This window comes from Nocardia niigatensis NBRC 100131, from assembly GCF_000308655.1.
Lineage (GTDB): Bacteria > Actinomycetota > Actinomycetes > Mycobacteriales > Mycobacteriaceae > Nocardia > Nocardia niigatensis.
The window spans coordinates 228,931-269,498 of the sequence record NZ_BAGC01000114.1 but is presented as its reverse complement, the minus strand read 5'-3'; the positions used below and the strand labels follow the sequence as shown (position 1 = coordinate 269,498).

The window sequence follows — 40,568 nt, the reverse complement described above, 5'->3', positions numbered from 1 at the left end:
GACACCGCAACCATCGGAACTGCCGCTGGTCAGGCCAGACAGAGAGCCGTCGTCGGCTACTCGGATCCGGCGCGCGAGAGTCGCATCCGATGCGAGTCGGCCAGCAGCGCGCGCATCTGCTCGACAGGAACGAGGTGATGGTCTTGGGCTGCTGCCCGGGCGCCGGCGATCCCGACCCACACGTCCCCGTCCAGCGGCGGCGGGCCGAACAACTGCCCGCCCGTAAGGGGTTGGCCGGCGGCCCACGCGGCGCCCGGTTCGGCGACGAGCTGCAGGCCGTCGCCGACGGGGCGCGAGACCGCACCCCTCACCGGAACTTGGCGGAAGAGACACTTGTTCTCAGGATTATTCTCGATGGAGTAGGGAATGACCGAGGGAACGCGCGATGGAGGAACTCGAGCGCGTAGCGCTGGTGTCGCAGTGGTCGCGGGCACTGACGGCCACCGGTGAGATGCCGACGCCGCAGCCCGCGCGGGGCGTGCTGGACACGTTGGTCGATGATCTGGCTGCCGGGGTGAACAGCGAGCCCTTCGACGACGCGGTGGGCGCACGGGCCGGCGCGGCCCTGGTGGCTGCGGGCCTGCTCGATCCGGCGGCACCGGCCACCGCGGGCGGCAGCGGTGCTGTACCGCATCGCCGCCCGCAGCCCGCGATCGGATGCCGACGAACGTGCCGGCACGCTGCTCGACGCGATCGCTCGAGGCCACCGGCAGGCACTGCGGCAGTCACGGACCCCGACGACCGAGCCCGCCGCGCACCCGGGGCCGCCGTGGCCGGTTCCGGACGAGATGTTCCGGATCGCCGTCGAGAACTCGCCGATCGCGATCGCTTTCGGCGACACCGACGGCGAGCTGCTCTACGCCAACCGGGCCATGAGTGCGCTGCTCGGTGTACCGATCCAGGCGCTGGAGCGGATCACGGTTCACGAGTTCTCCCATCCGGAAGATCGGGCCGAGGTCAACGCGATGATCTTCGGCCGATTGCTCGCGGCGCGCACGGGTACCGTGTGCATGGAGCGGCGGCTCGTGCGCGCCGACGGCAGCATCCGATGGGCTTCGTTCGCGGTCACCTATGTACCGGCCACCGGCGGGCAGGACGACTTCGGCCTCGGCGTGGTCGAAGACGTCACCGAACGACACCGGCTACAGGAACAACTGCACTGGCAGGCCCGCCACGATCAGCTCACCGGCCTGCCCAACCGCCGCCAGTTACTGGAACGGATCGAAACGATCGCTGCCACCGCGACCCGGGGCGACCTGATCGGGCTGTGTTTCACCGATCTGGACCGGTTCAAACAGATCAACGACCACTACGGCCACGCCACCGGCGACCAGGTTCTGGTCACCGTCGCCGATCGGCTTCGCGAGAGCCTGCGCGAATACGACTGTATGACCGCTCGTCTCGGCGGCGACGAATTCATCACCCTCGTCGCCCCGCCCGCCGACGACCGCAAGGTCGGCGCGGTCGCCGACCGACTGCGATCCGCGCTGACCCCACCGGTCACCGTCGGCGCACACCGGCTGCCGGTATCAGCCAGCATCGGCGTCGTGGTGAGCCCCGTCGCGGGCAAAGCGGCCGACACCCTGCTCGATGCCGCCGATCGCGCGCTCTACCGCGCCAAAACCAGCCGCACACACCAACCCGTGCCCCCACCCACGCGAGGTGAATAGGCCCGTGGGGTTCGCACGGCTGGAAAGTCACGGTAAGGCCGACCATGCAGAGGGTGGCAGCTATCTGCGGAAACCCTTGTAGTGCAAGGGTTCGATGGGTTCCACGCGCCTGAAGTGACTTTTCGCCCAGTTGGACCCCACGGGCCGTGCGCAGGTGTGCTCCCGCATCCGAAATGTCTTGCCTTGCCACTGGGCGAGCTATCCGAGTAAGCGAGATCGACTGCGATACAGGACTTCCGGTCATGCCGCGGGATGCGCTTTCTCCTGATAGCACACCCGACCGCATATGTGCTTTAGTGTGCCGGCCGGCTACGTCCGCCTCGACGGCCGGATCGACTTCCAATTCAACTGCCGAGGCTGTTTCGAAGCGCCGCAAGCACTCTCGCGGCGCCCACATCAGCCGTAATCACGCGGGGGTTTCGCGCAGGAAGGTCGTCAGCAGGTCTGTGACGCGCTGGGGCTGTTCGAGCGTGCTGGTGTGGCCGCAGTCGTCGATGATGTGCAGGCTCGCGTGCGGGATCAGGTCGGCGAGGCGGTGGGCGTGGGTGGGCGGGGTGGCGTGATCGTCGGCGCCGACGGCGATGAGGGTGGGCGTGGTGATCGCGGAGAGTTCGGCGGCGACGCCCGGGCGGTCGGCGACGGCGTGCACCGCTTTGCGGAGGGCGGCGCGGTCGGTGCGGTGCACGCGGGACGACCACTCGTGCAGGAGTGGACGGTGTTGCCGGGCGGTGCGGAAGGCGGGGCCGAACATATGCGGTTCGACGCGGGATCGCAAGGGGCGGAAGCCGATCAGGCGCACGGCCAGGGCGAGGCGTTTGTATTCGCCGATCTTGGCCGGATGCTCGGGGTCCGCGCTGGTGTCGAGCAGGGTCAGCGAGCGCAGGAGTTCGGGGTTGCGGGCGGCCAGGCGCTGGCCGATGAAACCGCCCATGGACAGGCCGACCCAGTGCACCGGCGCGAGGCTCAGGGCGGTGATCAGGCCCGCGGCGTCGGCGGTGAGGGTGTCCATGTCGTAACCGCCGGAGGTAGCGGGGGTATCGCCCTGACCGCGCCAGTCGAGGGTGACGCAGCGGAATTCGTGACGCAGCGCCTCGATCTGGGGTTCGAACATCCAGCCGCCGAAGAGCAGGCCGTGACCGAACACGATGGTGTGCGCGTCCGGCCGTCCGGCGGGGACCCCGGTGTCGGAGAAGGCGATCGGGACGCCGTGGATGTCAGCTGTCGGCATGGTTCTCCTCGGTGGATGTTCGCCGCTCAGCCCAGCTTCACGTTCCGCATGGTGACCAGTGCGGTGGCGCACAGGGTTTCGACGCCGTCCTCGACCGAGAACACGTCGGCGGCGGCATTGGTGACGAGCGCGCCCGGCTTGAGCACGCGCCCGCGCGCGATCACCTGCTTGCCCTTGGCCGGGGCGAGAATCTTGACCGTGTAGTCGATGGTCATGTTCACCCACCCCGGCTGCAGCAGGGTGCCCGCGGCCGATCCGGCGGCGAAATCGGCCAGCGAACCGAGCACCCCGCCCTGGAAATAGCCGTTGTGCTGCGTGAGTTCGGGCCGGAAGGGCTGCACGATCTCGACTTCGCCCGGCTCGACCCGCCCGAACTCGAAGCCCAGATGCCGGGCCGCGGGCATGGTGAGCACGGCCGCCGTCACAGCCGCCGCGAAATCCGGATTCGATGCCTGCCAGGTCATGGTCAACTCCTCGGTGTGGGGGTGAGTGTGTCGGCGAGCGGATTCCAAGGCTCGAATTCGCCTGCCAGATAACGGGTGCGGGCGGCGGTGCGCATGATCTTGCCGCTGCTGGTGCGCTCCACCTGGCCGGGGGCGGCGAGCACGATCTCGGCTGGGGCGAGCTCGTGTTCACCGAGTGCCGCCGCGTTGATCGCGCCGCGCACCTCGGCGGGCTCGGCGAGTGCGTCGCGCCGGATCTCGGCGACGATCACCAGCTTCTCGCCGGCCGCGGACGCGATCGCGAAGGCGGCGCAGGCGCCCGCTCGCACTGCCGGATGGGCGGCCTGGGCGGTCCGTTCGATGTCGTGCGGGTAGTAGTTGCGGCCCCGGATGATGACGAGGTCCTTCGACCGGCCCACCACGTAGAGTTCACCGTCCACGAGCGCACCCAGATCGCCGGTGCGGAGGTACCCGTCGGCGAAAGCCCGCGCCGTGGCCTCGGGATTGCGCCAATAGCCTTGCGTCACATGGGCTCCCGAGATCTGGATCTCCCCGACCCGGCCCGGCGCGCAGGCCGTGCCGGTGGCGGGATCGACGATGCGCAGGTCCTCGTTCGCCAGCGGGCGGCCGGAACCGGCGACGGTCGTGGCGCGTGGACCGGCGGTAGCGGAGACGCGGCCCGCGCGGAGCTCGTCGATGTCGGCGTCCAGCAGCCGGGGACCGCGGCCGGGCGTGCTGCCCGTGACGAGCAGGGTCGCCTCGGCCAGCCCGTAGCAGGGGTACCAGGAACCGTCGCGGAAACCGTAGGGGCCGAAGGCATCACCGAAGCGGCGCAGCGTGTCCGGCCGGATGGGCTCCGCACCGTTGAAGGCGACGCGCCAGCTGCTCAGGTCCAGCCCGGCCAGGGCGGCCGGCTCGGTACGCATCGCCCGCTCGACACAGGCGTCGAAGGCGAAGTTCGGTCCACCGCTGGTGTGCGCGCGATAGCGGGTGATGGTCGACAGCCACAGCAGCGGACGGCGGATGAACGCCGATGGCGACATCAGGATCGCCGTCGCGCCGATGTATACCGGTTGCAGGACATTGCCGATCAAGCCCTGGTCGTGGAAGAACGGCGCCCAGCCGACCACGGTGGAGTCGCGGTCGTGGCCGAAACCGAGCCGGATCATCTCCTCGTTGGCGACCAGATTGCCGTGGGTGACCATCACACCCTTGGGCGCGCCGGTCGAGCCGGAGGTGTACTGGAGGAACGCCAGATCCGCGGGCGCCGGGCGGGCGGGCTCGAATCCCGTCGCGTCCGTCGGCATCCGGTCGACTCCGAGCCACACGGTCGCATCGCACAGTGGCGCGAGCGCGGCCCGCAGCGGTTCGATGACCGCGTCCAGGCTCAGCACGGCCGCGGGCGTGCAGTCGCGCACGATCGACAGCGTGGCCTGCTGGATGCGGTCGCGCCGTGGCGGATTCAGCGGAACGGCGATCACCCCGGCGTACAGGCAGCCGAAATAGGCGACGATGAACTCCAGGCATTGCGGGAACACCAGGATCGCGCGATCGCCACGGGCACATCGGGATTCGAGGTGCTGTGCGACCGCCAGCGCGCGTGCGTGAAGTTCTCCGTAGGTGAGGGTGGCCGCCTCGGCGCCGGTGTCGTCGAGCAGGATATAGGCGGTGCGGTCCGGCTCGTCGGCGGCGCGGCGGCGCAGGATCTCCGGCAACAGTGCGGGGCTCATGCGGCGGCTCCGATCGCCACGGGCAGGGTTTGCAGGCCACGCACGATGAAACTGTGGTCCTGCCAGGTGAATTCGCCGGTCGACGGGCGCAGGTTCAGCTGGATCAGGTGGGTGAAGGCGACCTCGGCCATCAGCTCGGCCAGCTGCCCGCCCAGGCAGCCGTGCATGCCGTGCCCGAACGCCAGATGCCCGGCACCGCCCCGGGCGAGATCGAATTCGTCCGGCCGGGCGAAGACCTCGGGGTCACGGTTGGCCGCACCCAGGCACACCAGGACCTGATCGCCGGCGCGGATGGTCTCCCCGCCGAGTTCGACATCGCGGGTGGCCAGCCGTTTGGTGAGCTGCAGCGGGCAGTCGTAGCGCAGGGCCTCGCTCACCGCGGCCGGAAGCAGTTCGGGGGTGCGGCGCAGTGCGTCCGCCTGATCGGGATGGTCCAGCAGGGCCAGCAGGCCATTGCCGATCAGGGATTTGGTGGTCTCGTTGCCGGCGACGAAACTCATGATGCAGACGAAGATCAACTCTTCCTCGCTGAGCGCGTCCCCGCCGGCGGTGCGGGTGGCGAGCAGACGGCTGATCAGATCCGGGCCCGCGGTGCGGCGACGCGCGTCCAGCACGCCCGACAGTGCGGTCGAGAACTCCTCGACCACCACGCGGACCCGGGTGAAGTCCTCTGCTCTCATCATCCCGGGTTCGAGCAGGAACCGGATGTCGTGGGTCCACCCGGCGACCTGCTCACCCAGATCGGGCGGCAGCGCCATCCACTCGCACAGCACCGAGACCGGCAGGGGCGCGGCCAAATCGGCGATCACGTCCATGCCCCCGGCGTCGTGGGCGCGTCGCAATGCCGCGGCGGTGAACGCGGTGGCGGCCGGGCGCAACGCGGCGACGGCCTGGGCGGTGAAGACCCGGTTCACCAGCCCGCGCAGCCGCGCGTGATCGGGATTGTCGGTGAACACCAGGGACTTTCGACCCAGCCGTTCGATGCGTGCCACGTCGTCGTGGCCGAGCCGGCGGGCCTGCTCACCGACCAATTGCGGGATCAGGCCCGCGCTGAAGGAGCGGTCGTGCAGGACGGCTTTCGCGTCGGCGTGCCGGGTGATCACCCACATGCCGAGGGTCTTGTGCACCGGCCGGGTCTCCCGCAGCGCCCGGTACATGGGGTAGGGGTCGCGGCGGAACTCGGCGCCGAACGGATTGAACCGGGGGCGCGGGCGCACCGGATCCGCCGCCCGCGTGGCGTGCACGGTCATGCGGCGGGCTCCCCGGCGGCGAAGAACCCGTCCCCGTAGGGTCGCAGGATCAGCCGGAACAAGGCCAGTTTGCCCATGCGGAAGCCCAGGGCGGACATCTTCAGGTAGCGCAGATACCGCTCCACCACCTCGGGGCCGACCAGCTCGGTGGCCGCGGCGCGGTTCTCGCGCAGTCGCCGCGCCCACTCGGCGCAGGTCCACGCGTAGTCCAGGCGGCCGTTGGTCACCGCGCTCACCTCGAACAGGCCGTCGGCCGCGGCGGTGATCTCGGGCAGCGTCGGCAGCTCGGCATCGGGGAAGATCTCGCGCTGCATGAACGTGTTCGCCTGCGCCGCGGTCATATTGGCGTACGCGATCGTCTGCAACGACAGCGCGCCGCCGGGTTGCAGCCATTCGCGGCAGCGGGTGAAGAACTCCCGGTAGACGCCGATCTTCTGCTCGGGCGTGTCATCGGGGCGGGCGAAATGCTCGAACGCACCGATGGAGATGATGCCGTCGAATCGCTGCCGGGGCTCGTAGTGCAGCCAGTCCTCGACCCGCACCTCCACACCGGAATACCGCTGCGCCCGAACATAATCGGCCTGCTCGGCACTGAGCGTGAGGCCGACCGCGTGCTGGCAGGCCGGCTGCCGGGAGACCCGCTGCAGGACCGCGCCCCATCCGCAGCCGATATCGAGCACCGTGCGGGCCCGTTCGGCCTCGATGGCGTCGAGGTGGTGGCGCAGCTTGCGCTTCTGCGCGATCTCCAGTGTGTCATCGGGGGATTCGCGCAGCGCGCAGGAGTAGCTGAGCGTCCGGTCCAGCCAGAGTCGGTAGAACTCGTTGCCGACGTCGTAGTGATGGCGGACCGCGGCCGCGGCGGCCGCGGTCCGCTCGGTATCGACGGCGGTCATATCAGGCAACGTTCCGGGTGGTCTGCTGATGCAGGTATTCGGCGACCGCGTCCAGGTTCGGGTTGCGGTAGAGGTCCTCGGGGGAGAGGTCCACGCCGTAGCGCTCCTCGACCTCGATCAGCAGGGCCACCGCCAGCGCCGAATCGACGCCGAGCCGGTCGAAGTCGGCGAGCGGATCGATGGCGGTGGCGGGCAGCTCCATCAAATCGGCGAGATATTCCTGGCACCAGCCGACGATGGCCGCTTTGCTGGTATCGACTGCTTCGGTCATGGCGAGTGAACCCTTTCTCAGGCAATGCGTTTGGTGGCCATGCGGGCCTCGGAGGGCAGCTTCAGATCCCACGCCAGGCCCAGGGCCGACAGCGTGCGGATCAGCCAGTAACCGGGATCCAGCCGGTACCAGTCCAATCCGAAGGAGGGGGATTCGGGGAAGGCGTGATGATTGTTGTGCCAGGATTCGCCGAGACTGATCAGGGCGAAGACACCGCCGTTGCGGCTGTTCTCCCGCGATTCGTAGGGCCGGGTGCCGAACATGTGCAGGAACGAATTGATCGCCCACACAATGTGTTCCAGCACGAAGATGCGTGCGAGACCACCCCACAGCAGCCCGCTCACCGCACCGGTCCAGCTCAGGGTGACCACTCCGCCGATCACCGCCGGAATCGCCAGGCCCAGCGCGACCCACCAGTAGTACAACCGCGCCACCCGCACCAGCCGGCGATCCCGGATCAGATCGGGCGCGTAATGGACGATATTCGGATACTCGTGCCGTCGCATCCATAGGAAATGCGAATGCGCCAGCCCGCGCAGCGCGCCCGCGAACCCATCACCGGACAGGTTGGGGGAGTGCGGATCCCCCTCGCGGTCACTGTATTCGTGATGGCGGCGGTGCAGCGCCACCCAGGACAGCACACCACCCTGCCCCGCCATCGACCCCAGGATCGCCAGCATCGTCGCCACCCATGGCGCGGCCTTGAACGTGCGATGGGTGAACAGCCGGTGATAGCCGACGGTCACGCCCAGCCCGGTCAGGAGCCACATCGTGAACAGCAGCGCGAATTCGAGAATCCCGAACGGCCGCACCCACAGAAACGCCACCGCCGCCACCGTGCCGATGATCGGCGCGATATCGAACAGCAGAAAATGCCGGCGTTGCAGCCGGTGGATATAGGGATTGCTGATCGTCTTCTTGCGCGGCTCGGACTTTCCGGTGTCGAACGCCTCGGAATAGTCCCCGACCGACAGTGCATTGTCCTCGATCATCGCAGGCGACCGGACCCCTCGTCATCGACGGTGTGACGGCGCCAATTGCCCGGCGCCGAACGTGGTTCCGAATCTACCGCCGGCCTCTCCTAGCAGAGGCTTCGGATTTTCTTTGCCTGCAACGCGATTCGTTGTTCCTATCGCCGGGCGGACCCGCTACCCGGTGCGCCGTCGACCTCGCCCCGATCGGGATTCGGGTTGTGCGGTGCGGTGGTGGTCGACCTGTCCAAGGTCACCTTGTTCAGCATCTGAGCGCCGCGGGCACTCCTCGACGCCGACGGCCAAGCTCCCGACGCGGCCGTGGGTCGGCACCGACTGCCCTCCGCCGCCGCGCGGTACACCACACGCGCGCCACAGCCGGAACCGGCGGGGATCCTTCAGCGGGGAATGCGTTCGTGCATGGTCAGCAGGATGTGGTCGAACGCCGATACCGTTCCGGGCTCGGCCGGCGGGACGTTGGGCAGCTCGCACAGCAGCTGTTCGGCCAGGGCCCGGACTTTGGTGTTGGTTTCCTGGGACCGCCACACCAGCAGCTTGAACGCCTGCTCCTGGCTGATGCGGTACATGCGCATCAGCACACCCTTGGCCTGCTCGATCACCGCGCGCGCCTCGACCACCTCGGGCATCCGCTCCTCGAGCGCGTCGTGCTCGGCGCGGATGAGGGTGCCCGCCAGGTCGACGTAGAACCCTGTCGTGCCGACCGCGCGGCCCTGGTCGAGGATGCGGTCGGCCACCACCATCACATGGTGTTCGATCCCGTGGGTGTCGATGAAGCGGTGGCGGCTCGAGAACGGCTCTCCCAGCGAGACCGAGCGGGTGATCGTCTCGGCGACCTTGCCGCGATCATCGGGATGTTTGTGGGCCAGCAGCAGTTCGGTGGTCGGCTCGACCTCGCCAGGGGTGTAACCGTGCATGCGATACAGCTCGGCAGACCATTCCCAACGGCGGGTGGCGAACCAGAACCGGAAACCGCCCGTCTGCGGTCCCGGATATGCTCCCGCAGCCCACACCAGCGATTCCGCGGGCAGTTCGGCCGGAGTGTTCATGACCCGATTATCCGCTATGCCGGGTTTCCTGAGGCGCTCAGGGGCGGTATCCGAACTGGCACGCCCGGTCGCCGCCCTGGCCCGTCGGCCGAGTCGGGATGCGCTGTCGGCGTTGATTTTCCGCTTCGGACTTTCCGGTGAGATCGCCGTCGAACCCCGAGAGAGGCCGGGCGGTGTCTTTATTCCCCGGCGGCGACTGCCGCGACACTCTGGAGCGCGCCCCCGATGGCTTGCGTCTCGTTGGCGTAGAGCAGGCCGTAGGTGAAGCCGTTCTCGTCGCCTGCCGTGCCCGCCGCTGTCGCGGTTCGCCATAGGAATTCGGTCGAGACGACGCTGTCGTTGTAGTCGCCGAGTAGCCGCTGAATTCTCTTGTAGTGCTTCATATTCGACTTCGCACGGGCGGACTTTCGGACCGGTTGGTGCAATTCGGCGGCGTAGCGTGCGCGTTTGGCGGCTTTACGCGCGCGGTGCAGCGATTCGTGCCGGTGGTTCTGCAATGCGGTCGCCAACCGCCGGTCGGCTTTGTCGGCGGCACGGCGGGCTCGGGTCACCAGCTGTCGCCCCCGGATCCGCTGCGCGAAGGGCGGCCGTGTTCTCCACGTCTGCAGCGTCGCGAGCAGTCGCAGGTAGCGGGGCGAGTTCATTGCCTCGGCGAGGGCATTGCGGCTCGGCAGCTGCCGTGCCAGCAGCGTCGCGTCGATCCGCGCAGCGACCGGACCCAGGACGAGCTCGGGCGGTAGGGCGTTGAGCTTGTCGGCGAGCCGTCGCCGTTGGACGTGGCAATCACGGATGTCGCCGAGCAGCGCTGCGTACCATCTCAGCTCATTGTCGATCTCGCCGATCGCGTCCCGGTCCAGCAGCTTGCCGAACACGCGCAGCGTGCTACGCAGTCGCCGCGTCGCGACGCGGGTGTCGTGGATCGGTTCCTCGCCTCGGCGTAACCGGACGTCGCCGACGAAGATCAGGTCGATCTGCGCGGTCATGTAGTCGTGCATCGCATGCTCGGCCCGTGAACCGGTGACGGGCGGTCCGGATCGCTCCGGCAGAACGCGCGACAGCTTGGAGCGATCGCCCGACGCGCATGCGCCCGCTTCGGTGAGCCGGTCCCGCAATATGGCCGGGATCTTTTCGGTGTGCGGGCCGAGTTCGACCTCGATCTCACGCCAGGCAACCAGTTCCGCAGGCCGGTCCGCTGCGGTCGAGTCCACAAGGTCGTCATCGATCTCGACGATCAGTTCGCCGTCCGAACCGAGGATGCGGTGACGACGGCGCAATGTATGAATCCTGGCGACCGCGTTCAGCGGCCTGCCGAGCGTCGCGCCGATGACGACCTCGGCGAGTTCAGGCGGTAGCTCGTCCGATAATCGGGCGGTCACTTCGACGCGACCGCTCGTATGGGGGATCTTCAGCTGCCAGCCCGATTCATCGTCTCCCTCACGGCGGCGCAACGTCAGATCGTGAGCGAGCAGGTCTCGCTCGGCGGTGTCGAAATAGGTACTTGTCAGCTCGACCAGCCTCTCCTCGGTGCGGCTGTTCGCGACAACGTCGTCCAGTCCGGGAAAAGTGAAGTCCCGGTCGACCGCCCATTTGCTCTCACGTTCGAGTACGTCCTTCATGCGTCCCCGAATTCCCTGGAAATCGCACGTGAAACAGGGAAGGCCCTCTCGATTGCCGCGGATCGCACATTCCGGGGGTGCCATCGGACCGGCAGGCGGATACGCGCAAGCTACTCGTTCCGCTGGCGTAGTCGCGCGGTTGCCGGGCCGTCAGGGACCTCCCACGCTGTGCGGAGCCGGTCGAACCGGGCCCGCAAGGTCTCCGATATCGGTCCGTGTGGTGTCTGCCTGATCAGCGTGGCGGCCAGGTGGACGAGTTCGCGTTCCAGTGGCGCCGGGAGCGCGCCGAGCACATCGCGATCATGTTGTGCGGCAGCTTGTTCGGCGGGTGTGGCGTCGCGACCGCGGCCCCGCAGGACTTCGGCGCGAGCTCGGGCGACCTTGAGCTGGGTGGCGTCCAGTGCTTGTTCTATGGGTCCGGTCATGAGCGCTTCTCTCCTGCCGCCATTGTCGGTAGCTCAGATTCCGGGGGTCTTGCCGTAATACATTTGATCTTCTCGATAGCCGCCCTGCCCCATCCCGATATCGGTGATGTCGTCGACGAATTCGATGGCTTTGATCCACTTGATCATCTTGTAACCGAGCTGGTTCTCCAGGCGCAGTCGCAGCGGGGCTCCGTGTTCGATGGGCAGCGGCGCGCCGTTCATCTCCAGGGCGAGCAGGGCTTGTGGCGCTCTGGCGATAGCGATCGGAACGGCCTCGTAGAAATAGCCGTATCGCCCGCGACCCTCGGTGAGTGCCTTGTCGTCCATGGCGTAGAACACGATGTGGCTCACCGATTTCGACGGACGGACGAGGTCGATGAGTGCCGACAGGGGCACGCCGCCCCACTCGGCGATGCCGTTCCAGCCCTGGATGCAGTTGTGGTTGGTGATCTGGTGAGTCATGCCCAGCTGGGCCAATTCGGGTAACGACAGCGTCATCGGATGGTCGACCAGGCCACCAACGGGTAGTTCGTACTCTCGGAATCCGCCGGCGGCCAGCTGCCGATAACCGGGGTCGGTCGGCGGGTAGCCGTTGACGCGGTGGTATTCGGAGATGTCGCGTCGCCGGTAATGCTGGCGAGACCGGCCCAGCCGCGTCAGCAGGAACTCGAAGCGGTACACGATCTTGCCCAGCAGACGCTGGGTGCGGCGGGGATTGATCCGGGAGTACACGGTGGCCGCGACGTGAACGATCACCACGGCCAGCAATGTCAGCGAGCCGACCACGGTGGCGAGAACCCGGTTCGCGTCCTCGGAGCCGAGGAAGATCTTGGCGAATTCGGCCGGAATGCCGTGCACGACGACCATGAACAGGTGGACGACGATGAATGCGAGCATCGCGCACAAGCCGAGGAAATGGACGCTGCGCGCGCCCTGCTTCCCGCCGAACAGCCTTCCGTACCAAGGGAATCGGGCGAGCACCGCCGGTGACATCGCCGCGCCGGAGGCGATCTGCAGCGGGGCCAGCACGAAGACCACACCGAAATAGGTGAGCTTCTGGGCGGCGTCGAACGGCTGCCCGGGAAGCTGGGGCGCCAGCTGGAAATGCAGATACGTCCCGATATCCCGGATGGCCTGCGACACGATGCTCCAGTGCGTCGGCACCAGATAGTTCCAATATCCGGAGACGAAGACCATCACGACGTACACCGAACCGGTGAGAATCCAGAATTGCACTGTCAGGAAGTGCCAATGCCGCCCGAGACCCAGATTATTGCGGCCCGGTAGCGCGATGACCGGATGCCAGGGCTCCTCTTCATCCAGCGACACCCATGGCCGGCGCGAATCGGCGCCGAAATTCTTGCCGGACAGTCGAAGCCATTCCCGGCCCGGCGGACAGCCGTCGCTCCAGTAGAGCTTCGGCATCGACGACAGCACCTCGACGCCCGAGCGCATGAGCAAGGTGACGAACAGGATGTTCAGCCCATGGGTAATGACCACGAACAGCGGATAGTGCGGAACCTGCCCCATATTCCCTCCCTACGAACCGCTGCTGCAGCGCAATTCGCGCTGTCGGCACTACTTGTCCAAGGAGACGATCGTGGAAGCAACTTCGATCAAACCACCGATGATCCTGTCGCGTTCCCGATCGAGCAATACATGTGCGTTCGCCGGGGAACCGAACTCGGCACGCGAGCAGCGTACGAGCGAGATCGGTATGAGCGGCATGTCCCGGTTATGCCCTGATCATGACCGCGAAAACACAGCTCCTTTCCCGGGGCATCGAGCCCCGGTCAGCGGCATCTCGGCCCGTTCGAGGCTGGTTCTGTGACACCTGCGGATCGGCCGGCGAGGCGATCAGCGTTCCGGCCGGGCCCCGCGGTCCGGTACGCCTGCATAGTCGGGCAGCTCGATGCCGTTGATCGCGCGCTCGATCAACTCGAGGTCCCATTCGGTGCTCGGCTCGGCGCCGGGGCCGGGGACGTCGCGGCTGCGCGCGTGCAATCGGCCGATCTCCTGGTTGGCCTCGACGAACGAGCGCATCCGAGCCTCGTAGGCGGCGAACCCGGCCGCCGGGTCCCACCCGGCCGCGGCCAGCTCTCCGGCCAGCAGGTAGGCGCCGACCAGGGCCAGCCCGGTGCCCTGCCCGGACATCGGCGACGAGCTGAACGCCGCGTCCCCGAGTAGCCCCACCCGTCCGCTCGACCAGCGGTCCATCACCACCTGGGCGACCTGGTCGAGGTAGAAGTCCGGGGTGTCGTCCAGGTGCGCGAGGATGCGCGGGGTCAACCAGCCCAGGCCGGCCATCCGCTCGCGCAGCAGGCGTTTCTGGGCCTCGATGTCGCGGTAGTCGACGTCGAGGTCGGCCGCGGGGAAGGAGAACATGGCCATCGCCCGGGTGGCGTCCTGGATGGGCCGCAGGCCGGCGGAGCGCCCGGCCTCCTGGTAGTCGATCAGCCAGCCGTCGAGCCCGAACTCGTTGGGCACACTGTAGAAGGCCAGCACGTGCCCGAGATGGCGGACGAACCACTCGCGCGGCCCGAAGACCATCGCGCGCAGCGCCGAGTGCAGCCCGTCCGCTCCGACCACCAGGTCGAAGCGCCGCCGGTCGCCGCCCGCGAAGGCCACATCGACCCAGTCCGCGTCCTGGGTGAGCTCGGCGATCCGGTCGCCGAAGACGTACTCGACACTGTCGCGGGTGTCGTCGTAGAGCACCCGGGACAGGTCCCCGCGCAGGATCTCGATCTCCGCGATGTACCCGTCGCCGCCGTCGTCGTCCGCGCGGTAGGTCTCCAGCACGTTCCCGTCCACGTCCACGGTGTACGCGCCGGCGGTCTCGGTGCGGGCCGCGCGCACCGCCGCGTCCAGCCCCATTCGCCGGATGACCTCCTTGGTCACCCCGCGCGCGTCCACCGCCTGGCCGCCGGGACGCAGCTCGGGAGCCCGCTCCACCACGGTCACCTCGGCCCCCCGCCGGCGCAGCCAGTGGGCCAGCGCGGGCCCCGCGATGCTCGCCCCCGCCACCAACACCCGCGGACCGCTCGCTGCCGCCCCCCGCTCACCCATCCAGATCATTTGCTCCTGCCCGGGGCCGTCCACGCTCGTCATCCAGTGCCTCCCTGTGTTCTTCCGCGCTGGAAAGAGCCCAGCACGGACCACCGCTGTCGGTGTGTCCAGAGGTGCCGACGACGCATCCACCCAGAATTCATCGGTGCGCCCGAGATCATGTCCACTCTCCTGCGGATGCCCTGAACCCGACGGCAGAGGACGTTCCGCGCCGTAGCTGGTCTCGCTGCCGACGGCACCCGCTCGTTCGAACCACGCGGGATGCCGCAGTAGCGAGTGCTTCCGGATGGCGGACTTCTGGCGGCGACGAGTAGGACGGGTTTCGGTGCAGGATCAGAGATTTCGACTTGCGGTGGGGTCGAGTCCGTGAGCCGGGCCAGGGCGGCGAAACGGTCTCCGGCGCAGTAGCCGCGACCTACGGGCCGCCTGCGATGGTGGCGGTATGAGCGACGACGCGCAAGGTGCCCAGTGACGGGTCGGCGGGGTCGGGGACGTTCATCCCGGCCGCGAGACCGGATCGGAGGTAGTCGACCACGGCGACGTCGATCAGTTCACCGGGCACGATCACCGGGATCCCAGGCGGGTACGGGGTCACCTGTTCAGCGGCGATTCGACCGGGTGCGCGGTCGATCGGGACGGTCCATTGCCCAGGTCGGAAGGTCCTCGTGGAAAGGCAGATGCGCGCCCCACGCCTCATCCACGATCAGGGGCTTGCCATGGCGGTGACAGACCGCGGCGATCTCGGCGATGTCGGCACACGTGCCGTACGGGGTGGGACTGACGATCAGCGCACCGGCCGCTTCCGGGTGGCGCTCCCATGCCAGGTGCACCTGTTCGGGAGACGGCGGATGCGAAAAGTGCCGAGCCGCATCCCATCTGGGTGTCACCCAGTAGGGCTGCACACCGGCGAAGATCAGACCGGCGACAATCGATTTATGGCTGTCACGGCCCACGATGGTTCCACCGTCTCCACCCGCCACGGCCATCATCGCCGCCTTCACCGACAGCGAGCTGCCGCAGGTCGAGAAGAAGGCGTACTCGGCCCCCACCGCGTCAGCCATCAGTTCCTCGGCATCGGCGAGATGATGGCCGCGAGCCAGGCGATCGTCCATTCCCGGACCGGCGAGAATGTCGGCTCGCAGCGCATCGCCGAGGACATTGTTCACCCTCGGATCCGCACCCCGCGATTGCCGGTGTCCAGGCGGGGTGAACCCGTAACGGCCCAGTCGCTGATAGTCGGCCACAGCATCGAGTATCGGTGCGGCGGAATGGTTCACGGTGGTCTCCCTGAGGCTGGGGCGGTGGTTCGCTGTACTCGGGGGCGAAAGGACGTCAAGAAGCGCGCAGCTTGTCCAGGAGCGGTGGGGCGGCTTCGGCCAGGAATCGGTCCTGTTGCTCGTCGCCGACCTGGACCAGTGCGATGTCGGTGAAGCCGGCGTCCCGGTAGGGGCGCACGGATGCGGCGATGGCGTCGAGGTCGGGGCCGCAGGCGATCTGCTCGGCGATGTCGCGGGGGCGGACGAACCGCGTCGCGGCCGCGAATCCGGCCGGTGTGGGCAGGTTGGCGTTGACGTCCCAGCCACCCGCGGACCATCGGAACTGTTCGTGAGCGCGCTGAATCGCCTTGTCGCGGTCGCTGTCCCAGCTGACCGGGACCTGTCCGGTCACTCGCGAGGGCCCCGTTCCGTACTCGTCTGTTCGGATGAGCTGCCAGGAATCGACGAGGTCGGCGTCCGGATCGGTGGTGATCATCTCGTCGGCCAGCGGGGCGAATCGCCGGACCGACTGCGGCCCGGAGACCGCGACCGCGATCGGCACCGGCTGGGCGGGCAGATCCCAGATCTTGGCCGCGTCGACCCGATACCAGTGCCCGCGGCGGCTGATCGTATTGCCGGTCAGGAGATCGCGGATGAGGCCGATGGCCTCGGCGAGGCGGTCCTGTCGTTCGTCGAGGCCGGGCCAGCCCACGCCGATCACGTGTTCGTTGAGGCTTTCACCGCTGCCCAGCCCGAGGGTGAACCGGCCCTCGGCGAGGATCTGCAGGGTCGCGGCCTGTTGCGCGACGATCGCCGGGTGGTAGCGCATGGTCGGACAGCACACGTAGGTCATCAGCGGGATGTGGTCGGTGGCCTGCGCGACGGCGCCGAGCAATGTCCAGGCGTGCGGTGCGTGGCCCTGGGACGCGAGCCAGGGCGAGAAATGATCGGAGCTGACCAGGAAGTCGAATCCCGCCTGTTCGGCGGCGACCGCGTAGCGGACGAGCTCGCGCGGTCCACTCTGTTCGGTCATGAGCGTGTATCCGAACCGGGTCATGGTCGTGTCCTTTCCGAGGTGGATCTTCGCTCCGTTCGGGCGATACCCGGGCTTTCCTCGATCACACGACCGCGCGATGAATAACTGATCATGAGCGGGGTAGGCGGATCGATATGGCGGCTGCCCGCTCTCGATCAAGGGCTCTATCCATTCATAAGGGGTGCGATCATGAATCCATATCAGCCTGATCCAACCGGAGATCCGGAGATTCCCTCTACGGCCGAGCAATTCGACGAAGACGCCCTCGACGCCGATCCGCTCGAGGAGGCTGCCGACCCCGCCGATCGGTGGGAGCCCACCGACGAGGAGCTCAGCGATACGCCCGGTGATGACAGCCTGGCGCGGCGGCTGGCCGCCGAAGAACCTGATGTCACACCGGAGCGGGGTTGATGGCGGCGATGCCGGGTATTGCCAAGGATGCCCAGACCGGATGGTCTGGCAGTGCACTACTTCCGGGCGGCAGTCGCGGTCCGTGAGAAGCACCGTCAATGGCGGCGGCACCTCAATGGCGAGGTCAGCGAGCGAATCGTGACAGCTGAGGCGAGGAGCACCGACTCATCGCCGATGAAGGGAATTGCCGTGACGTATCGGCGCAGCGACGTCGATACCGTTGCGTGGCAAGCATTGTCGCGGGTGGGGTTCGCGGACCCGATACTGCGTGCCGCTGCGGCCCGGCATCCACGCCGTGGTCGCCCGCGTACTCGGCGGTCGCATCGATATCGGCTCGGTAGCGTTCGGCCCCGGCGAGGCAAATCGTTTGGACCCGAAGGGGCGGACATGGGAGAGCTGATCGGCCGGTGTCCGACCGGGAAAGGGCTCATCCGGAAGATGAATCCGCAATCGCGGTAGTAGCTCGCGGTTGACGGGGTACCGCCGGCCAAAGGCGGCATCGCAGATCGGAAGGTCGAGTGCGGTCCGCACAATACGGCAGAGAAAGGCAAGGCAATGGCTGACCAGGACGTGGTCGATCTGCCGACCGAACAACACGAACAGATATCCACCTTGCTCGAACAACTGAAGTCGGGGCGGGAGGACCGGCGGGAACTGTTCACCGAGTTGGTCCGGCTGCTCGCGGTGCACGAGAGCGCCGAGGAGGAGGTGGTGCATCCTGTCGCCAAGCGCGCCCGGTTCGGCGCCGAGGAAATGGTCGACGCCCGGCTCGACGAAGAGAATCACGCCAAACGCGCGCTCGCGGAGCTGTATGACCTGGGCGTCGATCATCCGGATTTCCCGTCCAAGATCGCGGACTTCGCCGCCGCGGTCGCCGATCACGCGGCGCACGAGGAGGCCGAGGAATTCGTGCTGCTGCGTCGCCAGTATTCGGCGAGCCAGCTCGAACACATGGTCGGATCCGTGCGTGCCGCCGAGGCGATTGCCCCTACGCGGCCGCATCCGCACGCCGGATCGTCCGCCGCGGCCAACCTGATCGCGGGACCGCCCCTGGCCGTGTTCGACCGCATGCGAGACGCGGTGCGCGACTGGAGATCACAGGGCTAGCCGGCAGGACCCCGTCGGTTCGGGGTTTCGGCGGGACGTCGGCAATTCTCCCGCCCGGGATCAAATAGCCGAGAGTTAGCCGAGAGGATCGCGGGTACAGTGAGATTGTGGAACAACGGTGAGATGGCGGACCACCGGCTGCGGCGGCAGCCGGTGATCGCCGCTTGGTGGGCATCATCGCTCCGGGTGATGTCGACCTGGCGAATCGTGATTCCGGCGAGGTCGCGCAGCGATTTCGCAGGGATAACCCGATGAAGGAAGGTGCGGCCGGTCGACTCCGGCCGCACAGTTGTCCGTCAGGAGGTGTTCACCGTGTGCCCTACGCGTACACAGATACCGGACCGAAGGCACGTGCTTCCGCAGCCGTGTGGCGAACTGTCAGCGGGGGTGACCGAGGCGCTGGGAGCGAGCGCCGGGTCGCCGGTGCCGACAGTGCCGGGCGACGCCGCCGCGGACGGTCGCGATCTGCAGCTGGCTCTGCATACCTGCTATGCCCTGCACTATGCGGGATTCGACGGGGTGGACGAGGGCTGGGAGTGGGACCCCGGATTGTTGGGCGTGCGCGCTGAATTGGAGCGCCGGTTCCTGGGGATGCTGCGCGACGATGTCGGCGCAGATCTCGACCTCGACGCCGAACTCGATGCCTTGCTGTCCGGGCCCGACGAAGATGCCGGGGTAGCGGTGTTCCTTCGAGAGGAGGGACGGCCCTGGCAGGTCCGCGAGTATTTTGCGCAGCGGTCGATCCTGCACCACCAAGAGGCCGACCCGTACGCGTGGATGATTCCGCGGCTGCGCGGTCGTGCCAAGGCCGCGCTGGTCGCCGTCGAATTCGACGAGTTCGGAGGCGGGCACGCGGACCGGATCCATCAGCAACTCTTCGCGGACCTGCTGGCCGGCGCGGGCCTGGACCCCTCGTACCTGTTCTATCTGGATGTGGTGCCGGCCCCGATGCTGGCGATCGTGAACATGATGTCGTTGTTCGGGTTGCACCGCGGCCTCCGCGGTGCGGGTATCGGCCATTTCGCGGCCGTCGAGATCACGTCCTCGCCGGCGTCGCGACATCTGGTCGGTGCGCTGGAGAGGTTGCACGCCGATGCCGCCTGCATACGGTTCTACCGCGAACATGTGGAGGCCGACGCCGTGCACGAACAACTGATGCGGCGTGAGGTGATCGCCGATCTGCTGACAGCCGAACCCGAGCTTCGTACCTCGATCGCCTTCGGAATCGGCGCGACCGGTCTGCTGGAAGATCGCTTCGCCAACCATGTGCTCGGATGCTGGCGCGAGAATCGCACATCCTTGCTCATCGACGAGTCGGCCGGAGCCGCAGGCGATTCGTTGGCGCGTTCGCGAATAAACAGTGAACTCAGAGCTATTCCGAGTTCATGATGTTGATTCGCGCGCCCGGGGTCTACCGCCCGCAAGCCGATACTCGGCTGCTGGCGCGTGTGTACGCCGATGCACGCATCCCACCACGCCGGCGCGTGGTCGATGTGTGCACCGGAACCGGTGCGCTGGCCATTGCTGCTGCCCGGTTCGCCAGGTCGGTTACCGCAGTGGATATTTCACGGACTGCGCTGGCATCGGCGTGGCTGAACTGCCGCCTCCGTGGCATCGACGTCGAACTGCTGCACGGCGACTTCCGGAAAGTACTGCGCGGCAGGACCTTCGACGTGGTGGTGTGCAACCCGCCGTACGTCCCGTGCTCGAGTGGCCGTTCACCCCATGGTGCGGCGCGCTCCTGGGACGCGGGCGCCGACGGGCGTTCGGCCATCGACTCGCTCTGCGGGCTGGCGCCTGAATTGCTGTCCGACACAGGCACATTGCTGATGGTCCAATCCGAGCTGTCCGGTGTCGACAGCACTCTGGCGCTCCTGCGGTCTGCCGGGCTGAAGGCCGCGGCGGTCGCTCGGGCGACCATTCCGTTCGGTCCGGTGCTACGCAGCCGCGCCGCCTGGCTGGCCGACACCGGACGGATCCAACCGGGGCAACATCACGAGGAACTGGTGGTCATTCGTGCCGATCGACCCCGACAATGACAGGCGGACAATCACTTTCACCGCCGATGGCCCCGCACTCGTGGAGGGCCCGCTGGAACTGGTGACCGCCGAGGGCCGCACCATCCGCTGTGACCGGTGTGTCGTGGCACTGTGCCTGTGCCGGCGATCGAAAATCTATCCACTGTGCGACACCAGCCACCGCAAACACCGGCACACCGCCGAGTAGCCGAGCCCGGCGAAGGCTTCCGGCCCGGCGTGATTGCACATCCGCCCGGAGCCGCATACCTGCAACTTGAACACTGGCCGACTTCGCGATGCTCGACGGGACAGAACGGACTGTGACATCCGTCAGCCGCGCAAAGCCGGCCCGGCGCAGTAGACACCGTCACGCTACTTCTTCGGCACCAGAATGCCGGTCAGGTCCGCGTCCCGGATCGGGGTGTCCGGATTGCGCTGGGCCTGGCACATGAGCGTGATGGCCGCGATGGAGGCGTCGACGGTGTCCGGATCTGCTGTCGGCGTCACCTTCGAGTCCTGCTCGAGGTATTTGCGGACGGTGATCCGCTGCTTGCTCTGGTCCTGGGCCGTGAACTCGCTGCACGGGGTGCTGCCGCCCTTGTTGACGGCCTCTTTCGCCTGCTCACAGGCTCCGAGCAGGGGGATGAGCAGGGCAACCGCCGCCACTGTGGTGCTGCGGATCGCGTATCGGTTCATCGAGAACACTCCCTCGGTTCGGTCACTCCTGCTCATCGATTGCCCGGTTCCCGAGTCTCGAAACGACATGACCGACAGCCCGTTTCGGTGTGGATGTCCGGGGTAGGTCTCCGGATGTCCCTGCAATCGGTATACGGAGGTATATCCCATGTCAGAGCACGAGAAGAGCGGAGCTCGCGAGGGCGTCGAAGGCGCGGTCGAGGGCGTCAAGGGCGCCGCGAAGGAAGCCGCGGGCAAGGTCTTCGGCAACGAGGGGCTGCGCGAGGAGGGCCGCGCTCAGCAGGACAAGGCCGAAGCTCAGCGCGACGCCGCCAAGCGGGAGGCCCAGGCCGAGAAGGATCGTGCCCGGGCCCAGGCCGAGGAAGCGCGTCAGCGGGCGCACCAGAATCGGTGATGGTCCATGACCGATCCGAATGACAAGGACGTGATCGACCTGCTGGTGTCCCAGCACGGCCAGATCAAAGCCCTGCTCCAACAGGTCCACCTGACCGTGGGCCCGGTCCGGCAGCAGGCCTTCGATGATCTGGTGCGGTTGCTGGCCGTGCACGAGTGCGCGGAGGAGGAGGTCGTGCATCCGGCCGCCCGGCATCATGCGGTGAGCGGCGAGATCGTCGACAGCCGGCTGCGCGAGGAACAGGAGGCCAAGCATGCCCTCGCAGCCCTCTACGACCTCGGCCTCGACCATCCGCAATTCGATTCGAAATTCACGGCTTTCGCGGAGAAAGTGATCGAACACGCGGAGCTCGAGGAGAAGGAGGAGTTCGGTCAGCTACAGCTGCAAGCGTCCCAGGACGAGCGAGTCCGGCTCGCGACCGTGACGCGCTTCGCCGAGGCCTTCGCGCCCACCCGCCCGCATCCGGAGGTGGGCGGTTCCCTGGCCGCGAATCTGCTGATCGGCCCGCCGCTGGCGGTGTTCGACCGGATCCGCGACGCCCTCCGCGAGTGGCGTAGGCAGAGCAGCAACGCCTAGCCCACTCCATCTCTCGCGGTATCCGCACCGGAATCCCCTGGCCCGCAATGGAACAGGTCAGGGGATTCCGGCTTGCGCCAGGGAACCGTCACCGCTGTTGCGGGGCGGGGCGCTTCGATCGGTCCGCGCGGGCAGGAGGACGATGGCGGACTATCGAGGATCGTCGGCCGAGCCTGCGGCAGTGAGACGATCCAGTCTGGGATAGAGCAACTCCCGGACCAGAAGGAGCAGACTCGCGGCGGCGGGAATGGCGAGGAGCGCGCCCAGCACGTCCAGGATCGAGCCACCGATGAGGACCGCCACCACTGTGACCACGGCGGGCGCCTGCACGGTGCGGCCGATGACGCGGGATACGAGCAGATAGTCTTCGTGCCAGCGCAGCACGAGGAAGAAGACCACCGTGGCCAGACAGACCGGCAGCGAAACCGTCAGTGCGGCAAGCGCTATGACGATGCCGGCCAGCGTGGAGCCGATCAATGGGAGGAGATCGAGCACCGAGACCAGCACGGCCAGGACCAAGGGAAGCGGGACCCCGAAGGCCGCCGGCCAGATGAACGTGACTGGATGAGCCGATAGAGGTTGGCGCGCAAGGCGGGGAAGGGCTCCATGCCGATCGCGAGAAACATCGCCGCCGACACCAGCGGCAGGGCCTCATGCGCGGCGAGAACGACACGCCCCGTCCCGACGGTGATCAGGACACCTGCGGAGGCCGTCAGGCCGATCATGAACGGCGAGTGCCGGTCGAACCTGCGTCCGGGACTACCCAGCGGATGCCGCTCGCTGGACTGCTCGGCGGCGCGTTTCTCGGCAGCCGATATCGGGGCCGGTTCACTGTCGGAATGCGGCTGCCCCACCCAATGATCGTGCTGTTTCGTCCTTCATCGGTTCTCTGTCAGTGACCGCCCGGGTCGCCCAGCTTGCGGCCTTCGCGGTGCTTGACCCGTCCGTGTTCGATGACGACCAGCGCTGCGCCTACCGCCAGACACACGACGCAGATCACTCCGGCCACTATCGCCCAGCCCCCGAACCCGTATCCGGCTGCGGTCAACGTGGCCACCAGTGCGACGATTCCGAGTGCGAACACGATGAGCCCCGGCCAGTTTCGCGGGTCCACCATGGACTCGCCGGCGTGAGACCTGGTGGTCCGGGCAGAGTCCGGGAATCGGTCGACGCGGCTGGTCTGCCCGGCATCGCCCGGGTTGTCGAAATACTGTGGCTGGTTGGGCATGACGCCTCCTTCAGGACGGGGCACCGGCCGCGGCGAGGGTGGCTCGCCTGGGGCCGGGGCCTGCGGTCACCGGCGCTTCGACGGGTCAGTCGCGGCCGAGGGCGTGCGCGAGCTGTGCTTTGGACATTCCCGAGCGGCCCTTGATGTTGCGTTGCTTGGCCTCGTTGTAGAGCTGGTCTCGGGTCAGTCCTTTGGGCCCGCGCCGCCCGGAGTGTTGGCCGCCCCGCTGCTGCGGAGACTTGCCCTGCACAGACGTGCGGCTGGCGGTCTTGGTCTCGCCGGCGCGGGCACGGTTCTTGTTCACCGTGCGTGCACCGATTTCCCTGGCCCGCTTCGGGTTTTCGCCGCGCTCCTCGGCGGAGTCGCGGACATGCTCGTATTGCCGTTCCTCTTTCTTCGTCCATTCCTTGGGCATGACTGGGCCTTTCGTTCAGGGGAGTGGAGGCCGCGTCGACGCGAAGATGTCGATCTTGCCGAACTCGCGCAGCGCCGCGTCGATCACGGCGTAACAGTGGGCGGTGTCATTGAGGTCGCCTTGAACCAGCACGGCCCGGTGTCCGCATTCGAGAACTCGCCTGCGCGTCCACGCGGCCTGCTGCGGTTGGTTCTTGTATTCGATGACGACGTCGGCTCCGGCTCGGGCGAAGGCGATCGCCAGTGCGCGGCCGGTGGCGCTGTCGGCGCCCGTCACCACGGCGACCGTACCCGCAAGCTCGGCCATGGCCGGCTCGACGTACTCGGGTTGGTGTGGGTGAATCAGCGTCATCGGCTTCTCCTATCCCGTTCGGTTCGGCCATACCCGGACACGGGACGGTGAAACGGCGCGGCAGCTGAACCGGAGCGAGGTCTGGAGGGCTTGGTGTCGCCGCAGGAAATGGGCCTCGGTAACGTCAGTGCCGAGGAGGTGGCGACCGGTGGTGAACGGGAGAATGGCACAGGCCCGGCAGGAGCGGCGGCGCGTGATCATGACCGCGGCTGCGGGGTTGTTCGCTGCCTGCGGCTATCGGGCGGCGAGTATGGAGGAGATCGCCTGCCGGGCCGGAATCAGCAAACCGGTCCTGTACAAGTCGTTTTCGAGCAAGCTGGAACTGTATCTGGCTGTGCTGAGCGAAGCGGTCGAGGCGTTGGACGGCGTGCTCGCCGGGGCGCTCTGCGGTGCGGAGGATATGGGTTCCGCCGTCACGGCGACCGTGTCCGCGGTATTCGACTTCGCCGACATTCACCCGCGTAGTGCCGCGTTGCTGGCCGGCGCTGCCGTGGCGGAGGAGCCGTCGGCGCAGCGCATGGCACACCGGGCCGCAGCGGTATGCACCGACGCTGTTTCGCAGGCGATGGCGCCGTACCCGATGCCGCGGGGCGACCGACGAGGGCTGATCATCGCCGAGTTGGTCGCGATCGCGCAGACGTGCGCGCGAGACTGGGTGGCCACCGGCAAGCCATTACCCAAACCCGAAGCCGTCGCCACGATCGCCGGCCTGTGCTGGAGCGGAATCGCGGGTATCCAGCTGGCGCGCACGGCCCCGCACGCTGTGGCGGCCGACATGAATCAGGCGCTACGCCTGTGCTCCGACCAGCAGGTCTCCGCTGAGCAACGACCGGTGGTCGAACCGAACTGCCGGCTCACCTGATCGGCGCCGAGGATCCGCTGCACCGTGGAGACGGTCGCAGGGGAGACGCCCGCGACGGCCGCGCCGAGCCGGATTTCCCCCGGCGCCACCACGACTTCGTCGATGTCCTCGTGGATAGCGCGAACCACCGCACGGGCCACGTCGCCGGGTGCGGTGGTGCGGATGCCGTAGGGGAGTTGGGCGCCGCCGTCGGCGAACATGGCGATGTCGCGGACGAATCCCGGCTCGATGATGGAGACGCCGATTCCGTCGTTTCTCATGTCGTGCCGCAGTGCCAGGGAGAATCCTCGTAGCCCGAACTTCGTCCTGCACCATGCCCTCATCGACGGGATGTCGGGCCGGAAACTGCTGCAGCGCATCATGAGTACCGACTAGCAGGCTGCGGCGCTCCCTCCGTGGAGTGCTCCTCGGCCACGCCGCCGCTCGGAATCCGCACCGGCGGGGCGCGGGGTCCTCGAGGCGCTCCGGCAGGGTGTTCGGGAAGTGACGACAGCGCTGCCCGCCGTGGTCGCGGTGACGGGTGCGGTGTGGTCGGATCGTCTCACGCTGCCCCTGTCGGCACCGGCCGGCCCGCTCAATGTCCCATCGGCGGTGCTCGGCAGGTCGCGGTGGGATCCTGGCCGCTGGAGCGAATTCGCCTGGTGCGCAAGGCGACCGGCGTGACCGTCAATGACGTCGTGCTCGCGATGTCGGGCGCGGCGCTGCGCCGGTATCTCGCCGAGCGGGGCGCGCTGCCCGACCGGCCGCTGGTGGCGATGGTGCCGGTTTCGCTGCGCGATGCCGGCGCGGAGGCCCTCGAAGAGGGGCTCCACGACCTCGGGCAGGCGACGCGCTGAGTTCTCGGCAGACCGGGATAGCATCGGCGGACGCGCGGCCGGTGTCGCGGATCTACTGGAACAGCCCGTGCGCCAGTAACTTCCACGCGTGCTGTCCGACCGCCTTGCGATCCCTCGGTTCGGTCTTCACCAGGACCGCGGCCAGCATGGCGAGGGCCATGATGATGTCGGAGGCGGTCATGCTGCCTCGGATGGGGCCGCGCTGGTGAGGATCGTCGAGCTTGGTCGTGATCAGCGCGAGCATTCGGGCAGCGGTTTCCGCGAGGCGTTCATCGTTGGTGCTGACCGGATCGAGCATCACGATGAACGCCGCGGAGTCGGTGAGCTGGTCGACGATGAAGGTGAGCAGCTCCTTCAGGTTGACGTCCGGATCGGCGGCCAGGGCTTCGACTTCGGCGAAATTCTCGTCGAACACCGCCATCGCCAGATCGTCACGCGTGGGGAAGTGGCGATAGAGCACACCCTGGCCCACCCCGGCGGCGCGCGCGATCGCGCTCAGCGGCACATCCAGGCCCGCATCGGCGAACTGGGTTCGTGCCGCGCGAATCAGAGCCGACCTGTTGGACGCGGCCGCGCTGGGACCCCGGTTGGTGTGCGGTGACCCTGTCATCGTTTCCACGGTATCGCAACGGTCGCCGCCGATACCGGCCCGCGGCACGGGAAGTCGGCGGCGGCGGGAATGCCGGAATTCGCGCCGATAAGTGCTCGGACAGCCTGAATCGATTCCCGAACAATGCGATTCGGCCAGATGAATTCGACGATTCGAAAGGCAAATTCTCGGCACGCGGGAGCTTCTACGGCCATGCGCTGGTGTGTGATGGTCGGCAGTTCACACTCACCGGTAGGCGGAATTTCACATTGTCGAAGCAGGTCAGATGCGGTATGACGGACCGGACTGTACTGTCCGGTAGGGCGAGAGTCAAGCCCTGGTGGCAACATTGCAATGATGTTTGTTGCACTGTAGTTTCGGTACCTGGACGTCAGGCCTTGCAGTGCAGCTACCTGCGGAAAGGTGTTCGTCAAAGTGAATTGTGGCCAATGCCTGGAAGGGGAGTGTGATGACCGCGGAAGTCGATTCGTCGATGCGTCTGCAGACCGACGACGTGGCCGCCCGAACGGTTCTCCCGGGCTGGCACGAGGTCTTCGCCGCGCTGTGCGGCCGCGTCGGCGACGAGCCCGGGGCGCATCCGGTCACTCGCTGCGCGCGGCGGCTGGCCGAGTTGCACGCCGCTTCGCAGCGTGAACCCGACATGGTGGGCGTGCACGGAGTGCGGATGGTCTTGATCGCCAGCATCGACGATTGGGTCGCGCATCACGCCCCCCATGCCGCTCGGTGTGGCGAGTCGCTGGGCAGGGCGGCCGATCGGCTGGCGCAAACCCAGCAGGAAGCCGTGGCGGCGCTCCGGAACGAAACCGACGAGGAGTGCGTCCATGCTGTCTGGCACGCGCTGGGCCTGCTGGCGACCGAATGGTCCGATCTGGTGGATGAGGTGATGCACGGCCAGAAGCGAATGCGAGACTCCGGACACTGAGAGATGACCAGCGGCGCACCTGAAGCGATATCGGCCGGACCGATATGAGCTACGCCGACCGGAGTCGGCGCGCTCATTGTCTGTCGCGTTTCGGCGGTTCGGTCGCGACGATCCCCGAATCACGCAAGTGGATGATCGACGTACGGGACAGTCCGAGCCGGTCGGCGAGCACGCTCTCGGTGTGCTCACCGAGGCGGGGCGCCGGCCGGGCCGGGATGTGCACCCCGTTGATCGTCATCGGCGTCCCCGGTGCCGGGTAGTGACCGGCCTCGGGTTGATCGATCGTTGTGAACAGCGGTTTCGATGTGGTCCGCGGATCGGAGGCGAGTTCGCCGAACGTGCGATATCGCTCGCGGAGGACCGACGTTCCGGCCAGCGCGTCGGCGATCTCGGCAGCGCCGCGCGCGCCGAACCTCGGCGGCGAGCATGTTCACCACGGCGGACTGTCGGGGCGCGCCGTGCCTGGTCGCATTGTGCTGGGGTGGCGAGGATCTCGCGGAGGAACTCGGCGCGCTGGCGAATCGCGACAGCGACGGCACCGAGGCTTTCACCTTCGCGCTCGCGAGAAGCCTGTGCCAAACTTTCGCAGCGGCGGCCGGTCTCTCGGCTGTCGACACCGTGTACCCGGACTTCCGCGACACGGAGGGGCTGTGCCGACGCGCTGAGCAGGCCCGCCACATCGGCGACCGCGGCATGCTCGCCATCCACCCCGATCAAGTGGAACTGATCAATGCGGCATTCACTCCCACGGCGGCAGAAGTGGCCGCCGTACGAACGGTCATCGACCTGTTCTCGGCGAATCCCGGCACGGGCGCAGTGGGGTACCAGGGAGCGATGCTCGACCGGCCGTACCTGGCCCGGGCGCAGGCGCTGGTCGAGGCCGGTCGCGGTAAGGCCGATTCCGACTATTGACGCGATGGTTCGGTTGGGATCGCAATCGGGATATGGGCCTACTCTGGTGTAGATAGCTACCGTGTCTGAACGTAAATGCGTTGCGCGACAAGCGTTTCGAAAGATGCACCGCTACGGTGGCGGTGTGTGGGCACCGCGGCGCGTGGGTGTCGTGCGCAGCGGGACTGCGTTGGCGGCTATGGGTCCATACCCCATTCGGTCGGTTCAATCAATGATTGAAACAGTGATTGAAACCATGCTTAGCTGCCCTCATGACCGAGAAGCTCTCGTTGGACAGTCCGAACATGAACAAGCGGGTCGCGGGAAAAGTGGCCCTGATCAGCGGGGGTGCGCGCGGCATGGGCGCGGCGCACGCGCGTGCTCTGGTCGAGCACGGCGCCCGGGTGGTGATCGGGGACATCCTGGAGGCAGAAGGGAAGGCGCTGGCGGCCGAGTTGGGTGCGGCGGCTCGCTTCGTCCATCTGGATGTGACCGACCCCGAGCACTGGGAGCAGGCGGTCGGCGTCGCCGTCGAGGAATTCGGCGCGCTGACCGTCCTCGTGAACAATGCCGGAATCGTCAACGGCAATCTCATCGTCGACTACGAGCTGGCGGCGTGGCGGCAGATCGTCGACATCAACCTGACCGGTACCTTCCTCGGTATTCAGGCCGCGGCCAAGGCGATGATGAACGCCGGCGTCGGCTCGATCATCAACATCTCCTCGGTGGAGGGTCTGCGTGGCAGCCCGGGACTCCACGGCTACACCGCCACCAAGTTCGCCGTGCGCGGCCTGACCAAGTCGGCCGCACTCGAGCTGGCGCAGCACAACATTCGCGTGAACTCGGTCCACCCCGGCATGGTGCGCACACCGATGACCGAGGGCATCCCCGAGGACTTCCTGCAGATCCCGCTGGGCCGTGCCGCCACCGCTGACGAGGTCGCGAATCTCATCGTCTACCTGGCAAGCGACGAATCCAGCTATACGACCGGCGCCGAGCACGTCATCGATGGCGGACTGATCGTCGGCGTTCCCCACAAGACTTTCGGATAACGCCCTGCCTCACGGATTCGAAGGACTTGATTCATGACCAACGCTGTTGATCTCCAGGCTCTGGCCGCCCAGGTGGTCGGGAAGCTGACCGGGCCGGGCGGGTCGTTCGAGATGACAGTCGAGCCGGTGCTCGGCGCACCGCTGCCGGTGTTCAAACATCGCCGCCGTTCGCTGCTGGAGTTGCTGGAAGCGTCTCGTGAGCTGGGTGATCTCGAGTATCTGGTGTCCGGGCGGACGCGCTATACCTTCGCCGAGCATTACGCCGCCGCCGGTGCTCTGGCTGCCGCGCTGGCCGAACGCTACGGCGTGGGCAAGGGCGATCGGATCGGCATCCTGGCCGCCAATACCCCCGAGTGGGTGCTGACGTTCTGGGCCGCACAGCGATTGGGCGCGATCCCGGTCGGCTACAACGCGTGGTGGGTGCCGCGCGAGATCGCCTACGGCCTCGAGCACACTTCCCCGAAGGTCGTGATCGCGGACGCCAAACGCGCCGCGCCGGCCGCCGAGACCGGCACCGGCATCCCGGTGCTGACCATCGAAACCGATCTGCCCGCGCTGATCGCGGAATTCGCGGGCGGTCATCCGAGTACCGCGGTGTCCGAGGATGATCCGGCGATCATTCTCTACACCTCCGGGACCACGGGCCGGCCCAAGGGCGTGGTGCACTCCCAGCAGAACCTGGTCGCCGTGGTGGACTACCACCGGTTCATGGACGCACTGGCGGCCGGCTTCCTCGGTCGAACCTGGGATGGCGCACCCGCCGCGCGTCGCTACCTGGCCACGATGCCGCTGTTCCATATCGCGAGCCTGCACAATCTGGCGATCCCGCGTCTGGCCACGGGTGACGCCGTGGTCTTCCCGGTCTCGGGGGAGTTCGACGCCGAATCACTGCTGAGGCTGGTGGAGACGGAGCAGGTCACCAACTGGGCTGCGGTGCCGACCTTGGCGAGTCGGATTCTGGGCGTGGACATCTCGAAGTACGACCTGTCCTCGCTGACCGCGTTCTCGCTCAACTCCGCGCCGTCGTCTCCCGTGCTGGTGCAGCGGTTGCGTGAACGGTTCCCCGTTGCCCTGCAGGGCCTTACGACCAGCTACGGGTGCACGGAGTCCGGCACCGCCGCGACGGTGGCGACCCCGCCGGAGTTGGCCGCCGATACGGAGACCGTGGGCCGTGCGGTGGTCGGTGTCGCCGTCGAGGTCCGCGATCTCGAGGGGAAACCGGCTCCGGACGGCGAAGAGGGGGAGATCTGCATCCGCAGCCCGTACGTAATGCTCGGCTACTGGAACAACACGGATGCGACGAACGCGGCGATCGACGAGAACCGCTGGTTGCGCACCGGCGACTACGGCACCTTGCGTGAGGGGAAGCTCTACATCTCCGGTCGGCGTTCGGATCTGATCCTGCGGGGTGGCGAGAACGTCTATCCACAGGAGATCGAGAATGCCCTGGACGAGCACCCGCTGGTGCGGGAGTCGGCCGTGATCGGTGTCCCGCACGAGGATCTGGGCCAAAGCGTGGCCGCCATCGTGGTGGTCGACGATCCGGAGCAGCTGTCCGAGGACGAATTGCGCGATCACGTGGCCAGGCGGCTGGCCTATTTCAAGGTGCCCGCCCACTGGCTGGTCACCGCGGATCCGTTGCCGCGCAATGCCACCGGTAAGGTCCTGCGCCGCGACCTGCCCCGGGCATTCCGCTCGGTCACCGGCTGACGCTGAATTTCCGTTCGCCGAACCGTCGCCGCGGCAGGTCCTCGAAACCGCGCTGCGGGAACGGATTCAGCCGGTTTGACGAGAGGTCACGGGAGGTGCCCCGGTACTGCGGGGCATCGTCGCGCCCCGCGTCGAACCCGCCGTCCGCAATGCGATGGCGGTGTAGGTGCGAACGCCCACCCCGGATCCCGTCACCTCATCACACCTGTCGTCGATATCGAACCAGCGAACCAGAGAACCGAGATTACTCGGTTCATCCGGCTCGGATCGTGGATCGGCCGGCGACCGGGGCTGCTCAGCGGGTGATACGCGGGGTCCGGTATTCGGCGGCCGGCAGGTCGGCGAAGACATCGGGGAGGTCGGCGGTCACCCGGTCGGTGAACTCGGGAGTTCGCTTGTCCGAGAACGCGGCGACGCCCTCCCGGATGTCATCGCTGATGCCGCGGACGTTCACCGCGTGCGTCTCGATCTCGTGGGCCCGCATCGGGTGATCGAGTTGCCATGAGCGCCAGAGCATCTGCCGCGTGAGTGCGGCCGACACCGGTGCGGTGCGGGTAGCGATCCGCCGTGCGATCGCGTATGCCTCGTCGAGCAGGGTCTCCGGCGAGTGCACCGCGTGCACGAGTCCCTTGGCGCAGGCCTCCTCGGCCTCGATGAGCCGCCCGGTCATCATCCATTCGAGGGCCGTGGTCATGCCGACGATGCGCGGCAGGAACCAGCTCGAGCACGATTCCGGGACCAGCCCGATCGTCGTGAACACGAACCCCAACTTGGCCTTCGAACTGACCAGCCGGATATCGGCCGGCAGTGTGAAGGTGACCCCGCCCCCGACCGCCGCACCGTTGATCGCCACGATCACCGGGGTCAGCGAATCGTAGATGCGCAGCGCCACCCGTCCGCCACCGTCACGGCGGACCCCGCCCGGCGCGGTGATCGGATCGTCGAGGTCCGATTGCAGCCAGTCGGCGAAACTGTCGATCCCCGCGCTCAAATCGGCTCCCGCGCAGAACGCGCGGCCACTTCCGGTGATGACGACGACGCGAATGTCATCGTCGGTATCGCAGCGGTCGAGTGCGGCGATGATCTCGTCGGCCATCGCCTCGGTCAGCGCGTTGAGCTGCTGCGGCCGATTCAAGGTAATGGTGGCGACGTGATCGGCCACCTCGACAAGGATGTTCTCCACGGATTCCTCCTTCGGGCGAGCCGGCGATACCGGCTCGAAGCACGACCGCGGGTGCCGCGAAGGCTCAGGCTATCGAAATCGCCGTCGGTCGAGAACACCGAGCGACTCCGTCCGCGGCCGAGTCACCGGTCCAGGTCCGTGGGGTGCGCCTTCATCTGCTCGGCCGCGGAGGTGATGTTGCGGACCATGCCGCCGAAGATCACCGAGTGGAATGGGGCGATGGCGTGCCAGTAGAGGTGTCCGGCCAAGCCGTGCGGCTCGAACAGGGCGCGCTGGCGATAGTGGGCACCGCCCGAACTCGCCGGTGCGACCGACAATTCCAGCCAGGCGCGGCCGGGCACCCGCATTTCCGCGCGCAACAGGATCCGGCGGCCGCGCTCCAAACGCTCCACGCGCCACCAGTCCAGGGCGTCGCCTTCACGCAAGAGGTGCGGATGCCGGCGGCCCCGGCGCAGTCCCGCGCCGCCCATGAGCCGGTCGATCCAGCCCCGCAGCGCCCAGGCGGGCGGGAAGGAGTACCAGCCGTGGGCGCCGCCGATGGCCTCGAGCACCGACCACAGGGTGGCCGGGTCGGCGATCGTTTCCCTTTCCCGCACATCGCGATACACCGAACCGCCGGACCATTCCGGGTCGGTGGGCAGGGGATTCGACGGTGCGTCCGGCGGATTCGCATCCGACCAGCGGGTCGGGACGTCCAGCGTGCGGACCCGCTGCAACGCCAGCGCCACCGCGCGCCGATAGGGCGTGAGTCCGCCGGGTGGGTCCGGAATCAGCTCGGCGACACGGTGATCGGCGCACACCACGTCGTTGACCAGCGATTCCATCAGGGGCACGGCAATCGCGCGGGGAACCGGAGTCACCAGATTCACCCATTGTGCCGACAACCACGGGGTGAGCACCGGGACGGGCACGATCAAGCGATGCGGGAGCTCGGCGACCGCGGCGTAGCCACGCATCATGCCGAGATAGGTGAGCACGTCGGGTCCGCCGATATCCACGGCGTCGTTGACGCTGCCCGTCAATGTGGCTGCGGCCGTGAGGTAGTAGAGCACGTCGCGTACGGCGATGGGCTGGATGCGGTTGCGCACCCAGCGCGGGGTCACCATCACCGGCAGCCGTTCGGTGAGGTAGCGCAGCATTTCGAAACTGGCCGAACCGGATCCGATGATCACCGCCGCCCGTAACACCAGCGCGGGCGTGGCGGCCCGCAACAGGATCTCGCCGACCTCGGCACGCGAGGCCAGATGCCGCGACAGCACCTGACCGGGCGGTGTAATGCCGCCGAGGTAGACCATCCGGACCAGGCCCGCGCGGTCGGCCTCGGCGGCGATCACGCCCGCCGCCTCGCGATCCACATTCGCGAAATCGGCGCGGGTCAGCGAATGGACGAGATAGTAGAGCACCTGCTGTCCGTCCAAGGCGGCACGCACGTCCTCGGCGCGGGTGACATCGCCGCGCAGCACGGTCACCCGCTCGCGCCAGGGCACGTCGTCGAGCTTGCCCGGGTCACGCGCCATCACCTGCACCGTGTGCCCCGCCGCCAGCAACTCCGGTACCAGCCGGCCACCGATATAACCGGTGGCCCCGAACACCACACACCGCACCGTGCTCACTCCTTCCGATGGCGGACAGGCACAATCGAGACATGCCGCACCAACCGACACCAGTACCCGAGCAGACCGGCATGCCTGTCCGCGCGGTAGCCGAACGGCTCGGCATTCCGACTGCGACGCTGCGCAGCTGGAATCGGCGCTACGGCATCGGGCCCGCTCAGGACCGGCCCGGGCGCCACCGGCTCTACACCGAAGCCGATATCGCGCTGCTCGCCAGGATGATCGGTCTCATCCGTGCCGGATCCACGCCCGCCGGCGCGGCGGTGGTGGCCCGCGGGCCCGCACTCTCCTACGGTGACGAGGCAGCCCTGCTGGCAGCCGCGTTCGCGCTCGACACCGGTGTGGTCAGCGAACTGCTGGACAAGCATCTGCGCACCTACGGCGTGGTGGGCACCTGGGATCGGCTGTGCCGCAGCGCCTTCGCCGAGATCGTCGACCGGCAGCTCGGTGGTGAGGGCTGTGTGGACGTGGAGCATCTGCTGTCGTGGTGCATCATCGCGTCCCTGCATCGCACCGTGCCGCCCGTCCCCGCCGACGCGGCCATGCCGCTGATCCTCGCGTGTACCGGGGGCGAAACCCATTCGCTGCCACTGGAGGTGCTGCGCGCCGCGCTCGCCGAGCGTGGAGTGGGCGCGCGCATGCTCGGCCCGGATGTCCCGACCGCGGCCCTGATCGACACGCTCGCGCGTCTTCCAGCTCCCGCCGCGGTCGTGCTGTGGTCGCAGCAGGAGGAGACCGCGCTCAGCTCGGCGGTGCGGGCCTGCGTCGATGCCGGGGCGCACGTCTTCGTCGGTGGTCCAGGCTGGGACACCCTCATCCTGCCCGAGCATGCGCAGCGGCTCTCGAGTCTCGTCGAGGCGGTCGAGCGGTTGCTGCACCCCGACTCGGAGTGAAAGTGCTCGAGCCGAAGCGACTTTCGGTGCGGGAAGGGTGTCGTGACGCACCGGGAGCGGGTCAGGCCAGCGCATCCACCGCCTCCTCCAGCGAGTGCAGCCGCCGCGGACCGGCCTCGCCGGGAATATCGGCCCAGCCCGGTCCGGCGAGGAACACAGGGCCGTGCCAGGTTTCGGCGACGCGAATGGATTCCGGCGCGGCGGTATAGGGCGACTGCGACCACAGGACCACCGCGGCGGTACCTCCGAGCAGCGACAGCGCACGCGCGAGCGCGTCCGGCGGGACGGACGCGCCGAGCAGCAGTGTGGCCCGGCCGTGTTCGGCCAAGGCGGCACGCAGGACCTCCAGGGGAAGGACATGCTGTTCGCCCGGTGTGCACGCCAGCACGATCTCCGGCTCCACTCCGGTGTCGGCAGGCGCCGGAACCCCACGGTGCAGGCTCGTCGTCACCGCCCACGACAGCAGATGCTCGACATCGACGTACCCCTCGCCACGGCGCTGGTGCTCGACGATGTCGGCGAAAGCGGGACGGCACAGCAGATTCCAGGTGGCGCTCACGCCATGATGACCGAGGTGCGCCGCGAGCAGGCTCAAAAGCCGGGCGGGGTCCAGCGACTCGGCGGCGGCGAGCACGGGCGCGACATCGCCGACGGGCGGTGCGGGCGTGCGCACCACACGAGCTGCCCGGGCCGCGCTCGCCGGGCTCGCGCCCATCCGGATCAGCTCGACCATGCGGGTCACCACCGCGAGGTCGGCTCGGGTGTAGTAGCGGTGGGTGCCGGGCCGATGCCCCTGCGGGCCGATGCCGTAACGCTGGTTCCAGCTGCGCAAGGTGGTGACCGGAATCCCCAGCCTGCGCGCGACCGCGCCCACGCTGAACTCGGTCGCCGTGGGCGGTTCGGCACCGCCGGACGGCTCGATCACGGCCGTACGGTGGCCGGCATCGCCGGGCTCATCGGGCCACTTTCGCCGGGCTGCTCGGTGGGGCTGTGTCGCGGTGGCTCATGACCAGGTGCACCACATCGAGGTAGCCCGATCGGAAGCCGGCCTCGGAGTAGGCCAGGTACAGCCGCCACATGCGCTGGAAGACCTCGTCGAAGCCCAGCGCGTCGATGGTCTCGGTGGCCGCGCTGAAGCGGTCCAGCCATAGTCGCAGGGTGTGCGCGTAATGGGGTCCCAGCGCCCGCCGCCGGCTGACCTGGAGGCCGGTGTGCGCCGAGGCCAGTTGTGCGAGAAGGGTTTCCGAGGGCAAAAAGCCACCCGGGAAGATGTATTCCTGAATCCAGGTGTGGGTGCGCCGGGTGGCTCGCATGCGGTCGTGCGGCATGGTGATGACCTGCAGGGCGATCTGTCCGCCGGGTGCGAGCACCCGTTCCAGGGTGGCGAGATAGTCGGGCAGGTACTCGTATCCGACCGCCTCGATCATCTCGACCGAGACGACGGCGTCGTAGTGCCCGCCGGCGCGGCGGTAGTCGAGCAGCTCGACCGTCACCTGTCCGGTGACCCCGGCCTCGGCTATCCGGCGCCGGGCCAGGCATTGTTGTTCGGACGAGAGGGTGAGCGATCGGACCGTCGCCCCCCGCTGCGCCGCCCGGATCGCCAGTTCGCCCCAGCCGGTACCGATTTCGAGCACCGAGCTGCCCGGTCCCACACCGGCGTCGTCGAGCAGCCGATCGATTTTGCGGTGGTGCGCCGCGGCGAGATCCTCCCAGGCCGGCGCCGGTTCCAGCCGTTCGAACACTGCCGACGAGTAGGTCATGGTCTCGTCCAGGAAGGTGGCGAAGAAATCATTGGACAGGTCGTAGTGGTGGGCGGCGTTGCGGCGGGCCCCGCTGGGGGTAGCCCGGGTGTCCCGCGGGTGCCGGGGCAGCAGCAGCGAACGGAAGGCGCGCAGCGGTGCGGGGACCAGGTCGCGCACGTCCGCGGCCAGCACGGTGAGCACCCCCGGCAGATCGGGTGCGCTCCAGTCGCCGGCCATGTACGCCTCGCCGAACCCGATGAGCCCGGAGACAGCGATCCGCCGTGCGAAGGCGTCGGGATCGTGCAGGATCAGCAGGGGCGCGCTCGGGTCGTCGACCGCGCCGCCGAAGCGCACACCCCCGGGCAGTTCCACCCGCAACCGAAGACGTTGCGCCGCATGCCGGAACAGCGCCATCGTCACCGGCGCGCCCAGGTCGGACCGCACCCCGGCGGGCACCGAAGGTGGTGCGAGCCGGGGCGCACCCGGGGCGGTAGCGGCGGTGACGTCCGCCGCGAACGAAGTGTGAGTCACGAGAGGACCTCCTGCAGGAAAACGGGGGTTCGGGGGAAAATCGGCAGTCCGCGAGCCCACAGTCGCAGGCCTTGCAGGCGGATCAGGGCGGAGATGCGCAGGGTTTCCAGCGGATGGGCGACCAGGACGCTCGTCAGGGTGCGCCGGTCCGCGACGAGCACCCGCCCGCGCACCGAGGCCGCGAACAGGGGCCTGCCCTCCGGGCTCTCCAGCGCTATCGCCACTCGCAGCCGGTCCTCCGGAACCGGGGCCCGCAGCAGATAGCGGCCCGCCACCGGATTGAACGGGGAGACGTAGAACTGTTTGGCGACAACGGCTTCCGCATCCGGCGGCAGCAGGTAGCGATGACGTCCGCCGTAGGTGTTGTGCACCTCGGCGACCACGCAGCGCAAGGAACCGGAGTCGTCGTGGCACCAGTAGACGGTGAGCGGATTGAACACATATCCCAGCACGCGGGCGTTGGTCAGCATGAGAATCCGCCCCGCACCCAGTTCGATTCCCGCGTCTGCCAGATAGGCCGCGACGTTCTCGCGCAGGCCGGCGCCGGGGTCACCGACGTGATCAGGGGCGCGGATGTCCGCGAACCAGCGCCACGGCCACGGCAGCACGGGCAGGTCGTCCAGATCGACCAGCCAGCTGTAGCTGCGATAGGCGAAGCGGTGACGCACCGGCTCGAGGCGAGTGTGCCGAATGACGGTGCGCACCAGTCGCGCTCGGGTCACGACGACTCCCGCACGGTGGCCGCGAGCCGGTCGGGCAGCCCGTGCCAGCGGCCGCCGATCCGTTCCGCGGCGCGCAACCCGGACAGCGCGCCGTCCTCGTGGAATCCCCAGCCGTGGTAGGCCCCGGCGAAAGCCACTGTTTGATCACCGATTTCGGACAGACGCCGGCGCGCCCGCACGGATTCGGGGGTGTACTGGGGATGCGCGTAGCGCATGGTCGCGAGCACTGTGCCCGGTTGCACCCGATCCTCGTCGCCGAGGGTGACGAGGAACCGGCGGCCGGTGTCGGGCAGCCGTTGCAGCCGGGTCAGGTCGTAGCTGACCAGGACCCGATCGGGCGCGGCGGTGCAGTGCGGCAGGCGGTAGTTCCACGACGCCCGGGCGCCGGATCGCCGGGGCAGCACCGCGTCGTCGGTGTGCAGCACGGCCCGGTTGCTGGAATAGGGCAGCGCGCCCAGGATCTGGGACTCGGTGACGGTCGGTGAATCCAGCAGGCGCAGTGCTTGATCCGGGTGGGTGGCGATGACCGCGGCGTCGAAGAACTCGACCTCGTCCGCCTCGTCACGCACGGCGACCGTGCGCGCGCCCCGGTGTACCGCACGCACCGGCACCTCGGTACGGACGTCGTGCAGGCGGTCGGCGACGGCCCTGACATAGGTCGCGGAGCCGCCGGTGACGGTACGCCAGGTGGGTGAGCCGAACACGGTGAGCATGCCGTGGTGTTCCAGGAAGGTGAACAGATAGTGGGCCGGATAGCGCAGCGCCAGCCGCGGCGGGCAGGACCATACCGCCGCCACCAGCGGCACCAGGAAATGCGCTGTGAAATACGGTGTGAAGGCGGCGTCGGCCAGGAACTCCCCGAGCGTGCGCAGATCGTCGGTGTCGGTGGCCAGCTCGGCGCGCGCCAGCCGGTGGAAGCGGGTGATCTCGCCGAGCAGTCGCAGATACGCTCCGCGCAGCAGTGTCCCGGGCGTCGGGAACAGCCCGCGGGGGCCTTTCGCACCCGCGAATTCCAGCCCGCAGCCGTCGCAGCGGACCGACATCGACATGTCGGAATCCTGTGTGCGGATGCCGAGTTCGTCGAACAGCCGCAGCAGCGTAGGGTACGTGCGGTCGTTGTGCACGATGAACCCCGAGTCCACCCCGAGCGGTTCGCCCGTGCCGTCGGCGCTCGCGCTCACCTCATGGGTGTGGGCGTGGCCGCCCAGTCGTGAATCCGCCTCGTACAGCACCACATCGCAGTCGCGCGCGAGCACCCAGGCCGCTGTGAGGCCGGATACCCCGCTGCCGATGACCGCCACGCGGCGGGAAGCTCCGGTCAACGCACGCACAGCGGCTCGATTCCGTCGAAGCCGTCGCTGACCGGTGAGGTCAGCAACAGGCAGGCGTCCATGCCCGCCGCGTCGATCCCCGCACGGATCGCGGACCACTGCCCGGCGTCGGGCGCGGGCTCGCGCGACAACACGAATCCGGCGGTGCGGGCGGGGTCTACGACGAGGGCCCAGCGGTAATCGGGGTCCAGCGCGGTGACCACATGGTCGGTCGCCGGAGCGGATTCGCCGCGGAAGGTCACCGCGAATTGGGCATTGGTGTCGGAATCGGTGATACGCGCGAAGCCGGTGATGTCGTCGCGGGTGCCGAGCCAGGTGGTGCAGGAGTTGTGGACGGTGTGCATGTTTCCTCCGCCAGTCGGAGTGAGCCGGACGGTTGTTCCCGTCTTGGACTCCCGACGCTACCATGAAAGCGATGCAAAAACGATGCATCGCGTCGATTCGCAATATCCGCGAGAGAGGTGACCCGACGGCATGAGCAAACCGTCCGCCCCTGTCTTCGATCGACTCCTGGACCGCACGGTCGTGCTCGGCTACAGCCGCCCGGGCTACCGGCTCCGCAGTCGGCACTGGCAGCCACTGCCCGGCGGCGCGCTCCGCGACCGCACCGCCCTGATCACCGGCGCGAACTCCGGCATCGGCCTGGCCATCGCGACCGGATTGGCGCGACTCGGCGCGCGAGTCACCCTGGTGGTGCGTGATCGCGCGCGCGGTGCGGCGGCCGCGGCGCGAATCGCCGACGCGGTACCCGGCGCCGTGCCGCGAATCGAGCACTGTGACATCTCGGATCTGGCCGGTGTGCGCGAATTCGCTGCCGGTATCGCCGAGCGGATCGACCGCATCGACGTCCTCGTCCACAATGCGGGAACGCTGCCGGCGGTTCGCACGGAAAGCCCGCAGGGCCACGAACTGTGCGTGGCGACCCACGTGCTCGGACCGCTGCTGGCGACCGAGTCGCTGGCGCCGCTGCTGGCGCGTGCGCCCGCCCCGCGCGTGATCCTGATGTCATCCGGTGGCATGTACACCCAGGCGTTGCACCCCGAGGACTTCGAGTACCGCGCGAGCCCCTATCGCGGCGCGACGGCCTACGCGCGCTCCAAGCGCATGCAGGTCGCCTTGACGCCCATCCTCGCCGATCGCTATGCGCCCCAGGGAATCTCGGTGCACTGCATGCATCCCGGCTGGGTCGACACCCCGGGAATCGCGGCGGCGCTGCCGCGCTTCCGGGGGCTGACCGGCCCGCTGCTGCGCACGCCGGCGCAGGGTGCGGACACCGCGATCTGGCTGGCCGCCACCGACGTGCCGTCCGGCCGGCTGTGGCACGATCGGCGGGCCCGGCCGGCGCACTACCTGCCGTGCACCCAGGAGTCGGCGGCCGACCGGGAACGACTCTGGCAATACTGCGCCGCGGCGACGGGACTGACCGCGCGGTGAATCATGGTCACATACCGTTGAATTCGACGATCGGGGGCGGATAGTCGGCGGCGGGCACACCCGCTCGCCACGGCCGGTGGATCTCCGCGCCCGGCAGGTGCGCCAGCTCGGGCACCCA

Annotated in this window: 46 protein-coding genes and 3 pseudogenes (1 of these 49 running past the window's edge); 16 read left to right on the top strand and 33 right to left on the bottom strand. The window is 68.0% G+C overall.

Features of this window, described 5'->3' with window-relative positions:
• Nucleotides 1-56 precede the first annotated feature (56 nt).
• Nucleotides 57-311 carry a hypothetical protein gene (locus tag ON33_RS37790; protein WP_040863928.1) on the bottom strand — a complete coding sequence of 85 codons (255 nt, stop codon included), beginning with the start codon at nt 309-311 and terminating at the stop codon, nt 57-59.
• 309 nt (nt 312-620) lie between these two features.
• On the opposite strand from ON33_RS37790, the gene ON33_RS37785 reads away from it, so the two are divergent.
• Nucleotides 621-1,670: a sensor domain-containing diguanylate cyclase gene (locus ON33_RS37785; protein ID WP_051153466.1), complete on the top strand. Its 1,050-nt coding sequence runs from the start codon at nt 621-623 to the stop codon at nt 1,668-1,670.
• 406 nt (nt 1,671-2,076) lie between these two features.
• On the opposite strand, the gene ON33_RS37780 is transcribed toward ON33_RS37785, so the two are convergent.
• From ON33_RS37780 to ON33_RS37715, 16 genes and pseudogenes are all read right to left on the bottom strand, one after another.
• Nucleotides 2,077-2,898, bottom strand: coding sequence for an alpha/beta fold hydrolase (locus ON33_RS37780; RefSeq protein WP_040863927.1), 822 nt, complete (start codon nt 2,896-2,898; stop codon nt 2,077-2,079).
• Between the two features lie 26 nt (nt 2,899-2,924).
• Entirely contained in the window at nt 2,925-3,362 is a 438-nt protein-coding gene (locus ON33_RS37775) for a PaaI family thioesterase (protein WP_040863926.1), read from the bottom strand.
• 2 nt (nt 3,363-3,364) lie between these two features.
• Nucleotides 3,365-5,071, bottom strand: a complete 1,707-nt coding sequence (locus ON33_RS37770) for a fatty acyl-AMP ligase (RefSeq protein WP_040863925.1) — start codon at nt 5,069-5,071, stop codon at nt 3,365-3,367.
• Entirely contained in the window at nt 5,068-6,321 is a 1,254-nt protein-coding gene (locus ON33_RS37765) for a cytochrome P450 (protein WP_051153465.1), read from the bottom strand. The genes ON33_RS37770 and ON33_RS37765 overlap by 4 nt, the downstream gene beginning before the upstream one ends.
• The gene (locus ON33_RS37760; RefSeq protein WP_040863924.1) at nt 6,318-7,214 is read right to left on the bottom strand and encodes an SAM-dependent methyltransferase; all 897 of its coding nucleotides are present in this window, start codon (nt 7,212-7,214) and stop codon (nt 6,318-6,320) included. Before ON33_RS37760 ends, ON33_RS37765 begins: the two co-directional genes overlap by 4 nt.
• Before the next feature lies 1 nt (nt 7,215).
• On the bottom strand, nt 7,216-7,485 hold the full coding sequence (locus tag ON33_RS37755) for an acyl carrier protein (protein WP_040863923.1): 270 nt from the start codon (nt 7,483-7,485) through the stop codon (nt 7,216-7,218).
• 17 nt (nt 7,486-7,502) lie between these two features.
• Nucleotides 7,503-8,477: an acyl-CoA desaturase gene (locus ON33_RS37750; RefSeq protein WP_051153464.1), complete on the bottom strand. Its 975-nt coding sequence runs from the start codon at nt 8,475-8,477 to the stop codon at nt 7,503-7,505.
• Nucleotides 8,478-8,854: 377 nt separating this feature from the next.
• The gene (locus tag ON33_RS37745) at nt 8,855-9,523 is read right to left on the bottom strand and encodes a PAS and ANTAR domain-containing protein (protein ID WP_040863922.1); all 669 of its coding nucleotides are present in this window, start codon (nt 9,521-9,523) and stop codon (nt 8,855-8,857) included.
• A 179-nt stretch (nt 9,524-9,702) separates the two neighbouring features.
• Nucleotides 9,703-11,139 carry a CYTH and CHAD domain-containing protein gene (locus tag ON33_RS37740; RefSeq protein WP_040863921.1) on the bottom strand — a complete coding sequence of 479 codons (1,437 nt, stop codon included), beginning with the start codon at nt 11,137-11,139 and terminating at the stop codon, nt 9,703-9,705.
• A 110-nt stretch (nt 11,140-11,249) separates the two neighbouring features.
• Nucleotides 11,250-11,564 carry a hypothetical protein gene (locus ON33_RS37735; RefSeq protein WP_040863920.1) on the bottom strand — a complete coding sequence of 105 codons (315 nt, stop codon included), beginning with the start codon at nt 11,562-11,564 and terminating at the stop codon, nt 11,250-11,252.
• A 33-nt stretch (nt 11,565-11,597) separates the two neighbouring features.
• Complete coding sequence (locus ON33_RS37730) at nt 11,598-13,094, bottom strand: molybdopterin-dependent oxidoreductase (protein ID WP_040863919.1); 1,497 nt, start codon at nt 13,092-13,094, stop codon at nt 11,598-11,600.
• Between the two features lie 327 nt (nt 13,095-13,421).
• A complete protein-coding gene (locus tag ON33_RS37725; protein ID WP_245551234.1) occupies nt 13,422-14,672 on the bottom strand; it encodes an FAD-dependent monooxygenase in 1,251 nt (416 codons plus the stop codon).
• A 373-nt stretch (nt 14,673-15,045) separates the two neighbouring features.
• Entirely contained in the window at nt 15,046-15,192 is a 147-nt protein-coding gene (locus ON33_RS44660) for a hypothetical protein (RefSeq protein WP_373281091.1), read from the bottom strand.
• Nucleotides 15,193-15,327, bottom strand: a pseudogene (locus ON33_RS44655) (Orn/Lys/Arg family decarboxylase); the annotation flags it as partial.
• Nucleotides 15,269-15,907 (bottom strand): annotated as a pseudogene (locus ON33_RS37720) (aminotransferase class I/II-fold pyridoxal phosphate-dependent enzyme); the annotation flags it as partial. The pseudogenes ON33_RS37720 and ON33_RS44655, both read right to left, overlap by 59 nt.
• Before the next feature lie 55 nt (nt 15,908-15,962).
• Nucleotides 15,963-16,943, bottom strand: coding sequence for a TIGR03557 family F420-dependent LLM class oxidoreductase (locus ON33_RS37715; protein WP_040863918.1), 981 nt, complete (start codon nt 16,941-16,943; stop codon nt 15,963-15,965).
• Between the two features lie 168 nt (nt 16,944-17,111).
• Between ON33_RS37715 and ON33_RS37710 the strand changes: the two genes are divergently transcribed.
• The 5 genes from ON33_RS37710 to ON33_RS37690 all read left to right on the top strand — a co-directional run bounded on the left by ON33_RS37710 (nt 17,112) and on the right by ON33_RS37690 (nt 20,666).
• Nucleotides 17,112-17,333: a hypothetical protein gene (locus tag ON33_RS37710; protein WP_051153461.1), complete on the top strand. Its 222-nt coding sequence runs from the start codon at nt 17,112-17,114 to the stop codon at nt 17,331-17,333.
• Between the two features lie 555 nt (nt 17,334-17,888).
• The gene (locus ON33_RS37705) at nt 17,889-18,440 is read left to right on the top strand and encodes a hemerythrin domain-containing protein (RefSeq protein WP_040863917.1); all 552 of its coding nucleotides are present in this window, start codon (nt 17,889-17,891) and stop codon (nt 18,438-18,440) included.
• Between the two features lie 387 nt (nt 18,441-18,827).
• A complete protein-coding gene (locus ON33_RS37700; RefSeq protein ID WP_245551220.1) occupies nt 18,828-19,829 on the top strand; it encodes an iron-containing redox enzyme family protein in 1,002 nt (333 codons plus the stop codon).
• Nucleotides 19,826-20,479, top strand: a complete 654-nt coding sequence (locus ON33_RS37695) for a HemK2/MTQ2 family protein methyltransferase (protein WP_040863916.1) — start codon at nt 19,826-19,828, stop codon at nt 20,477-20,479. Before ON33_RS37700 ends, ON33_RS37695 begins: the two co-directional genes overlap by 4 nt.
• Nucleotides 20,457-20,666 (top strand): CDGSH iron-sulfur domain-containing protein, encoded by a 210-nt coding sequence (locus ON33_RS37690; RefSeq protein ID WP_040863915.1) that lies wholly within the window; start codon nt 20,457-20,459, stop codon nt 20,664-20,666. The genes ON33_RS37695 and ON33_RS37690 overlap by 23 nt, the downstream gene beginning before the upstream one ends.
• Before the next feature lie 164 nt (nt 20,667-20,830).
• Here ON33_RS37690 and ON33_RS37685 read toward each other — a convergent pair whose 3' ends face one another.
• Nucleotides 20,831-21,154, bottom strand: coding sequence for a hypothetical protein (locus tag ON33_RS37685; protein ID WP_040864001.1), 324 nt, complete (start codon nt 21,152-21,154; stop codon nt 20,831-20,833).
• 148 nt (nt 21,155-21,302) lie between these two features.
• Between ON33_RS37685 and mbp1 the strand changes: the two genes are divergently transcribed.
• Both mbp1 and ON33_RS37675 read left to right on the top strand, forming a co-directional pair.
• Nucleotides 21,303-21,548, top strand: coding sequence for a microaggregate-binding protein 1 (gene mbp1 / locus ON33_RS40445; protein WP_083869611.1), 246 nt, complete (start codon nt 21,303-21,305; stop codon nt 21,546-21,548).
• A 6-nt stretch (nt 21,549-21,554) separates the two neighbouring features.
• Entirely contained in the window at nt 21,555-22,124 is a 570-nt protein-coding gene (locus ON33_RS37675; protein ID WP_040863913.1) for a hemerythrin domain-containing protein, read from the top strand.
• A gap of 150 nt (nt 22,125-22,274) precedes the next feature.
• On the opposite strand, the gene ON33_RS43870 is transcribed toward ON33_RS37675, so the two are convergent.
• From ON33_RS43870 to ON33_RS37655, 4 genes are all read right to left on the bottom strand, one after another.
• Entirely contained in the window at nt 22,275-22,631 is a 357-nt protein-coding gene (locus ON33_RS43870) for an AI-2E family transporter (protein WP_245551217.1), read from the bottom strand.
• Between the two features lie 385 nt (nt 22,632-23,016).
• The gene (locus ON33_RS37665) at nt 23,017-23,352 is read right to left on the bottom strand and encodes a DUF308 domain-containing protein (protein ID WP_040863911.1); all 336 of its coding nucleotides are present in this window, start codon (nt 23,350-23,352) and stop codon (nt 23,017-23,019) included.
• An 85-nt stretch (nt 23,353-23,437) separates the two neighbouring features.
• Nucleotides 23,438-23,767: a hypothetical protein gene (locus tag ON33_RS37660; RefSeq protein WP_040863910.1), complete on the bottom strand. Its 330-nt coding sequence runs from the start codon at nt 23,765-23,767 to the stop codon at nt 23,438-23,440.
• 15 nt (nt 23,768-23,782) lie between these two features.
• A complete protein-coding gene (locus ON33_RS37655) occupies nt 23,783-24,118 on the bottom strand; it encodes an SDR family NAD(P)-dependent oxidoreductase (protein WP_051153460.1) in 336 nt (111 codons plus the stop codon).
• Nucleotides 24,119-24,266: 148 nt separating this feature from the next.
• Between ON33_RS37655 and ON33_RS37650 the strand changes: the two genes are divergently transcribed.
• Nucleotides 24,267-24,980 carry a TetR/AcrR family transcriptional regulator gene (locus ON33_RS37650; protein ID WP_157184949.1) on the top strand — a complete coding sequence of 238 codons (714 nt, stop codon included), beginning with the start codon at nt 24,267-24,269 and terminating at the stop codon, nt 24,978-24,980.
• On the opposite strand, the gene ON33_RS40435 is transcribed toward ON33_RS37650, so the two are convergent.
• Nucleotides 24,899-25,240 (bottom strand): SDR family oxidoreductase, encoded by a 342-nt coding sequence (locus ON33_RS40435; RefSeq protein WP_040863909.1) that lies wholly within the window; start codon nt 25,238-25,240, stop codon nt 24,899-24,901. The two genes, ON33_RS37650 and ON33_RS40435, sit on opposite strands and share 82 nt — an antisense overlap.
• 135 nt (nt 25,241-25,375) lie before the next feature.
• Here ON33_RS40435 and ON33_RS42180 point away from each other — a divergent pair, with 135 nt between their 5' ends.
• Nucleotides 25,376-25,816 carry a wax ester/triacylglycerol synthase domain-containing protein gene (locus ON33_RS42180; RefSeq protein WP_157184948.1) on the top strand — a complete coding sequence of 147 codons (441 nt, stop codon included), beginning with the start codon at nt 25,376-25,378 and terminating at the stop codon, nt 25,814-25,816.
• A gap of 52 nt (nt 25,817-25,868) precedes the next feature.
• Here ON33_RS42180 and ON33_RS37635 read toward each other — a convergent pair whose 3' ends face one another.
• Nucleotides 25,869-26,426 (bottom strand): TetR/AcrR family transcriptional regulator, encoded by a 558-nt coding sequence (locus ON33_RS37635; protein WP_040863998.1) that lies wholly within the window; start codon nt 26,424-26,426, stop codon nt 25,869-25,871.
• Between the two features lie 448 nt (nt 26,427-26,874).
• Between ON33_RS37635 and ON33_RS38955 the strand changes: the two genes are divergently transcribed.
• Nucleotides 26,875-27,348 carry a hypothetical protein gene (locus tag ON33_RS38955; RefSeq protein WP_157184947.1) on the top strand — a complete coding sequence of 158 codons (474 nt, stop codon included), beginning with the start codon at nt 26,875-26,877 and terminating at the stop codon, nt 27,346-27,348.
• A gap of 73 nt (nt 27,349-27,421) precedes the next feature.
• Here the strand turns inward: ON33_RS38955 and ON33_RS44235 are convergent.
• Nucleotides 27,422-27,748: pseudogene (locus ON33_RS44235) on the bottom strand (CoA transferase); the annotation flags it as partial.
• A 26-nt stretch (nt 27,749-27,774) separates the two neighbouring features.
• Here ON33_RS44235 and ON33_RS37625 point away from each other — a divergent pair.
• The 3 genes from ON33_RS37625 (at nt 27,775) to casG (ending at nt 31,001) form a co-directional block, all read left to right on the top strand.
• Nucleotides 27,775-28,260, top strand: coding sequence for an HpcH/HpaI aldolase/citrate lyase family protein (locus ON33_RS37625; RefSeq protein ID WP_051153456.1), 486 nt, complete (start codon nt 27,775-27,777; stop codon nt 28,258-28,260).
• Nucleotides 28,261-28,544: 284 nt separating this feature from the next.
• Nucleotides 28,545-29,291, top strand: coding sequence for a glucose 1-dehydrogenase (locus tag ON33_RS37620; RefSeq protein WP_040863995.1), 747 nt, complete (start codon nt 28,545-28,547; stop codon nt 29,289-29,291).
• A gap of 33 nt (nt 29,292-29,324) precedes the next feature.
• A complete protein-coding gene (gene casG / locus ON33_RS37615; RefSeq protein WP_040863908.1) occupies nt 29,325-31,001 on the top strand; it encodes a steroid-24-oyl-CoA synthetase in 1,677 nt (558 codons plus the stop codon).
• A gap of 295 nt (nt 31,002-31,296) precedes the next feature.
• Here the strand turns inward: casG and ON33_RS37610 are convergent, their stop codons facing one another.
• Nucleotides 31,297-32,184 carry an enoyl-CoA hydratase-related protein gene (locus ON33_RS37610; protein WP_040863907.1) on the bottom strand — a complete coding sequence of 296 codons (888 nt, stop codon included), beginning with the start codon at nt 32,182-32,184 and terminating at the stop codon, nt 31,297-31,299.
• A 122-nt stretch (nt 32,185-32,306) separates the two neighbouring features.
• Nucleotides 32,307-33,788, bottom strand: a complete 1,482-nt coding sequence (locus ON33_RS37605) for an SDR family oxidoreductase (protein WP_040863994.1) — start codon at nt 33,786-33,788, stop codon at nt 32,307-32,309.
• Between the two features lie 41 nt (nt 33,789-33,829).
• On the opposite strand from ON33_RS37605, the gene ON33_RS37600 reads away from it, so the two are divergent.
• Nucleotides 33,830-34,690, top strand: a complete 861-nt coding sequence (locus ON33_RS37600) for a MerR family transcriptional regulator (RefSeq protein ID WP_040863906.1) — start codon at nt 33,830-33,832, stop codon at nt 34,688-34,690.
• A gap of 61 nt (nt 34,691-34,751) precedes the next feature.
• Here the strand turns inward: ON33_RS37600 and ON33_RS37595 are convergent, their stop codons facing one another.
• The 5 genes from ON33_RS37595 to ON33_RS37575 are packed head-to-tail and all read right to left on the bottom strand — an operon-like array spanning nt 34,752 to nt 39,360.
• On the bottom strand, nt 34,752-35,615 hold the full coding sequence (locus ON33_RS37595; RefSeq protein ID WP_245551214.1) for a MerR family transcriptional regulator: 864 nt from the start codon (nt 35,613-35,615) through the stop codon (nt 34,752-34,754).
• A gap of 28 nt (nt 35,616-35,643) precedes the next feature.
• Complete coding sequence (locus ON33_RS37590; protein WP_245551212.1) at nt 35,644-36,963, bottom strand: SAM-dependent methyltransferase; 1,320 nt, start codon at nt 36,961-36,963, stop codon at nt 35,644-35,646.
• Nucleotides 36,960-37,685, bottom strand: coding sequence for a DUF1365 domain-containing protein (locus ON33_RS37585; protein ID WP_040863905.1), 726 nt, complete (start codon nt 37,683-37,685; stop codon nt 36,960-36,962). The genes ON33_RS37590 and ON33_RS37585 overlap by 4 nt, the downstream gene beginning before the upstream one ends.
• Entirely contained in the window at nt 37,682-39,016 is a 1,335-nt protein-coding gene (locus tag ON33_RS37580; RefSeq protein WP_444543771.1) for an NAD(P)/FAD-dependent oxidoreductase, read from the bottom strand. The genes ON33_RS37585 and ON33_RS37580 overlap by 4 nt, the downstream gene beginning before the upstream one ends.
• Nucleotides 39,004-39,360, bottom strand: coding sequence for a lipocalin family protein (locus tag ON33_RS37575; RefSeq protein ID WP_051153455.1), 357 nt, complete (start codon nt 39,358-39,360; stop codon nt 39,004-39,006). Before ON33_RS37575 ends, ON33_RS37580 begins: the two co-directional genes overlap by 13 nt.
• Before the next feature lie 130 nt (nt 39,361-39,490).
• On the opposite strand from ON33_RS37575, the gene ON33_RS37570 reads away from it, so the two are divergent.
• On the top strand, nt 39,491-40,450 hold the full coding sequence (locus ON33_RS37570; RefSeq protein ID WP_040863904.1) for an SDR family NAD(P)-dependent oxidoreductase: 960 nt from the start codon (nt 39,491-39,493) through the stop codon (nt 40,448-40,450).
• Between the two features lie 7 nt (nt 40,451-40,457).
• Here ON33_RS37570 and ON33_RS37565 read toward each other — a convergent pair whose 3' ends face one another.
• Nucleotides 40,458-40,568 carry the 3' portion of a cryptochrome/photolyase family protein gene (locus tag ON33_RS37565; protein ID WP_040863903.1) on the bottom strand. It continues 1,215 nt past the right edge of the window, so 111 of the gene's 1,326 nt are visible here — the last part of the coding sequence; the start codon falls outside the window, past its right edge; the stop codon is at nt 40,458-40,460.

Excerpts from the sequence above, each read along its gene's own strand:
- ON33_RS37780 (WP_040863927.1), bottom strand. The coding sequence starts at position 2,898 with ATGCCGACAGCTGACATCCACGGCGTCCCGATCGCCTTCTCCGACACC.
- ON33_RS37775 (WP_040863926.1), bottom strand. The coding sequence starts at position 3,362 with ATGACCTGGCAGGCATCGAATCCGGATTTCGCGGCGGCTGTGACGGCG.
- ON33_RS37770 (WP_040863925.1), bottom strand. The coding sequence starts at position 5,071 with ATGAGCCCCGCACTGTTGCCGGAGATCCTGCGCCGCCGCGCCGCCGAC.
- ON33_RS37765 (WP_051153465.1), bottom strand. The coding sequence starts at position 6,321 with ATGACCGTGCACGCCACGCGGGCGGCGGATCCGGTGCGCCCGCGCCCC.
- ON33_RS37760 (WP_040863924.1), bottom strand. The coding sequence starts at position 7,214 with ATGACCGCCGTCGATACCGAGCGGACCGCGGCCGCCGCGGCCGCGGTC.
- ON33_RS37755 (WP_040863923.1), bottom strand. The coding sequence starts at position 7,485 with ATGACCGAAGCAGTCGATACCAGCAAAGCGGCCATCGTCGGCTGGTGC.
- ON33_RS37750 (WP_051153464.1), bottom strand. The coding sequence starts at position 8,477 with ATGATCGAGGACAATGCACTGTCGGTCGGGGACTATTCCGAGGCGTTC.
- ON33_RS37745 (WP_040863922.1), bottom strand. The coding sequence starts at position 9,523 with ATGAACACTCCGGCCGAACTGCCCGCGGAATCGCTGGTGTGGGCTGCG.
- ON33_RS37740 (WP_040863921.1), bottom strand. The coding sequence starts at position 11,139 with ATGAAGGACGTACTCGAACGTGAGAGCAAATGGGCGGTCGACCGGGAC.
- ON33_RS37735 (WP_040863920.1), bottom strand. The coding sequence starts at position 11,564 with ATGACCGGACCCATAGAACAAGCACTGGACGCCACCCAGCTCAAGGTC.
- ON33_RS37730 (WP_040863919.1), bottom strand. The coding sequence starts at position 13,094 with ATGGGGCAGGTTCCGCACTATCCGCTGTTCGTGGTCATTACCCATGGG.
- ON33_RS37725 (WP_245551234.1), bottom strand. The coding sequence starts at position 14,672 with ATGACGAGCGTGGACGGCCCCGGGCAGGAGCAAATGATCTGGATGGGT.
- ON33_RS37715 (WP_040863918.1), bottom strand. The coding sequence starts at position 16,943 with ATGACCCGGTTCGGATACACGCTCATGACCGAACAGAGTGGACCGCGC.
- ON33_RS37710 (WP_051153461.1), top strand. The coding sequence starts at position 17,112 with ATGAATCCATATCAGCCTGATCCAACCGGAGATCCGGAGATTCCCTCT.
- ON33_RS37705 (WP_040863917.1), top strand. The coding sequence starts at position 17,889 with ATGGCTGACCAGGACGTGGTCGATCTGCCGACCGAACAACACGAACAG.
- ON33_RS37695 (WP_040863916.1), top strand. The coding sequence starts at position 19,826 with ATGATGTTGATTCGCGCGCCCGGGGTCTACCGCCCGCAAGCCGATACT.
- ON33_RS37685 (WP_040864001.1), bottom strand. The coding sequence starts at position 21,154 with ATGAACCGATACGCGATCCGCAGCACCACAGTGGCGGCGGTTGCCCTG.
- mbp1 (WP_083869611.1), top strand. The coding sequence starts at position 21,303 with ATGTCAGAGCACGAGAAGAGCGGAGCTCGCGAGGGCGTCGAAGGCGCG.
- ON33_RS37675 (WP_040863913.1), top strand. The coding sequence starts at position 21,555 with ATGACCGATCCGAATGACAAGGACGTGATCGACCTGCTGGTGTCCCAG.
- ON33_RS37665 (WP_040863911.1), bottom strand. The coding sequence starts at position 23,352 with ATGCCCAACCAGCCACAGTATTTCGACAACCCGGGCGATGCCGGGCAG.
- ON33_RS37660 (WP_040863910.1), bottom strand. The coding sequence starts at position 23,767 with ATGCCCAAGGAATGGACGAAGAAAGAGGAACGGCAATACGAGCATGTC.
- ON33_RS37655 (WP_051153460.1), bottom strand. The coding sequence starts at position 24,118 with ATGACGCTGATTCACCCACACCAACCCGAGTACGTCGAGCCGGCCATG.
- ON33_RS40435 (WP_040863909.1), bottom strand. The coding sequence starts at position 25,240 with ATGAGAAACGACGGAATCGGCGTCTCCATCATCGAGCCGGGATTCGTC.
- ON33_RS37635 (WP_040863998.1), bottom strand. The coding sequence starts at position 26,426 with ATGACAGGGTCACCGCACACCAACCGGGGTCCCAGCGCGGCCGCGTCC.
- ON33_RS38955 (WP_157184947.1), top strand. The coding sequence starts at position 26,875 with ATGACCGCGGAAGTCGATTCGTCGATGCGTCTGCAGACCGACGACGTG.
- ON33_RS37625 (WP_051153456.1), top strand. The coding sequence starts at position 27,775 with ATGTTCACCACGGCGGACTGTCGGGGCGCGCCGTGCCTGGTCGCATTG.
- ON33_RS37620 (WP_040863995.1), top strand. The coding sequence starts at position 28,545 with ATGAACAAGCGGGTCGCGGGAAAAGTGGCCCTGATCAGCGGGGGTGCG.
- casG (WP_040863908.1), top strand. The coding sequence starts at position 29,325 with ATGACCAACGCTGTTGATCTCCAGGCTCTGGCCGCCCAGGTGGTCGGG.
- ON33_RS37600 (WP_040863906.1), top strand. The coding sequence starts at position 33,830 with ATGCCGCACCAACCGACACCAGTACCCGAGCAGACCGGCATGCCTGTC.
- ON33_RS37575 (WP_051153455.1), bottom strand. The coding sequence starts at position 39,360 with ATGCACACCGTCCACAACTCCTGCACCACCTGGCTCGGCACCCGCGAC.
- ON33_RS37570 (WP_040863904.1), top strand. The coding sequence starts at position 39,491 with ATGAGCAAACCGTCCGCCCCTGTCTTCGATCGACTCCTGGACCGCACG.